The 54,504-nt window shown below is 66.4% G+C and carries 56 protein-coding genes (1 of these 56 only partly in view); 14 read left to right on the top strand and 42 right to left on the bottom strand.

Annotated features, from left to right (window positions below):
- Positions 1-140: 140 nt before the first annotated feature.
- Positions 141-533 carry a helix-turn-helix domain-containing protein gene (locus tag ACWIGM_RS21665; protein WP_454028039.1) on the bottom strand — a complete coding sequence of 131 codons (393 nt, stop codon included), beginning with the start codon at positions 531-533 and terminating at the stop codon, positions 141-143.
- A gap of 152 nt (positions 534-685) precedes the next feature.
- Between ACWIGM_RS21665 and ACWIGM_RS21670 the strand changes: the two genes are divergently transcribed.
- On the top strand, positions 686-1,492 hold the full coding sequence (locus tag ACWIGM_RS21670; protein ID WP_454028040.1) for a DUF72 domain-containing protein: 807 nt from the start codon (positions 686-688) through the stop codon (positions 1,490-1,492).
- Between the two features lie 3 nt (positions 1,493-1,495).
- On the opposite strand, the gene ACWIGM_RS21675 is transcribed toward ACWIGM_RS21670, so the two are convergent.
- The 6 genes from ACWIGM_RS21675 to htpX form a co-directional block, all read right to left on the bottom strand.
- Entirely contained in the window at positions 1,496-1,978 is a 483-nt protein-coding gene (locus ACWIGM_RS21675) for a YbaK/EbsC family protein (RefSeq protein WP_454028041.1), read from the bottom strand.
- The gene (locus ACWIGM_RS21680; RefSeq protein WP_454028042.1) at positions 1,975-2,253 is read right to left on the bottom strand and encodes a hypothetical protein; all 279 of its coding nucleotides are present in this window, start codon (positions 2,251-2,253) and stop codon (positions 1,975-1,977) included. The genes ACWIGM_RS21675 and ACWIGM_RS21680 overlap by 4 nt, the downstream gene beginning before the upstream one ends.
- Before the next feature lie 18 nt (positions 2,254-2,271).
- Positions 2,272-3,864 (bottom strand): bifunctional phosphoribosylaminoimidazolecarboxamide formyltransferase/IMP cyclohydrolase, encoded by a 1,593-nt coding sequence (purH, locus tag ACWIGM_RS21685; protein WP_454028043.1) that lies wholly within the window; start codon positions 3,862-3,864, stop codon positions 2,272-2,274.
- A 115-nt stretch (positions 3,865-3,979) separates the two neighbouring features.
- The gene (locus ACWIGM_RS21690; RefSeq protein ID WP_454028044.1) at positions 3,980-5,722 is read right to left on the bottom strand and encodes a heparinase II/III family protein; all 1,743 of its coding nucleotides are present in this window, start codon (positions 5,720-5,722) and stop codon (positions 3,980-3,982) included.
- Positions 5,723-5,779: 57 nt separating this feature from the next.
- The gene (locus ACWIGM_RS21695) at positions 5,780-7,111 is read right to left on the bottom strand and encodes an RsmB/NOP family class I SAM-dependent RNA methyltransferase (protein ID WP_454028045.1); all 1,332 of its coding nucleotides are present in this window, start codon (positions 7,109-7,111) and stop codon (positions 5,780-5,782) included.
- A gap of 1 nt (position 7,112) precedes the next feature.
- A complete protein-coding gene (gene htpX, locus ACWIGM_RS21700) occupies positions 7,113-8,033 on the bottom strand; it encodes a zinc metalloprotease HtpX (protein ID WP_454028046.1) in 921 nt (306 codons plus the stop codon).
- Between the two features lie 109 nt (positions 8,034-8,142).
- Between htpX and ACWIGM_RS21705 the strand changes: the two genes are divergently transcribed.
- Positions 8,143-8,364, top strand: coding sequence for a DUF1674 domain-containing protein (locus ACWIGM_RS21705; protein WP_454028047.1), 222 nt, complete (start codon positions 8,143-8,145; stop codon positions 8,362-8,364).
- Positions 8,365-8,414: 50 nt separating this feature from the next.
- Here ACWIGM_RS21705 and ACWIGM_RS21710 read toward each other — a convergent pair whose 3' ends face one another.
- Positions 8,415-9,929, bottom strand: a complete 1,515-nt coding sequence (locus ACWIGM_RS21710) for a methyl-accepting chemotaxis protein (RefSeq protein WP_454028048.1) — start codon at positions 9,927-9,929, stop codon at positions 8,415-8,417.
- Positions 9,930-10,178: 249 nt separating this feature from the next.
- On the opposite strand from ACWIGM_RS21710, the gene ACWIGM_RS21715 reads away from it, so the two are divergent.
- Positions 10,179-11,480 carry a class I SAM-dependent methyltransferase gene (locus ACWIGM_RS21715; RefSeq protein WP_454028049.1) on the top strand — a complete coding sequence of 434 codons (1,302 nt, stop codon included), beginning with the start codon at positions 10,179-10,181 and terminating at the stop codon, positions 11,478-11,480.
- 6 nt (positions 11,481-11,486) lie between these two features.
- Here the strand turns inward: ACWIGM_RS21715 and ACWIGM_RS21720 are convergent, their stop codons facing one another.
- The 3 genes from ACWIGM_RS21720 to ACWIGM_RS21730 all read right to left on the bottom strand — a co-directional run bounded on the left by ACWIGM_RS21720 (position 11,487) and on the right by ACWIGM_RS21730 (position 12,270).
- Positions 11,487-11,690 (bottom strand): hypothetical protein, encoded by a 204-nt coding sequence (locus tag ACWIGM_RS21720; RefSeq protein WP_454028050.1) that lies wholly within the window; start codon positions 11,688-11,690, stop codon positions 11,487-11,489.
- 7 nt (positions 11,691-11,697) lie between these two features.
- Positions 11,698-11,829, bottom strand: a complete 132-nt coding sequence (locus tag ACWIGM_RS21725) for a hypothetical protein (RefSeq protein ID WP_454028051.1) — start codon at positions 11,827-11,829, stop codon at positions 11,698-11,700.
- 123 nt (positions 11,830-11,952) lie between these two features.
- Entirely contained in the window at positions 11,953-12,270 is a 318-nt protein-coding gene (locus ACWIGM_RS21730; protein ID WP_454028052.1) for a DUF2853 family protein, read from the bottom strand.
- 225 nt (positions 12,271-12,495) lie between these two features.
- On the opposite strand from ACWIGM_RS21730, the gene ACWIGM_RS21735 reads away from it, so the two are divergent.
- A complete protein-coding gene (locus ACWIGM_RS21735; protein ID WP_454028053.1) occupies positions 12,496-13,443 on the top strand; it encodes a 2-hydroxyacid dehydrogenase in 948 nt (315 codons plus the stop codon).
- 35 nt (positions 13,444-13,478) lie between these two features.
- On the opposite strand, the gene ACWIGM_RS21740 is transcribed toward ACWIGM_RS21735, so the two are convergent.
- The 4 genes from ACWIGM_RS21740 to ACWIGM_RS21755 all read right to left on the bottom strand — a co-directional run bounded on the left by ACWIGM_RS21740 (position 13,479) and on the right by ACWIGM_RS21755 (position 16,383).
- Positions 13,479-14,006 carry a L,D-transpeptidase gene (locus ACWIGM_RS21740; protein ID WP_454028054.1) on the bottom strand — a complete coding sequence of 176 codons (528 nt, stop codon included), beginning with the start codon at positions 14,004-14,006 and terminating at the stop codon, positions 13,479-13,481.
- A gap of 368 nt (positions 14,007-14,374) precedes the next feature.
- Positions 14,375-14,815: an NfeD family protein gene (locus ACWIGM_RS21745; RefSeq protein WP_454028055.1), complete on the bottom strand. Its 441-nt coding sequence runs from the start codon at positions 14,813-14,815 to the stop codon at positions 14,375-14,377.
- A gap of 2 nt (positions 14,816-14,817) precedes the next feature.
- Positions 14,818-15,807 (bottom strand): SPFH domain-containing protein, encoded by a 990-nt coding sequence (locus ACWIGM_RS21750; RefSeq protein ID WP_454028056.1) that lies wholly within the window; start codon positions 15,805-15,807, stop codon positions 14,818-14,820.
- Positions 15,808-15,885: 78 nt separating this feature from the next.
- Positions 15,886-16,383, bottom strand: coding sequence for a MarR family winged helix-turn-helix transcriptional regulator (locus ACWIGM_RS21755; RefSeq protein WP_454028057.1), 498 nt, complete (start codon positions 16,381-16,383; stop codon positions 15,886-15,888).
- Positions 16,384-16,428: 45 nt separating this feature from the next.
- Between ACWIGM_RS21755 and ACWIGM_RS21760 the strand changes: the two genes are divergently transcribed.
- Complete coding sequence (locus ACWIGM_RS21760) at positions 16,429-17,328, top strand: alpha/beta fold hydrolase (RefSeq protein ID WP_454028058.1); 900 nt, start codon at positions 16,429-16,431, stop codon at positions 17,326-17,328.
- A 9-nt stretch (positions 17,329-17,337) separates the two neighbouring features.
- On the opposite strand, the gene hemH is transcribed toward ACWIGM_RS21760, so the two are convergent.
- Entirely contained in the window at positions 17,338-18,375 is a 1,038-nt protein-coding gene (gene hemH, locus ACWIGM_RS21765; protein WP_454028059.1) for a ferrochelatase, read from the bottom strand.
- A 152-nt stretch (positions 18,376-18,527) separates the two neighbouring features.
- Here hemH and ACWIGM_RS21770 point away from each other — a divergent pair, with 152 nt between their 5' ends.
- Positions 18,528-20,048, top strand: coding sequence for a bifunctional metallophosphatase/5'-nucleotidase (locus ACWIGM_RS21770; protein ID WP_454028060.1), 1,521 nt, complete (start codon positions 18,528-18,530; stop codon positions 20,046-20,048).
- Positions 20,045-20,743, top strand: coding sequence for a uracil-DNA glycosylase (gene ung / locus ACWIGM_RS21775; protein WP_454028061.1), 699 nt, complete (start codon positions 20,045-20,047; stop codon positions 20,741-20,743). Before ACWIGM_RS21770 ends, ung begins: the two co-directional genes overlap by 4 nt.
- 3 nt (positions 20,744-20,746) lie before the next feature.
- Here ung and ACWIGM_RS21780 read toward each other — a convergent pair whose 3' ends face one another.
- The 8 genes from ACWIGM_RS21780 to ACWIGM_RS21815 form a co-directional block, all read right to left on the bottom strand.
- Positions 20,747-21,979, bottom strand: a complete 1,233-nt coding sequence (locus ACWIGM_RS21780; RefSeq protein ID WP_454028062.1) for a phenylacetate--CoA ligase family protein — start codon at positions 21,977-21,979, stop codon at positions 20,747-20,749.
- A gap of 21 nt (positions 21,980-22,000) precedes the next feature.
- A complete protein-coding gene (locus ACWIGM_RS21785; RefSeq protein ID WP_454028063.1) occupies positions 22,001-22,684 on the bottom strand; it encodes a zinc metallopeptidase in 684 nt (227 codons plus the stop codon).
- A 31-nt stretch (positions 22,685-22,715) separates the two neighbouring features.
- Positions 22,716-23,561: an ABC transporter ATP-binding protein gene (locus tag ACWIGM_RS21790; RefSeq protein WP_454028064.1), complete on the bottom strand. Its 846-nt coding sequence runs from the start codon at positions 23,559-23,561 to the stop codon at positions 22,716-22,718.
- 65 nt (positions 23,562-23,626) lie between these two features.
- Positions 23,627-24,955, bottom strand: a complete 1,329-nt coding sequence (locus tag ACWIGM_RS21795) for an ABC transporter substrate-binding protein (protein ID WP_454028065.1) — start codon at positions 24,953-24,955, stop codon at positions 23,627-23,629.
- 161 nt (positions 24,956-25,116) lie between these two features.
- Positions 25,117-26,196: a branched-chain amino acid ABC transporter permease gene (locus ACWIGM_RS21800; protein ID WP_454028066.1), complete on the bottom strand. Its 1,080-nt coding sequence runs from the start codon at positions 26,194-26,196 to the stop codon at positions 25,117-25,119.
- An 11-nt stretch (positions 26,197-26,207) separates the two neighbouring features.
- The gene (locus ACWIGM_RS21805; RefSeq protein ID WP_091834258.1) at positions 26,208-27,122 is read right to left on the bottom strand and encodes a branched-chain amino acid ABC transporter permease; all 915 of its coding nucleotides are present in this window, start codon (positions 27,120-27,122) and stop codon (positions 26,208-26,210) included.
- A gap of 202 nt (positions 27,123-27,324) precedes the next feature.
- A complete protein-coding gene (locus tag ACWIGM_RS21810; protein WP_454028067.1) occupies positions 27,325-28,140 on the bottom strand; it encodes an ABC transporter ATP-binding protein in 816 nt (271 codons plus the stop codon).
- Positions 28,137-30,125, bottom strand: a complete 1,989-nt coding sequence (locus tag ACWIGM_RS21815) for an AMP-dependent synthetase/ligase (RefSeq protein WP_454028743.1) — start codon at positions 30,123-30,125, stop codon at positions 28,137-28,139. The genes ACWIGM_RS21810 and ACWIGM_RS21815 overlap by 4 nt, the downstream gene beginning before the upstream one ends.
- Positions 30,126-30,415: 290 nt before the next feature.
- Here ACWIGM_RS21815 and ACWIGM_RS21820 point away from each other — a divergent pair, with 290 nt between their 5' ends.
- Positions 30,416-30,757, top strand: coding sequence for a hypothetical protein (locus ACWIGM_RS21820; RefSeq protein WP_454028068.1), 342 nt, complete (start codon positions 30,416-30,418; stop codon positions 30,755-30,757).
- A gap of 87 nt (positions 30,758-30,844) precedes the next feature.
- Here the strand turns inward: ACWIGM_RS21820 and ACWIGM_RS21825 are convergent, their stop codons facing one another.
- From ACWIGM_RS21825 to ACWIGM_RS21850, 6 genes are all read right to left on the bottom strand, one after another.
- Complete coding sequence (locus ACWIGM_RS21825) at positions 30,845-31,285, bottom strand: nuclear transport factor 2 family protein (protein ID WP_454028069.1); 441 nt, start codon at positions 31,283-31,285, stop codon at positions 30,845-30,847.
- A gap of 31 nt (positions 31,286-31,316) precedes the next feature.
- Complete coding sequence (locus ACWIGM_RS21830) at positions 31,317-32,054, bottom strand: alpha/beta fold hydrolase (RefSeq protein WP_454028070.1); 738 nt, start codon at positions 32,052-32,054, stop codon at positions 31,317-31,319.
- 85 nt (positions 32,055-32,139) lie between these two features.
- Positions 32,140-33,096, bottom strand: coding sequence for a SphA family protein (locus ACWIGM_RS21835; RefSeq protein WP_454028071.1), 957 nt, complete (start codon positions 33,094-33,096; stop codon positions 32,140-32,142).
- 148 nt (positions 33,097-33,244) lie between these two features.
- Complete coding sequence (locus tag ACWIGM_RS21840; protein ID WP_454028072.1) at positions 33,245-34,243, bottom strand: AraC family transcriptional regulator; 999 nt, start codon at positions 34,241-34,243, stop codon at positions 33,245-33,247.
- Positions 34,244-34,360: 117 nt separating this feature from the next.
- Positions 34,361-34,900, bottom strand: a complete 540-nt coding sequence (locus ACWIGM_RS21845) for a GNAT family N-acetyltransferase (RefSeq protein ID WP_454028073.1) — start codon at positions 34,898-34,900, stop codon at positions 34,361-34,363.
- Between the two features lie 15 nt (positions 34,901-34,915).
- Complete coding sequence (locus tag ACWIGM_RS21850) at positions 34,916-37,285, bottom strand: Orn/Lys/Arg family decarboxylase (RefSeq protein ID WP_454028074.1); 2,370 nt, start codon at positions 37,283-37,285, stop codon at positions 34,916-34,918.
- A gap of 214 nt (positions 37,286-37,499) precedes the next feature.
- Between ACWIGM_RS21850 and ACWIGM_RS21855 the strand changes: the two genes are divergently transcribed.
- Entirely contained in the window at positions 37,500-38,141 is a 642-nt protein-coding gene (locus tag ACWIGM_RS21855) for a glutathione S-transferase family protein (protein WP_454028075.1), read from the top strand.
- A gap of 217 nt (positions 38,142-38,358) precedes the next feature.
- Here the strand turns inward: ACWIGM_RS21855 and ACWIGM_RS21860 are convergent, their stop codons facing one another.
- Positions 38,359-38,592, bottom strand: coding sequence for a hypothetical protein (locus tag ACWIGM_RS21860; RefSeq protein ID WP_454028076.1), 234 nt, complete (start codon positions 38,590-38,592; stop codon positions 38,359-38,361).
- 3 nt (positions 38,593-38,595) lie between these two features.
- The gene (locus ACWIGM_RS21865) at positions 38,596-39,270 is read right to left on the bottom strand and encodes a Crp/Fnr family transcriptional regulator (RefSeq protein WP_454028077.1); all 675 of its coding nucleotides are present in this window, start codon (positions 39,268-39,270) and stop codon (positions 38,596-38,598) included.
- A 139-nt stretch (positions 39,271-39,409) separates the two neighbouring features.
- Between ACWIGM_RS21865 and ACWIGM_RS21870 the strand changes: the two genes are divergently transcribed.
- Positions 39,410-40,327: an alpha/beta fold hydrolase gene (locus ACWIGM_RS21870; protein WP_454028078.1), complete on the top strand. Its 918-nt coding sequence runs from the start codon at positions 39,410-39,412 to the stop codon at positions 40,325-40,327.
- Here ACWIGM_RS21870 and ACWIGM_RS21875 read toward each other — a convergent pair.
- Positions 40,317-40,910 carry a LysE family translocator gene (locus tag ACWIGM_RS21875; protein ID WP_454028079.1) on the bottom strand — a complete coding sequence of 198 codons (594 nt, stop codon included), beginning with the start codon at positions 40,908-40,910 and terminating at the stop codon, positions 40,317-40,319. The genes ACWIGM_RS21870 and ACWIGM_RS21875 overlap by 11 nt on opposite strands.
- An 85-nt stretch (positions 40,911-40,995) precedes the next feature.
- A complete protein-coding gene (locus tag ACWIGM_RS21880) occupies positions 40,996-41,655 on the bottom strand; it encodes an HD domain-containing protein (RefSeq protein ID WP_454028080.1) in 660 nt (219 codons plus the stop codon).
- 125 nt (positions 41,656-41,780) lie between these two features.
- On the opposite strand from ACWIGM_RS21880, the gene ACWIGM_RS21885 reads away from it, so the two are divergent.
- A complete protein-coding gene (locus ACWIGM_RS21885; RefSeq protein ID WP_454028744.1) occupies positions 41,781-42,743 on the top strand; it encodes a GlxA family transcriptional regulator in 963 nt (320 codons plus the stop codon).
- A gap of 1 nt (position 42,744) precedes the next feature.
- Here the strand turns inward: ACWIGM_RS21885 and ACWIGM_RS21890 are convergent, their stop codons facing one another.
- Positions 42,745-46,296: an indolepyruvate ferredoxin oxidoreductase family protein gene (locus ACWIGM_RS21890; RefSeq protein ID WP_454028081.1), complete on the bottom strand. Its 3,552-nt coding sequence runs from the start codon at positions 46,294-46,296 to the stop codon at positions 42,745-42,747.
- Positions 46,297-46,597: 301 nt separating this feature from the next.
- Between ACWIGM_RS21890 and ACWIGM_RS21895 the strand changes: the two genes are divergently transcribed.
- Complete coding sequence (locus ACWIGM_RS21895) at positions 46,598-47,227, top strand: DUF1007 family protein (protein WP_454028082.1); 630 nt, start codon at positions 46,598-46,600, stop codon at positions 47,225-47,227.
- Entirely contained in the window at positions 47,218-48,231 is a 1,014-nt protein-coding gene (locus ACWIGM_RS21900; RefSeq protein ID WP_454028083.1) for a nickel/cobalt transporter, read from the top strand. The genes ACWIGM_RS21895 and ACWIGM_RS21900 overlap by 10 nt, the downstream gene beginning before the upstream one ends.
- A gap of 130 nt (positions 48,232-48,361) precedes the next feature.
- Here ACWIGM_RS21900 and ACWIGM_RS21905 read toward each other — a convergent pair whose 3' ends face one another.
- The 6 genes from ACWIGM_RS21905 to ACWIGM_RS21930 all read right to left on the bottom strand — a co-directional run bounded on the left by ACWIGM_RS21905 (position 48,362) and on the right by ACWIGM_RS21930 (position 53,852).
- Positions 48,362-49,288, bottom strand: a complete 927-nt coding sequence (locus tag ACWIGM_RS21905; RefSeq protein WP_454028084.1) for a DUF6454 family protein — start codon at positions 49,286-49,288, stop codon at positions 48,362-48,364.
- Positions 49,289-49,366: 78 nt separating this feature from the next.
- A complete protein-coding gene (locus ACWIGM_RS21910; RefSeq protein WP_454028085.1) occupies positions 49,367-49,750 on the bottom strand; it encodes a nitrile hydratase accessory protein in 384 nt (127 codons plus the stop codon).
- Positions 49,737-50,396, bottom strand: a complete 660-nt coding sequence (nthB, locus tag ACWIGM_RS21915) for a nitrile hydratase subunit beta (RefSeq protein ID WP_454028086.1) — start codon at positions 50,394-50,396, stop codon at positions 49,737-49,739. Before nthB ends, ACWIGM_RS21910 begins: the two co-directional genes overlap by 14 nt.
- Positions 50,393-51,025: a nitrile hydratase subunit alpha gene (gene nthA, locus ACWIGM_RS21920; RefSeq protein WP_454028087.1), complete on the bottom strand. Its 633-nt coding sequence runs from the start codon at positions 51,023-51,025 to the stop codon at positions 50,393-50,395. Before nthA ends, nthB begins: the two co-directional genes overlap by 4 nt.
- Positions 51,026-51,038: 13 nt before the next feature.
- Complete coding sequence (locus ACWIGM_RS21925) at positions 51,039-52,235, bottom strand: amidase (protein WP_454028088.1); 1,197 nt, start codon at positions 52,233-52,235, stop codon at positions 51,039-51,041.
- A gap of 27 nt (positions 52,236-52,262) precedes the next feature.
- A complete protein-coding gene (locus ACWIGM_RS21930; protein ID WP_454028089.1) occupies positions 52,263-53,852 on the bottom strand; it encodes a gamma-glutamyltransferase family protein in 1,590 nt (529 codons plus the stop codon).
- Positions 53,853-53,965: 113 nt separating this feature from the next.
- Between ACWIGM_RS21930 and ACWIGM_RS21935 the strand changes: the two genes are divergently transcribed.
- Positions 53,966-54,205, top strand: coding sequence for a hypothetical protein (locus tag ACWIGM_RS21935; RefSeq protein WP_454028090.1), 240 nt, complete (start codon positions 53,966-53,968; stop codon positions 54,203-54,205).
- A gap of 3 nt (positions 54,206-54,208) precedes the next feature.
- Here the strand turns inward: ACWIGM_RS21935 and ACWIGM_RS21940 are convergent, their stop codons facing one another.
- Positions 54,209-54,504, bottom strand: partial view of a DUF1850 domain-containing protein gene (locus ACWIGM_RS21940; protein ID WP_454028091.1) — the 3' portion only. It continues 67 nt past the right edge of the window; 296 of the gene's 363 nt are visible here — the last part of the coding sequence; its start codon lies beyond the right edge, outside the window; it ends in the stop codon at positions 54,209-54,211.

Raw genomic sequence — 54,504 nt, forward strand, 5'->3', positions numbered from 1 at the left:
AGCAGCCCGGTAGCTCGTCAGGCTCATAACCTGAAGGTCGTCAGTTCAAATCTGGCCCCCGCAACCAAATTACCGCAAAATACAACAAAGCCCCGGAACGCTGAACGCGGCCGGGGCTTTCGTTCGTTCGGAGCTCACTGTCAGCGTTTGCCAAAAAGCTCTGCCAATTGCGCGACGAAGGTCAGTTTTTCCGGATCGTCAATGTCATCGGCGGCTTGCACGATGCGGGCACGTAATGCCGCTGCCGGCGCGATCTTGTACCGCTCTTGCTCCGCATCCTTGAAGCCTGCTGCTTCTATCGGTCGTGCCATGCGGGTCGTGAGTGTCCCTTGCCGCAAGCCTAGGATGCTGGCGAACCTCCTCAGCGTTTCCGAACTCTGCCGTTTCGAGCCATTCTCATAGAGAATATATTGCTTCTCGCTCAGCCCGAGAGCGAGCGCCACTTCGCCTCGGCCCAGCCCTAGCACAAGTCGGCAACGTCGCATCCGCCGGCCGACAATGCGGTTGACCTGCTCAATCCAGCTGCGATCCATTAGGGGCTCCCAGCGCCACAGCTGCAGCGTGCATGATGGAATCAATTGCAGTCAATAGCTGTGCTTCGAGCTTGCGCCCGTCATCCTGCCACATGTCGACAGCTGCGCGACTTACTGGTTGAAATGTCGTCGCGCGCCTTTAGGAGTTGAACATGGCCACCAAAACTGCCGGACAGATCCATATCGGCATTGGCGGCTGGGTGTTCGAGCCTTGGCGCGGCACCTTCTACCCGGACAAGCTCTCGCAGAAGCGCGAGCTTGAATATGCGTCGAGCAAGCTGACCTCGATCGAGATCAACGGCACCTATTACGGCACGCAGAAGCCGGAGAGCTTCGCCAAATGGCGGGCCGAGACGCCTGATGGCTTCGTCTTCGCCTTGAAGGGCTCGCGCTTCTGCACCAATCGCCGCGTCCTGGCCGAGGCCGGCCCTTCGGTCGAGAAGTTCGTGACCTCCGGCCTCAGTGAGCTCAGGGAGAAGCTCGGCCCGATCAACTGGCAGTTCATGGCGACCAAGGCCTTTGACCCTGCTGATTTCGAGGCCTTCCTGAAGCTGCTGCCGAAGGAGGTCGACGGCGTCACGCTGCGCCATGCCGTCGAGGTCCGCCATCCGAGCTTCCGCTCGCCTGATTTCGTCGCACTTCTGCGCGAGTACGGCGCCGCAGCGATCACATCCGGCGATTCAGACTTCCCGCAGATCGCCGACCTGACGGCGCCTTTCGTCTATGCGCGGATCATGGGTACGAAGGAGACGGAGCCGCAGGGCTACCCTTCCAAGCAGCTCGATGCCTGGGCCGGTCGCGCCAAGGAGTGGGCCAAGGGCGGCGCGCCAGAGGATCTGGAGTTGGTCGCGCCGGCGGCGGAGAAGACACCACGCGACGTCTTCCTCTATGTCATCAGCGGCGACAAAGTCCGAAATCCCGCCGCGGCGATGGCGCTGATCGAGCGGGTCGGCGGCTGAGACTTACTGAGCAGCCAGCGCCGCTGGTTCCTGGCAGACATCGACCCATTGCGCGCCCGTCAGCGCGGCCATCCGCTCCGGGCTGATGCGCACGGCCGTTTGCGTCGAGCCTGCCGCCGGCACGACCTCGTCGAACACTTTGAGCGAGACGTCGCAATAGACCGGCAGCGGCGTCGGCAATCCGAACGGGCAAACGCCGCCGACCGGATGGCCGGTGAGGGCGACGACCTCGTCGAGATCGAGCATGCGCGGCTTCGCGCCGAAGGCGGCCTTGGTTTTCTTGTTATCGAGGCGGGCATCGCCGCGCGTCACCAGCAGAACGACGCGATCGCCGAGGCGTAAGGACAAGGTCTTGGCGATCCGCGCCGGCTCGACGCCGAAAGCCTCCGCCGCCAGCGTCACCGTGGCGCTGCTGCCGTCGGTCTCGAGGATCGCGATATCGGGAGCGTGCTGCGCGAAGAAGGCGCGGACGGATTCAAGGCTCACGACACATTCCTTCCGAAGCGCCACCAGATCAGGGACGCCACCAGCGCCGGTACGCCGAAGACGACGAGCAGGATCGGGGCTTCCTGCAGGAAGCTGTAGCCAGCCCGCGTGATGCCGACGATCAGATTGACCACCGAGGCGGCGAACCAGAGCGGAATGAACAGCTTCATCGCGAAGACGATCGGATGGCGTCCGCCTGTGTTCAGCCGCGGCGCGATCAGGAGCAGGACGCCGAGCAAAGCGAAGCCGGCGGCGATGACCTTGACGGTGTGCATGCCGGCTTCTCCTTCGCCTCAATGCCGGAAATGGCGATGGCCGGTGAAGACCATGGCGAGACCGGCCTCGTCGGCCGCCTTGATCACCTCGTCGTCGCGCATCGAGCCGCCGGGCTGGATCACCGCGGTGGCGCCGGCCTCGGCCGCGGCGAGCAGGCCGTCGGCAAAGGGGAAGAAGGCGTCAGAGGCGACGACCGCGCCCTTGGCCAGGCTTTCGGATGCGCCAGCCGCCTTGGCGGCTTCACCTGCTTTCCAGGCGGCGATGCGCGAGGAATCGACACGGCTCATCTGGCCGGCGCCGACGCCGACCGTGGCGAGGCCCTTGGCGTAGACGATCGCATTCGACTTGACGTGCTTGGCGACGCGGAAGGCGAAGCGCAGGTCGGCGAGCTCGGCCTCACTCGGCTGGCGCTTGGTCACGACCTTGAGCTCCATGTCGTCGACGACGGCATTGTCGCGCGCCTGCGCCAGGAAACCACCGGCGACGGTGCGCAGCGACAGGCCCGGCTTGCGGACATCCGGCAGGCCGCCGGTCAACAGCAGGCGCAAATTCTTCTTGGCGGCGACGAGGGCGATCGCCTCCTCGTCGGCGTCGGGGGCGATGATCACCTCGGTGAAGATCTCGACGATCTTCTTCGCGGCTTCCGCGTCGAGCTTGCGGTTCAGCGCGACGATGCCGCCGAAGGCCGAGACAGGATCGCAGGCGAGGGCCCGCTCATAGGCTTCGAGCAGCGAAGCGCCCTCGGCAACGCCGCAGGGATTGGCGTGCTTGACGATGACGCAGGCGGCAGTGCGGCTGGGGTCGAACTCGGCGACGCATTCGAAGGCGGCGTCGGTGTCGTTGATGTTGTTGTAGGAGAGCTGCTTGCCCTGGACCTGGCGGGCCGTGGCGACGCCCGGGCGCTGCTCTGGCGTGCGGTAGAAGGCGGCCCATTGATGCGGGTTCTCGCCGTAGCGCATGGTCTCGGCGAGGCTGCCGCCGAGCGCGCGGAAGGCCGGCGAGGTGTCACCGAGCTCGTTCGCGAACCAGTTCGAGATCGCCGCGTCATAAGCCGCAGTGCGCGAATAGGCCTTCTGCGCCAGCTTGCGGCGGAGCGTCAGCGTGGTCGCGCCCTTGTGCGTCTCGAGGTCGGCCAGCACGGCGGCGTAGTCGGCGGCCTCGACCACGACCGAGACGTCGTTGTGGTTCTTGGCGGCGGCGCGGATCATCGCCGGGCCGCCGATATCGATGTTCTCGATGCAGTCGTCATAGGGCTTGCCGGCGGCGACCGTCGCCTCGAACGGGTAGAGGTTCACGACGAGCAGGTCGATCGGCGCGATGCCGTGGCCGAGCATCGAGGCCTGGTGCTCGGGATGCGAGCGGACGGCGAGCAGGCCGCCATGGACCTTGGGATGCAGCGTCTTGACGCGGCCATCCATCATCTCGGGAAAGCCGGTCAGATCGGAGACGTCGGTGACGGCAAGGCCGGCCTCGGCGATCGCCTTGGCGGTGCCGCCGGTCGAGACCAAAGCGATGCCCATGCGAGCGAGGGCGCGGGCGAAGTCGATCAGCCCGGTCTTGTCGGAAACGGAAAGCAGCGCGCGTTCGACGCGGCGGAGTTCGTTCGGCATGGGAAGGATCAGGTCCGGGTTGATAGCGGCGAGCCGCGGAATACTCGCGCGCGCCCTATCACGCCCGGGCTTTGCTGCAAAGCACAAGACGCTGCAGTCTTGCCCTGCGGATAGCTCAGAGCGGCAGGTCTGGCTCTGTCTCGGCGCGATCCGGTTGGGCAGCGTCCTTCCTGGTGCTGCGTTGCGCGGGCGTGCCGAGGCGAGCGAAACGCCAGACGACCTGCGGCGTCGCCACGGCGTCGAACTCGACGACGAGCTGCGCCGTCTTGTGGCGGCCGTCGGCGGCGGCGAAGAAGATGCTCTCTTCGAGCGTGACGCGCAGGCCGGACGCCTCGAAGGCCCAGATCTCCCCTGAAGGCAGCGCCAGCAACGCACCCTCGCCGTCGCGGATCAGGCTCGGCTTGACGTTGGGGTGCAGATGGAAGCGCGCGGCTGCCGGCAGGCTCGCCAACGCGGCCGGCGGGCTCAGCGCATCCTCGCCGACGAGCTCGCTGCCATTGCGGGACAGCAGCAGGCGGCGGGTATGCACGGTGCCGAAGGCACGCCGGTAGCCGTCATGGCTGCCGACCCATTCGTGGCCGTCCTCGCCATCCTGACGCGCGACCCGGACATCGACCGGCCCCGCAGTGATCCGCCGCTCGCCGAGCACCAGTCCGAAGACGGCGCTCGAGCGGTCGTCGAGCGTCACGGTCGAATGGGCAGCGGTGGCGCGGGCGGCGAGCCTGAGCTCGGGCGTGCCGAAACGGCTGGCGCCGCAGTTCACCACGATACGCTGCGAGCCGGTCGACAATTCGAAGGAGAGGCAGCCGGCATGGGCCTCGGTCGAGTTGGCGCCGCGCGGTGGCGGGCCGGCCTCGACAACGACGATACTGGTGCCGGCACTGAGCCGGTCATAACCGGAATAGGCGGCGTGCTCGATCGGCCGGGCGCGGACATCGTCATAGGCGGCGAGCGTCGCCATCAGATCGGGCGGTGTCGCATTCATGCCGTTGAACAAAGCGAGTGCGCCGTCGCCATGCCGGAACAGCTTGAGATGCGGCATCATCCGGTCGATTGCCATGATGATGCTGCGCGGGGTTTCGAGGCCGCGTGCAGTGAAGGTTTCGCGCAGCGGCAGGAGGTCAAGCAGGAGGTCGATGAGGATGCGGGGATTGCGGCTGAGATGGCCGCCATCGGGCAGGATCTGCTGCTCCAGCTCGTCGGAGAGAGCCACCTCGTAGCGGCGCAGCCGCCGCTCCTGGCCGTCGAGACAGATGGCGGCGAAGCAGATCGCGATCAGGCATTGCAGCCGCGCCGCGCCTTCGACGGCACCGGCGAGCGCAAGCTGCAGCCGCTCGGCCGTCTGGGCGACATGGCGGATGAAGCGCTCGTAGAAGGCGTGGTCGGCGCCTTCGAGCAGGAGCGGCGAATGCGACAGGAACGACATCAGCCGCCGCGCGATGACCGCCGGGCGGCGGGCGATCTCGTCGCGGTCATGGCGGCGGGCGATGAATTCGTCGACGAGGGCGCGGGCATTGGCACGGGCGATCGCCGTGTCGGCAGCCCGCAAATGACGCAGCCAGACGAAGCCGTGCAGCGCCTCGGCCCAGGCTTCGCTCGGCGGCGCGACCAGGAAGGGCGATTCGCCATGGCAGTTCACGGTGCGGCCGGAGAGGGCGAAATAGCCGGCGTAGATGTCGCTCGCCGTGGTCGGATCGGCGGTGCGCAGATCATGCGGGGCGAAGAGCAGGCGGCTGGCGCGCAGACGGCCGAAGGGCCAGAGCGCGCGCTTGGCACCAGCGACCTGACCGCGCGTGCGCCGCGCCGCCCTGCCGATGGCTGCCCGCGCCAGGCCTCCTCGCTCCGACCAGCCGTTCAATGAATCCCGCTGCCTCGCCGTCCCGCCGCCTCCTCACAGAGGCGAATCCCGATCAAGTCATAATCTTATCAGGCGACAAGCATAAAATCCTGCCCATCCTGAGAGGCGTGGCGTCTCACCGGCGAGCTGGTGCGGCAGCGTGCGCAATTCGCCTTGTGGTGTCAGGGCTTCAGCCTGGCCGCCGATCTCCGCAGATTTGATCGGATCGCGTGCAAAGCCCGGCGTGCGTGCCAGGAAAGCCTCGACCTGTGCCTCGCCCTCCTCCCGTTCCAGCGAGCAGGTGCAATAGATGAGGCGGCCGCCTGGCCGGGTGAGTCGCGCCGCTTGGTCGAGCAGGCGCGCCTGCAAGGCGATGAGCTTGGCGATATCCTCGGGCCGCTTGGTCCAGGCGACATCGGGGTGGCGCCGGATCGTGCCGGTGGCGCTGCAGGGCGCATCGAGCAGGACGGCGTCGAAAGGCTCGGTCTCGAAGGTTGCGGCATCGGCTGTGACGACCTCGGCTTGCAGGCCGAGCCGCTCGAGATTGGCCTTGAGCCGGCGCAGGCGCGGGCCGGAACGGTCGACCGCGACGACCTCAGCGCCCATTTGCGCGAGCTGCACGGTCTTGCCGCCCGGTGCGGCGCAGAGATCGGCGACACGCTCGCCGGGCCTGACGTTCAGGAGTTGGGCGGGAAGCGCGGCGGCGGCATCCTGCACCCACCATTCCCCCTCGCTGAAGCCTGGCAGGCCGGTGACCGCCTCGCGCCCGCGCAGGCGTACCGAGCCGGTCGGCAGGACGATGCCGTCGAGCTTGCCGGCCCAGCCGGCCGGATCGGATTTGACGGTCAGGTCGAGCGGCGGTTCCTCGGCATGGGCCGCGGCGATCGCGGTGGTGACATCGGGGCCATAGGTCTGCGTCCAGCTCTCGCGCAGCCAGTCAGGCGTATCGACCAGCGGATCGAGCTCGGCGAGGATCGCCTCGCGCTCACGCGCCAGCCGCCGCAGCACGGCGTTGGCGAGCGAGGTGTAGCGGGAGGAGCGGGCGTCCTCGTGCAATTGACGAATGGCGAGATCGACCGCGGCGTGATCGGGCACGTCGAGAAAGAGCAGCTGCGCCGCAGCGGCGACCATGATCGGCTCGAACGGGCCGGACTTGCGCGGGCTGCCGCGCTCCAGCCGGGCGTCGATCACCTGGCGGATCGTGCCGAGCCGACGGAAGGCGACCGTTGCGATCGCGCGCGCCAGCCCGGCATCGGCCGGCTCCAGACCCGCCGCCTGCGCCATCCGTTCGAAGGTTTCGTCGAGTGCGGTGCCGGCGCGCAATACCTCGTCGATCAGCGTCGCGGCAAGACGGCGCGCAGCGAGACCGGGAACATCGTCGCTAAAGGACTGGCTCTGAACCTTTGTCATTTCAGCCCCAAGGCCCGGGCTCACGCCCGCCGGCGAAGGGATTTTGGGCTGCGCCACTCACGAACCCGCCACGGCTCGCGCCGACGCCCATGGCGCGCGCCTGCTCCATCAGCGCGGCGATGCGGTTGCCGGTGTCGGGGTGGGTCGAGAACAGTGAATCCATGCCACGGCCTGAGAGCGGATTGATGATGAACATGTGCGCCGTAGCAGGCTTCGCCTCCGCCGTCTCGTTCGGGATGTGGGACACGCCGCCGGCGATCTTGGCGAGCGCGTCGGCAAGGGCCACCGGATTGCCGCAGATTTCACCGCCAATCCGGTCGGCCTCATATTCGCGTGAGCGCGAGATCGCCATCTGGATGATGGTCGCCGCCAGCGGGGCGAGGATCATGAGCGCGATCTGGACGATGACGTTGGGGCGATTGTCGCGCGAGCCGAAGAACATGCCGAAGGAGGCGAGGGTCGAGATCGCGCCGGCCATGGTGGCGCTGATCGTCATGGTCAGCGTGTCGTGATTCTTGATGTGGGCGAGTTCGTGCGCCATCACGCCGGCGAGTTCGTCATAGCTCAGGGTGCGGATGATGCCGGTTGTGGCTGCGACTGCGGCGTTCTGCGGGTTGCGGCCGGTGGCGAAGGCGTTCGGTTGGTCTTCCTGGATGAGGTAGACGCGCGGCATCGGCATGCTGGCGCGCTGGGCGAGGTCGCGGACCATCCGGTAGAGTTCGGGGGCGCTGCGTTCATCGACCTCCTGCGCATTGTAGGCAGAGAGCGCCAGCCGGTCGGAATTCCAGTAGCTGAACAGGTTGGTCGCGACCGCGATGCCGAGCGCGATCAGCATGCCGCCGGTGCCGGCGAGCAGGAAGCCGACCGCGCCGAACAGCGCGGTCAGCGCTGCCATCAGCATGCCGGTACGGGCATAGTTCATGCGTGGACCCCTTGCTGCATCGGTGCTCCGGCGCGGAAACTCTCGCCGGAACGCGGTTTCGTCCCTATGTGGTGAGGATGATGCCGATCCTGCAAGAGAATGGCCGATCATGAGCGCGCAGACGAAGACGGACGAAGCCGAAACGCCGGCCCCCGCGAAGGCGCTGTCGCCGGCGGCCCAGCGCGCGCTGGCGGAGGCGCAGGCGCGCCGCGCGGCGATCGACGCCAAGGCGGCCGAGCTCAAGCAGCAGAAGGAAGTCGACGGGCGCGGCGGTCTCGAGCCGGTGCGCTATGACGATTGGGAAGTGAAGGGCATCGCCAGCGATTTCTGAGCTGGCAGGACGCGGCGCCAGAGACGCCGCGTCGCGTGATGATCCGTTGGTCAGGCCGCCCGTGCTCGCCGCGCCGGCACCACCGCTTCCTGACTCTCCGTGGTGCGGAAGGTGCTGACGAAGCGGTTGAGGCGTTCGATCTGATCGAGCAAAGCGCGGGCGGACGCGGCGCTCTCCTCGGCCAAAGCGGCGTTGCTCTGGGTCATCTCGTCCATATGGCTGACGGTGCGCGCCATCTCGTCGATGCCGTTGGCCTGCTCGCCGGCAGCGGCGGCGATCTCGTTGACGGTCGCGGAGACTTGCATCGAGGCCTCGACGATCTTCTCCAGGGTCTCGCCGGCCTGCCGGACCAGGCGCACGCCCTCGACGACCTCGGTGTCGGACGAGCCGATCAGCGAGGTGATGTCCTTGGCGGCCTCGGCCGAGCGCTGGGCCAATGCCCTGACCTCGGCCGCGACGACAGCGAAGCCGCGCCCGGCATCGCCGGCGCGCGCCGCCTCAACGGCCGCGTTCAAGGCCAGAAGATTGGTCTGGAAGGCAATGCCGTCGATCACGCTGGTGATCTCGGAGATCTTCTTGGAAGCGCCTTCGATGCGCGCCATCGCCTCGATCGCATCCTTGACGATCTCGCCGCCGGTTCGGGCCACGGCCGAGGCGTTGTCCGCCAGCGTCACAGACTGGCGCGAGGATTGCGCCGAGCTCTTGACCGAGGCGGTGAGCTCCTCGGTGGTCGCAGCGGTCTGCTGCAGGGCCGAGGCCTGCTGCTCGGTGCGTGACGACAGGTCGTTGGCGCCGCTGTTGATCTCCTGCGATGAGGCGGCGATGGCGGAGGAGCTGGTCTTGATGGTCGCGACCATCTCGCCGAGCTTGGCCATGGCGTCGTTGAAATGGTCGCGGATGCTGGCGTATTCGGCCGGCATGTCGTCGGCCATGCGATAGGTCAGGTCGCCGCGCGCCAGCGCCGCCATGCCGTTGCTGACATAGCCGATCGCCTTGTCGCGCTCCTTCGCCTTGGCCTCCTCGACGCCGCGGGCCTCGGCCTCGGTCTTCAGGCGCGCTGCTTCCGACGCTTCGAGATAGACCGAGATGGCGTAGTCCATGTCGAGCAGGGCAGCCTTGACGATGGCGCCGATCTCGGCGCTGCGCTCGGCCGCGCCGTCGAGCTTGCCGCCGAAGCGACTCTTAGGCCAACGCTCTTCCAGCACCTTGGCGAGCAGGTTCTCGAGCAGAAGGGCGTAGCCGCCGATGTACCAGCGCGGCTCCAGCCCGATGCGGGCATGGATCTGGCCGACGGTGGTGACGGCGCGGACATAATCCTGGTCGAACTGGCCCTTGGCGATCCGGTTCCAGTGCGAGATCTGGCGGTTCTTGGCGCCCTCCATATGGGCGGCGCTGCCGAAGAACGCCTTGGTCTCGGGGAAGGCGGAGACCTGTGTGTAGAAGGCATCGAGGGCGCCAGGCAGCGCCTGCAGGATCGTCTTCTCCAGTGCGGCGATGCGCCCGCGCGCTTCGCCGTCGAGCTGCATGAAGTCCAGCCGCCTGTCGAGCTGATCTCCTGACGACATGATGTGATCCCCCAACCACGCTGCGTGGCACCCGTCGGCCACTTTGGAATGAGACCAGAGTATGGTTAAGAAACAGACAAAAGTTGCTTATCCGGCTCTATACACTTTTTGCGTGTCATTCCGTTTGGGCGGGCCGCCACAGATTGCGGATGCGATGTGCATGCCCCAGTTGCGCCCGGACGCCGCGAATTCCGATCGAACGGAAACCGCGCTAAGAGGGCGGCGCATGATGGTCGGAACAGGCAAGGCATGAGCGGCAACGGCAAGAGGATCGAGGCGCTGCGGCGGCTCCTGGCGGAAGCCCATCAAAAACTCGGACTCAAGCTCGGCTTTTCGCTCTGGGACGGCTCGCGTGTGCCGGCCGACTGGCCTGCGGACGGGCTGATGATCGCGATCCGCGATGCCGGCGTCGTCGCGGCGCTGCTGCGCAAGCCGAAGCTCGATACGCTGCTGCACCTGCATGTCTCGGACCGAATTTCGATCGAAAACGGCACGATCTTCGATCTCGCTGCGGCGCGCCCCGACGGCAAGGTCGGCCGGCTGGCGCGCGGCATTTCGAAGGCGGCGGTGTTCGATGTGGTCAGGCGCTTCATCTTCGCGCCGGGGCAGGCGCCGCAGGCGGTGCAGCACATCAAGGGCGACGAGATCGCACGCGACGGCAAGCCTGCGACCAACAAGGCCAATATCGCCCATCACTACGATGTCTCGAATGCGTTCTATCGGCTCTTCCTCGACGAGCGCATGGTCTACACCTGCGCCTACTTCACCGAAGATCATCACGACCTGGAACGGGCGCAGTCCGACAAGCTCGAGATGATCTGCCGCAAGCTACGCCTGAAGCCGGGCGACAAGCTGCTCGACATCGGCTGCGGCTGGGGCGCGCTGGTCTGCTATGCCGCCCAGCATTACGGCGTCGAGGCGCATGGCGTGACGCTGGCGGAGGAGCAGCTCAAGCTGGCGCGGGAGAAGGTCGAGGCGCTCGGGCTTCAGGACAAGGTCACGCTCCATCTCAAGGACTTCACCCAGATGGAGGGGCAGTTCGACAAGATCTCCTCGATCGGCATGTTCGAGCACGTCGGCATCCGCAACCACCCGACCTATTTTCAGGCGGTGAACCGGCTGCTCAAGCCGCGGGGGCTTTACCTGCACCATTCGATCTCGCGGCGCGCCAAGAAGACCGAGAAGGCCTTCAACAAGATGCCGGCCGAGTACCGGGCCCTGGTGCGCTACATCTTCCCGGGCGGGGAGCTCGATCATTTGGGCATGTCGATCGCCAATCTCGAGCGCTACGGCTTCGAGGTTCACGACGTCGAGGGCTGGCGCGAGCACTACCAGCGCACGACGCGGCTGTGGTTCGAGCGGCTGAGCGCGAACAAGGCTGCGGCGGAAGCGGAAGTCGGACCGGAGCGGACGCGGATGTGGCTCATCTATCTCGCCGGCTGCTCGCTCGCCTTCGAACGCGGCGGGGCGCTGATCAACCAGACGCTGGTCTCGAAGCGGCGCAAGGGGCCATCCGGCCTGCCGCTGACGCGGGTCGATCTCTATCGCTGAGCGCTGTCAGGAGAGGCGCAAAGCGAGCGGGCGAGTGCTGACCGTCACGGCGCCGGCGCCAGCCTCGGCGCGGGCGTAATGCAAGGCATCGTCGCGGCTGCGGAAATAGCCGCCGCCGCGGCCATGCGTTTCGACCGCGATCCAGTGGCCCTCGCGATCACGCCCGATCTTGAAATGCGGACGGGCGGTTGAGGTGGCCACGGTCGGCATGGCCGCCTCAAAAGAAGCCGATCGTGGCGCCGAAGGCGAGGCCCGTACCGAAGACGATCATCGAGGCGAAGGTGGCTTCGGCGACGGTGAAGAGCGTCTGGGCGTGGCCGGAGAGGACGGAGTGGGACAGCGTGAACATCGAAACCCCCAAGCGGATCGTTCGTGTTCGGTCTTGCGGCGCTCTGTGCAGTTTTCGCGATAGGCCCTGAAAATGCGAATGGCGCCCGAAGGGGCGCCATCAGGTCAAGCCAGGCTTTCAAACCTATTTCTTCACGAAGGCGTCGAGCTTGCCGTAATGTTCGGCCAGCAGATAGTAGAAGGTCAGGCGCGACTTGGTCTTGTCGGCCTTCATGTGATCGCAGGTCGCCTTGACGGCGGCGTCGAGGTCGGCGCTCTTCAAGCCGAGCTTCTTCTTCAGGAAGTTCTCGCGGACGCGTTCGAGTTCGGCGGGGTCCGAGCAGGCGACATAGCGGGTGTCGGGTTTGCTCATGACCAACGCATAGGCCTTGCTCATGCCAGCGAAGGCGGCCTCGTTCACGGGCTTCTTGGCGAACTTCTTGACGTCGGCGAGATGATCCATCGGGTACCCCTCTGAAGACATATCGGTTCGACGGCGCGCTGAAGTCAGCGTTAACCGCCACGGAAAACGATATCCGGCTTTTTTGTCGCAGGCGAGAGGCGCGGAGGCGAAAAATCCCGGCGTTTCCGGGTTGCATCTGCGATATGGCAGGCCGGCGCCTGGAGTTGTTGAAGCCGGCGCGGGCAAGTGCTGCGATGCAGCATTCATCCCGGAGATCTTTCAGCCATGAAGCCGACGATCCTGATGGCGCCACGCATGCCGGCGCGCCTGCTGGCGCGTCTGGAAGAGCGGTACGAGGTGTTGGGGCCGATGTCCCATTCCGCGCCTGATGCGCTGCCGGCGGGAGCGGCAGCGGCGCGCGTGCTCCTGACGATCGGCACCTGGAAAACGGACGCTGCCCTGATCGAGGCCCTGCCAAATCTTGGTCTCATCGCCTGCTACGGCACCGGCAATGAAGGGATCGAGCGGGCCGCTGCCCGGGCGCGTGGTATCCTGGTCAGCAATGCCGCCGACGCCAATGCGACGAGCGTCGCCGAATTTGCGATGGGATTGATGCTGGCGAGCGCCCGGCAGATCGGCGCCGCCGAACGTTTCCTGCGGGCCGGCCGCTGGCAAGGCAATGCGATCGAGCGCATGGCGCATGTGCCGGGCCTGGCCGGACGCAAGCTCGGCATTTTCGGGCTGGGTGCGATCGGCCAGCGGATCGCGACGCGCGCATCCGCCTTCGACATGACGATCGGCTATCACAACCGCTCGCCACGACCGGAGCTGCCGTATCAGTATCACGACAGCCTGCTCGGCCTCGCCAACTGGGCGGACATCCTGATGGTCTCCGTCCGCGCGAGCAGCGAGACGCGGCATGCGATCGATGCGCAGATCCTGCGCGCACTCGGCCCGCAGGGCCATCTCGTCAACATATCGCGTGGGATTGCGGTCGATGAGGCAGCGCTGATCGAGGCCCTGGAGAACGGCACGATCGCGGGCGCGGCGCTCGACGTCTACGAGCACGAGCCGGTCGTTCCGGATCGGCTCAAGGCGCTGGAGAACGTGGTTCTGACGCCCCATATCGCAGCGAACGCCGAGTCGGCGCAAATCGCTCAGCAGGAGCTGTTGCTCGCCAATCTCGAAGCGTTCTTCGCCGGCCAGCCGCTATTGTCCCCGGTTGCGATCTAGGCGACGCGCGAGGGCGGTCGCCGTCGCGCCAGCCGTCAGGGCATCACGACGACCGGCGTGCCCATGCGGACGCGGGCGTAGAGATCGATCACGTCGCTGTTGTGCATGCGGAAGCAGCCATAGGAGGCGGCGGTGCCGACCGAGCGCGGATTATTGGTGCCGTGGATGGCGTATTGGCCGCCGGGGCCAAGGCCGATGACGCGTGCGCCCATCGGGTTGTTGGGAGCGCCGCCCGGGATCACGTCCGGCAGCCGCGGATTGTCGCGCTTGACCTCGGCCGGTGGGCTCCAGGCCGGCTCGACCACGAGCTCCTCGACATATTTGACGCCGCGCCACTGCTTGCCGGCCTTGCCGACGGCGATGGTGTAGCGCAGCGCCTGGCCCGGTGCCGCGATGTAGTAGAGCTTGCGCTCGGTGGTCCGGATCAGGATGGTGCCAGGCTGGTAGCGGTAGTCGGGGAAGTCGACGACCTCGCGCGCCTGGGCCGGGCGCATTGCCAGTAGCATCAGCAGCGAAAGTGCTGCCGCGATGATGAAATCGATCGGTCCGTGCCGGCCTGCCATGGCCTTCTCCTTGCGCATCTGAACGCTTCGGAGGCCGATTTGGTCTGGCAGCCGGTGAATCGCGGGTTCAGCAGCATGGTGAACCCGCGATTCAGAATGAATCCCCGCTTAATCGAGGAGTGCCTCAGGCGATAGCGCCACCGAGCGCGAGCATTGCCAGCAGCAAGGACAGCAGGGCGGCGAGAGCGAGGTCGATCGGACCGTGCGGGGTGCTCATGACGGATACCTCCGGCGCTGCGAGCGAGGTCTGGCGGCGCCGGTCCCGTCATGACGGAACCGGCCGCTGCGGTCCACGAGCGACAATGACCGGCGTGAACGGCCCGTTAAGCTCTCCCGTGGCGTTCGCTGAAAATGCGTGGGAGGCGGAATCAGGCCTTCTCGACCACCAGCGTCGCGCCCTCGACCCGCACGACGCGGATTTCGGTGCCGGCGAGCAGTTCGGGACCGGTGACGCGCCAGGAGGAATCGCCAACGCGAATGCGGCCTTCACCGCCGGCCATGGTTGCCTCCAGCTTGAAGACCTTGCCGATCAGCTGGCGGCCGCGATCGTTCAGACCCGCGGCGATGTCGGGCTCGTCGCTGCGCCGTCGCGTGATGGCGCGGCCGGCGAGCACGCAGACGATGGCGAGGGCGGCGAAGACGAGCAGGGCGCCCTGCCAGGCGAGGCCGATGAGGCCAACGACGATGCCGGTCAGCAAAGCGGCGAGGCCGAACCAGAGCAGGAAGACGCCGGGCGCCAGCATCTCGCCACCGACCAGGATGAGCCCGAGCACGATCCAGGCCCAGCCGCCGGAGAACCAGTCGAGCATGCTCAACCCTCCGTGCGGCCCGCCGACGGGACGGAGCTGCCGCGTCGGCTTGCGGGCGCTGCATCCTCGCCGAACACGGCCTTGGTCAATTGAGCGATACCGCCGACGGTGCCGGCAAGGGCGGCGGCCTCGACCGGCACGATCACCACCTTGCTGTTGGGAGCGCTCGCCATCGCCTTCAGCGCATCGGTGTAACGTTCGGCGATCAGGAAGTTGGCGGCCTGGATGTCGCCGCGGCTGATCGCCTCGCTGACCATGGCGGTTGCATTCGCCTCGGCCTGGGCCAGGCGCTCGCGCGCCTCGGCATCGCGCAGCGCCGCTTCCTTGCGGCCCTCGGCGGCGAGGATCTGCGACTGCTTCTGGCCTTCCGCCTTGAGGATCTCGGCCTGGCGCTGGCCTTCGGCTTCGAGCACGGCGGCGCGCTTCTCGCGCTCGGCCTTCATCTGCCGATTCATCGCGCCGGCGATATCGGCCGGCGGCAGGATGTCCCTGATCTCGATGCGCGTGACCTTGACGCCCCAGGGCGAGGCGGCAGCGTCCATCACCCGTAGCAGGCGCTCATTGATCTCGTCGCGATGCGAGAGCAACTGGTCGAGGTCCATCGAGCCGACCACCGTGCGGATATTGGTCATGGTCAGGACCATCAGAGCCTGGTCGAGATGGGAGACCTCGTAGCAGGCCTTGGCGGCATCGAGCACCTGATAGAAGGCGGCGGCGTCGATGCGCACCCCGGCATTGTCCTTGGTGATCGCCTCCTGCGAGGGAATATCGAGCACCTGTTCCATCACATTGACCTTGTGGCCGATGCGATCGAAGAGCGGGATGATCAGGCCGAGGCCGGCGCCGAGCGTGCGCGAATAGCGGCCGAAGCGCTCGACGGTGAAATTGTAGCCTTGCGGCACGGTGCGCACGCCGAGTGCGATCGCGATGACGACCGCGATGACCAGCATGATCAGCGCGACCGTGGCGATGTCCAATCCTTGCGAGCCCATCTCGTCCCTTCTCCAGCCTCGGCGCAGTCGCCGCTCACCATATCGATGTTTGCGACGCTCTGATGCAGGCTCGCGCCATCAGCGTTCCAGATATTTGACCACGCGCCACATCATCTCGCCGACGGTGTTGCATTCCTCGTCGCTGAGGACGCCCATCATCGCCTCGATCTTGGCGGTGTGGATCGCGAGCGCCTTGCGGGTCAGTACCTCGCCCTCCTGCGTCAGCCAGAGCCGGCGCACGCGCCGGTCGGCCTCGTCACTGCGGCGCTCGATCAGACCGCGGCGCTCGAGCTCGGGCAGCAGCATGCTCATGGCGCTGCGGCCGACGAGCAGTTTCTCGGCCAGCGCCTGTTGGGTCAGCCCGGGTGTGCGGAAGACGTTGGCTAGCACGTCGTAGTGCGCGAGCTGAATCCCGAGCGGCGCCAGCGCCTCGGAGAAGACCTTCTTCCAGAGCTGGTGCATGCGCGCGACCGCGAGCCAGTTCTTGAAGCGCGGCAGCTCCCAGGGCAGCCGTGATCCACCGGTGCCTTCCGGCTCAGCTTGCGGTGCGGAAATCGGCTCTTGCATTTTGTTCATGGCTGAACATAATAGTTCAAGACTGAACGAACAGGGTTCTTGATCATGCCCAGCGCAGCCCTCAGCGTCATTCGCCCTCTCGTCCGTATCGGCAGCTTCATCGCCCCGCGTACCGCCGGACGCGCCGCCTTCAAACTCTTCTGCACGCCGCCGCGCCAGCCGGGTCCACAGACCCGGACCGGCAAGGCGATCATCGCCGCCCGCTCCCGGCTCGCACCCGCCATCAAACAGGCGGTATCCTACCCGTGCGGGACGGTCAGCACCTATCTGTTCGAACCGGTGCCTCGCTTGCAAGATGGCGATGCTCCGGCGCCGACGGTGATCCTCTTGCATGGCTGGAACAGCGAGGCGGCGTTCATGACCGCTTTCGTCCAGCCATTGCTGGCGCAGGGCTTTCGCGTCGTCGCCTTCGACATGCCCGCACACGGCACCTCGACGGGCGCCGAGCTCAACATTCCGCTCGGCGTCGCCGCGCTCGCCGCCGTGGCGCGCGTCTTTGCACCCGTGCATGCGATCGTGGCGCATTCCTTCGGCGGCGCGATCGCGCTCGCGGGCCTCGCCCGCAGCGTGCCAGGCCAGCCGCGGGTCCGGGCGGGCCGCCTCGCTCTGGTCGCCGCACCATCCTCGGTCACGACGATCACCCGCAATTTCGGCGCGACGATCGGCCTCGGCCGCCGTGGCCAGGCGGCGCTGGAGCGCCGCATCCACAGCGTCGCCGGCAATCCGGTCGAGGCCTTCGAGGGCCGCGAGCAGCTGGAGGCGATCGGCCTGCCGACCCTGGTGATCCATGATCGCCAGGATCGGGAGCTCGATTTCCACCACGCCGAAGCGCTGGCGTCGGCAGGGCCGTTCGTCACGTTGCAGGAGACGAGCGGGCTCGGGCACCGGCGTGTCCTGCAGGCAAAGCAGGTGGTGGAGAGCGTGACGCGGTTCGTGGTGGGGTAGCTTGCTACCTCACACCCAGCCCATCAGCTCCCGGCGGACCACCGCCTCGATCACCTGCATGCCCTCCTCGGAATCGTTCAGGCAGGGCAGATAGGCGAATTTCTCGCCGCCATTGTGCATGAAGATTTCTCGGTTCTCGACGTCGAGCTCTTCCAGCGTCTCCAGGCAGTCGGCCGAGAAGCCGGGCGCGACGATGGCGAGCGACTTGGTACCGGCCAGCGCCAGCGCCTTCACGGTCTCGTCGGTATAGGGCTGCAGCCATTCGTCCGGCCCGAAGCGCGACTGGAAGGTCAGGCGGAAGCGCTCCTCGGGAAGGCCGAGCTTCTCGCGCAGCAGCCGGGCGGTGACGGCGCACTGGCAGTAATAGGGATCGCCCTTGAGCAGATATTCCTTCGGCATCCCGTGCAGCGAGCAGAGGATCACCTCAGGCTCGAAGCTGAGCTTGCTGAGCGAAGCGCGGATCGAGGCGGCGAGCGCGTCGATATAGGTCGGGTCGGCATAATAGGGATGGGCGACCCGCACGGTGGGCTGCCAGCGCATCTCCATCAGCGCGCGGAAGGCCTGATCGCAGGCGGTCGCCGAGGTCGGCGCGGCATATTGCGGGTAGAGCGGCACCAGCAGGATGCGGTCGCAGCCTTCCGCGAGCAGCGCCTTCAGGCGGCTCTTCACATCGGGCAGGCCGTAGCGCATGGCCCAGTCGACGGTGATGCGGTCTCCGCCGACGCCCTTCAGCCGCTCGGCGAGCTTCTCGGTTTGCGCGCGCGTGATCGTCTTGAGCGGGCCTTCGTCACGCTCCTTGTTCCAGATCGTGGCGTAGTCCTTGCCCTTCCGGCTCGGCCGCGTCGACAGGATGATCAGGTTGAGGATCGGCCACCATTTCCAGCGTGGTTCCTCGATGACCCGGCGGTCGGAGAGGAACTCCTTGAGGTAGGCCCGCATCGGCTTGTAGCTCGTGCCCTCGGGCGTGCCGAGGTTCATCAAGAGCACGCCGATGCGGCCGCTTTTGATGGTGGCGTGGTCGGGTGGCAAACTCGGCTTGAGGCTCATCACATCCGCTTTCGTTCGGCTGTGATTTAGACGAGTTACGGTTTTCGTCCAGTCGGGCCGTATGGGGTGCGACACTGCGTAAGCAGGGTCTCGCAAGCCGGCTAGGCTCTTGCTAGTCTTCGACCAAATCAAAACCGCAGGGGTTCGCGCCGATGACCAAGATGACCCGCCGCCACGCGCTTCGCGTTCTCGGCGCTCCCGCAGCCCTTGCCGCCACCGCGCCGATCGCGCAGGCGCAGACGCCGCCGGCGAGCTTCACGCTGCTGCTGGTCAACGACATCTACAAGATGAGTGACGACAAGGGCAAAGGCGGCTTCGCCCGGGCGGCCGGCATCGCCAAGGCCGAGCGGGCGCGCGGCGTGCCTGTCCTGTTCTGCCATGCCGGCGATTGCTATTCGCCCTCGCTGATGTCGGGCTTCGACCAAGGCGCCCATATCGTCGCGATGCAGAACAAGATGGGCATCGACGTCTTCGTGCCCGGAAACCACGAGTTCGACTTCGGCAAGGAGAACTATCTCAAACTTGCCGCCGCCCAGACCTATCCGACCTTCGCGGCCAATCTGCGTGACGCCGCCGGCAATCCGTTACCGGGCCACAAGGACTCCCAGATCTTCGAGCTCGGCGGCATCAAGGTCGGGGTGATCGGCACGACCTTCGATCCGACGCCGCAGCTTTCCAATCCCGGTGATCTGAAATTCTCCTCGACCATGGAGGCGCTGCGGCGCGAGGCGCGCAAGCTGAAAAGCGAGGGCGCCGACATCCTCGTCGCGGTGGTGCATGCCGACCGGGCGATGGACTACGAGATCGTGCGCTCGCGCGTGGTCGACATCCTGCTCACCGGTCACGACCACGACCTCGCCATCGCCTATGACGGCAAGGTCGTGATGGTCGAGTCGAACGAGGAGGGCAATTACGTCACCGCGATCGACATCGCCGCCAAGGCGTCGGGCGAGGGGGCCAATCGCAAGGTCGAGTGGACGCCGACCTTCCGCGTCAACGACAGCCGCGCGGCGACGCCCGATCCGGATGTCGCCGCCATCGTCAAAGGCTATGAGAGCGAGCTGTCGAAGGAGCTCGACATCGAGATCGCGACGCTGGGAACGCCGCTCGATTCGCGAACCTCCGTGATCCGCACCCAGGAGGCCGCGATCGGCAACCTGATCGCCGATGCGATCAGGGCGGCGACCGGCGCGCAGCTCGCCATTACCAATGCCGGCGGCATCCGCGCCAACAAGCAGTATCCCGCCGGGTACAAGCTGACGCGGCGCGACGTCTTGAGCGAACTGCCTTTCGGCAATGCGACCTCCATGGTCGAGATCACCGGCAAGGATGTGAAGGATGCGATCGAGAACGGCCTGCGCGATGCCCCGCAGGGCTCCGGCCGCTTCCCGGTGGTGTCCGGTTTGACCTTCGAGGCCGACCTCAAGCAGCCGCAGGGCTCGCGCGTCACGTCCGTGAAGGTCGACGGCAAGGAGATCGATCCGGCCGGCAAGTACACGGTCGCCACCAACAACTTCATGCTGACGGGCGGCGACGGCTATACCGCGCTCGGCCGCGGCAAGACGCTGATCGGCCTGACCGACGGCAAGCTGATGGCGAACGAGGTGATGGTCTATATCCGCAGGCTCGGCACGGTCGAGGCCAAGGTCGAGGGGCGGGCCGTCCTGAAGTGAACGGCTTTCGCGCGGCGCTCGACGCCTTCCTGGCTGCGCCGGCTTCCGCGTCCTGGCGCGATCTCTCCGTCTTCCGCGACGGCACGGTGGCGCGCGCCTGCGCCGCCGTCGATGCCGAGCGCGCCGCCGGCCATATCGTGGCGCCGGGGCCGGAGCGGTTCCTGGCGGCGCTCGCGCTGACGCCGCTCGACGATGTCAGGGTCGTGATCCTCGGCCAGGACCCCTATCCGACGCCCGGCCATGCCAACGGGCTCGCTTTCTCCTATGTCGGGCCACCGCCGCTGCCGCGCTCGCTGGTCAACATCTACAAGGAGCGGGCCGAGGATATCCGCTTCGCTGCGCCTGTCGGTGGCGATCTCTCCGGGTGGGCGAAGCAAGGCGTGCTGCTGCTGAACACCGCGCTGACGGTGCGCGAGGGCGCGACGCAGGCCGGCTCGCATCTCAAGCTCGGCTGGCGGGCGGTGACGGACGCGATTCTGTCGGCTGTCTCGCAGCGGCGCCCAAATGTCGTGTTCATGCTCTGGGGACTGCCGGCACAGGCCAAGCGGGGCCTGATCGATGAGAGCAAGCACCTCGTCATCGCCAGCGCCCATCCCTCGCCGCTCTCGGCGCGGCGCGGCTTCTTCGGCTCGAAGCCGTTCAGCCAGGCGAATGACTGGCTGAAGGCGAAAGGGGAAGCGCCGGTCGCGTGGTGAGGGCTACCCCACCGGCCGCTCGTCGGCGATGACCTTGCCGTCGTTTGGCAGAGCGCCGAGCGGCAGCACCTCGACGGAGCCCTTGAGCTTGGTGACCTGTTGCAGGGTCGATGACACCGCGTCGACGAAGCCCTTCGGCTCGGCATAGATCTCGGCCTTCAGCGTCATCGTGTCGAGCTCGTTGGCACGGCCGATGACGAGGCGGAGCTTGGCGATCTCGGCATGGCGGCGGGCGATCTCCGCGACCTGCTCGGGCCGCACGAACATGCCCTTGACCTTCGCCGTCTGGTCGGCGCGGCCGAGCCAGCCCTTGATCCGCTGGTTGCTGCGCCCGCTCGCGCTCGCCCCCGGCAGGACCGCGGTGAGGTCGCCGACGGCGAGGCGGATCTGCGGGTGATGCGGGTCGAGATTGGTGACGACGATCTCGCCGACCTCGCCCTCCGCGACTGGATCGCCGGTGCCGGGGCGGACGATCTCGACGATCAGGTTTTCGTTCAGGACCATGCCGTCGCGGGCGCTGGTCTCATAGGCGATCAGACCGATATCGGCGGTGGCGTAGAGCTGATAGGCGTCAATGCCGCGCTCACGTACCCAGGCCTGCAGCGAGGGCGGGAAGGCCGCGCCCGAGACGATCGCCCGCTTCAGGCAGGAGGTGTCGATGCCACGGCTGTCGGCCGCCTCGATCAGCAGCTTGAGGAAGTCCGGCGTGCCGAGATAGGCGCTCGGTTGGTAGGCACCGATCACCTCCATCTGCTGCTCGATATTGCCCGGGCCGGCCGGGATGACGGCGCAGCCGATGGCGCGTGCGGCCGAATCCATGACGAAGCCGCCCGGCGTCAGGTGATAGCCGAAGGTGTTGAGCACGACGTTGCCCTTGCGGAAGCCGGCGGCGTAAAGGCCACGCGCCGTGCCCCAGGGATCACTGCCGGCGCCTTCCGGCTCGAAGATCGGACCGGGCGAGGTGAAGAGCCGGCCGAAGGAACCGAGGGGCGCGCCGACGAAGCCGCCGAAGGGCGGGCTGTCCTTGTGCAGCGCCGGCAGGTCGGCCTTGCGCAGCACCGGCAGCCTGGCGAGCCCGTTGCGGTCGGTGATCCCGGCGGGATCGACGCCCTTCAGATGCGCGCCATAGCCCGGCGTCGTCAGCGCGGCCGTGAGCACGGCCGGCAGCCTGGCGAAGAGATCGGCCTCGCGCTGCTCAGGCAGCCGGGTTTCGAGATCGTCGAAGTGCTCGCTCATCGCTCTTGCCCTTGAGGTCGCCTAACGGAAGACGCGCAGGATGCGCAGGAAATCGAGCAGCCCCATCAGGGAGGCCGCGACATAGGTCATCGCCGCCGCTCGCAGCACGCCGCGCGCCGCCGGCATGTCGTCGGGGTGGAGGTACTGGTCGTAGTCGAGGATCGGCAGCGCCTTACCGAAGCTGGCATCGAACTCGACCGGCAGCGTCAGCAGGTGCACGACGACACCGAGGCCGAGAAGAGCGACAACGGCGCCGAACTGGAACAGGCCGATCGCCGGCACCCGCGTGAAGATCATCACGATCGGCACCGCGACCAGCACCACCATGGCGATCTTGTCGACGGTGCCGAGCAGGCGGGCGAGGCGGGTGCGCAGCGCGAAGAGCTGGCTGCCCTGCGCATGCTGGATGGCGTGGGCGACTTCATGGGCGGCGACGGCAACCGCCGTGATCGAGCGGCCGTCATGATTGCCGGGCGAGAGCCGCACGATGCGAGCATCGGGATCGTAATGGTCGCTACCCGGCGCGGTCGTTTCGACAGCCACCTTGTCCAGCCCGTAGCGGTCGAGCAGATGGCGCGCGAGCTCGCCCCCGGTGCCGGGCAGATCGGGCCTGTCGGCGGCGTGTCTGTCCATGACGTGGCGGACCCAGAATTGCGGACCGAGGATCAGCGTGAGGATCACGAGGGCGACGACGAGGTAGAGCATGGCGTGCTCCTGCCCGCCGATTCCGGCCTGGCTATGACAGCCAGCGCTTGCGGCGCTTGTAGCTCTTGACCTCGCGGAAGGACTTCTTGTTGCCCTCGGCGACGCCCAGGTAGAATTCCTTCACGTCCTCGTTCTCGCGCAGCATCTTGGCCTCGCCGTCCATGACGACGCGGCCGGTCTCCATGATGTAGCCATAGGTGGCGTAGCGCAGCGCCATGTTGGTGTTCTGCTCGGCGACGAGGAAGGAGACGTCCTCGCTGGCGTTGAGCTGGCGGACGATCTCGAAGATCTCCTCGACGATCTGCGGGGCGAGGCCCATGGAGGGCTCGTCGAGCAGGATCATCTTCGGCTTGCTCATCATGGCGCGGCCGATGGCGCACATCTGCTGCTCGCCGCCGGAGGTGTAGCCGGCCTGCGAATTGCGGCGCTGCTTCAGCCGCGGGAAAAGCTCATAGATCCGTTCGAGATCACGCTTGATCGCGGCGTTGCCGTCGCGCCGGGTGAAGGCGCCGGTCAGCAGGTTCTCCTCGATCGAGAGATGGCCGAAGCAGTGCCGGCCTTCCATCACCTGGATGCAGCCGCGGCGCACCAGTTCGTTCGGCGACATCCTGTCGACGCGCTCGCCGTCGAAGACGATCGAGCCCTTGGTGACCTCGCCGCGCTCGGCCTTGAGCAGGTTCGAGATCGCCTTCAGCGTCGTGGTCTTGCCAGCGCCGTTGGCGCCGAGGATCGCGACGATGCCCTTGCGCGGCACCTGTAGGGAGACGCCTTTCAGCACCAGGATGACGTGATCGTAGATCACCTCGATATTGTTCAGCGACAGGATCGTGTCCGTCGCCGCAGCGGTGGCGGGCTTCTCGAGGGTGGCGGTCGACATCTTGCGCTCCGCTGTCGGACGGGAGTGACCGGGCGGCGACGCAGGCCGCCGCCCGGAGTTTCAGATCAGGACGACTTCTCGCAGGGCTCTGTCCGCTTCGGCCAATTGCCGGCCTTCTCGACATAGTCCTTGGCGTTGGCCTCGATCAGCGGCCGGACCTCGTCCTTCATCGGCTCGATCCAGTCGCCCTTCTGGGTCCACTTGGTGCCGTCCCATTCGGCGACATAGGCCTTGTGGTGGCCGGAATGGTCGGTGCAGCTCACCTTCACCGGCGAGGCGAAGCCGGCCATGCCGATCTCCTTGAGCCGGGCCTCGTCGATGTTCAGGTTCTCGAGCCCGCGGCGCATGTCCTCGGGGGTGATCACCTTCTTGCCGGTCAGCTTCTGGGCGGTGCGGATCGCCTCGACAACGAGCATCGAATTGTAGACGCCGCGATTGTAGAGGTTCTCGCCGACCTTCTCCTTCGGCGTCGTGCTCTTCCCCTTCTCCACGACATGCTTGAGGATGTCCTGGATCACCGGGAAGTTCTGGCCGGCCGCGTTGAAGTTCAGCGAGCGATAGCCCTTGGCCTCGGCGCCGCCGGCACGGGCGTCGTCGTCACCGCCGGCCCACCAGACGCCGACCAGCTTGTTGATCGGGAAGTTGTTCTTGATCGCCTCCTTCACCGCGGTCGGGTTCATCGCCCCCCAGCCCTGGTTGTAGAGGAAGTCAGGCCGGTCGCGGCGGATCGAGAGCCAGAGCGAGCCCTGGTTCTGCATGTCGGCCGCAGCAACCGGATAGAGCTTGAGCTCGAAGCCGTATTTCTTGGCGAGGTTCTCGAGCACCGGGATCGGTTCCTTGCCGAAGGGCGCGTCGAGATGGATCAGGCCGAGCTTCTTGCCCTTGAGCTTGTCCATGCCGCCGAGCTCGGCCGCCATGTGCTTCACCATCACCGAGGCGCCGTCCCAATAGGTCAGCGGCGGGATGAAGACCCAGGGGAAGTTGGTGCCGTCGGCCGAGGCCGAGAGGCCGTAGGCCATCGACAGGATCGGCAGCTTGTCGACATGGGCGCGCGGGATGGCGGCCAGCGTCGCGCCGGTCGACCACGGGCTGTAGACGATGGTCTTCGACTTGACCTGCTCGTAGCACTCGATCGACTTCTTGGTGTCGTAGCCGGTCTCGCATTCCTCGTAGATCACCTTGACGCCGTTCACGCCGCCGTCGCGCTCGTTGATCATGTTGATGTAGTCGCGCATGCCGTCGCCGATCGGGATGCCCGAGCCCGAGAACGGGCCGGTGCGATAGGCGTTGTTGGAGAAGTAGATCGTCTCCTGCGCATTGGCCGGGGCGGCGATCGCACCGGCGGCGAGAAGCGCGCCGACGGCGACGCTCCTGATGATGCTGCTCGTTTTCATAGGCCTTCCTCCGTGGTTGCCGGGTCCGGCCGAGCCGTCCCGTCTTCGCTTGCCCGCCGCTTGAAGACCGCGGCGGGTCGTTGTCCTTGGGTCTCTCTCCCCTTTGATCCTGCGCGAATTCTTGTCGTTTGGCTGTTCCAGCCAAACGGAAAGCGCGCTGGTCAATAGGGGAAGGGCCACGTCCGCAATTTCTGCTTCCCGATCTGCCAGAGGCGCGCCAGGCCGTGCGGTTCGACGATCAGGAAGAGGATGATCAGAGCGCCGACCAGCATGAAGGTGACATGCTCGGCCGCCGCGCCGCCGATCGGCACGCCCAGCGCCGGCAGCCCGAACTTCAGCGCTGTCGGCAGGGCCGAGAGGAAGGCGGCGCCGAAGAAGGAGCCGATCAGCGAGCCGAGGCCGCCGATGATCACCATGAACAGGATGGTGAAGGAGAGGCGGATGGTGAAGACGTCGTTGGCTTCGCCGCCGCCATACCAAAGGAAGATCATCATCGCCCCGGCGACCCCGGCGAAATAGGAGGAGACGGCGAAGGCGGTGAGCTTGGCGTTGAGCAGCTTGATGCCCATCAGCTCGGCGGCGATGTCCATGTCGCGCACCGCCATCCAGGAGCGGCCGAGCTTGCCGTGGACGATGTTCGAGGCGAACCAGGTCAGTACCACGACGAGGCCGAGGCAGACGAAATAGCGCGTTTCGGGCGTTGCCGCGGCGCCGGTGATGGGCAGGCCGAACAGCGTGCGCTGCGGCACCTCGATCGCGCCCGAGGCATTGTAGTTGAACAGCCAGGGCACGCGCACGAAGGCCCATTGCAGGAAGAACTGCGCGGCGAGCGTCGCTACCGCGAGATAGAAGCCCTTGATCCGCAGCGAAGGCAGCCCGAACAGCACGCCGATCGCGGCCGAGAACAGCCCGGACAAGAGGATCAGGACGATGATGTTCACGCCGGGGAAGAAGGTGGTCAGCTTGTAGCAGGAATAGGCGCCGACACCCATGAAGGCGGCGGTGCCGAGCGAGATCAGCCCGGTATAACCAGTCAGGATATTGAGCCCGATCGCCGCCAGCGAGAGTACCAGGAACGGGATCATCACCGAGGCGATGAAGAAGTCGTTGCCGGTCAGCGGAATGCCGATGAAGGCGATCGCGAGGATGACGGCGATGCCGATCCGGTCCTGCCGGAGCGGGAACACGGCCATGTCGGCGGCGTAGGTGGATTTGTATTGGCCGGCTTCGCGGTAGAACACGGGTCAGCCTCTCAGATGCGTTCGATGATCTTGTCGCCGAACAGGCCCTGCGGCCGGAACAGCAGGAAGCCCAGGGCGATGAAATAGGCGAGCCAGCTCTCGATGCCGCCACCGATCAGCGGCCCCCAGTAGAACTCGCCGAGCTTCTCGCCGATGCCGATGATCAGCCCGCCGACGATGGCGCCGGGGATCGAGGTGAAGCCGCCGAGGATCAGCACCGGCAGCGCCTTCAGCGCCACGATCTCGAGCGCGAAGGAGACGTCGGAGCGTGCACCCCACATGATGCCGGTGATCAGCGCGACGATGCCGGCTGTGAACCAGACGATCACCCAGATCTGGTTGAGCGAGATGCCGACCGAGAGCGCCGCCTTGTGGCTGTCGGCGACGGCGCGAAGCGCACGGCCGATGCGGGTGTACTGGAAGAACAGCGCCAGCACGGCGATCATCAGCGAGGCGATGATGGCGGCGGCGATGTCGATCTTCTGCAGCGAGACGATGCCGCCGAGGATCTTCAGGTCGATAGCGCCCTTGGGCAGATAGAGCTGCTCGGCGATCATCTGCTTGGGATTGCCGCCGAAGATGGCCTCGCCGAAGCCAATCAGGAAATAGGTGATCCCGAAGGTCGCCATGAACAGGATGATGTCGGGCTGGTTGACCAGCGGGCGCAGCACGACGCGCTCGATCGTCACGGCGAGGGCGAACATCACGCCGAGCGTCAGGATGACCGCGAGGAAGGCCGGCACACCCTTCTCATAGAGGCCAACCAGGGTCAGCGCCGCGAACACCACCATGATGCCCTGGGCGAAGTTGAACACGCCGGAGGCCTTGAAGATCAGCACGAAGCCGAGCGCGATCAGCGCATAGAGCACGCCGGAGACCAGGCCTTCCCAGATCGTCTGGGCAAGCAGGTCCGGCGCCTGGACCATCTGGTTGAACGGGTCGACGAAGATGGCGTGGATCGTGCCGGTCGGGTCGATCCGGGCGCCGATCAGCGCGGCGGCGACGAGGCCGATCACAATGACGCCGGCCTTGATCCAGCCATTGGCGAGGAGATTGGGCGCGGGCTGCGCGGCGATGTCGCTCATGCGCTCATGTCCTTTGCGCTCTTGTTCTTGCTTGCGGCGGCCATCAGTGCGCCACTCCGAGATAGGCGTCGATCACGCGCTGGTCGGCCTTGACCTCGGCCGGCGTGCCGTCGGCGATCTTGCGGCCGTATTCGAGCACGACGACGCGGTCGGAGAGGTCCATGACCACGCCCATATCGTGCTCGATCAAAGCGATGGTGGTGCCGAACTGGTTGTTCACGTCGAGGATGAAGCGGCACATGTCCTCCTTCTCCTCGAGGTTCATGCCGGCCATCGGCTCGTCGAGCAGCAGGAGCTCCGGCTCCATGGCAAGCGCCCGGCCGAGCTCGACCCGCTTCTGCAGGCCATAGGGGAGCTTGCCGACCGGCAACTTCCTGATGTGCTGGATCTGCAGGAAGTCGATGATGTCCTCGACGACCTTGCGGTGCTCGATCTCCTCGCTCATCGCCGGGCCGTGCCGTAGCGCCTGCCAGAAGAAGCCCTTGCGCATCTTCAGGGTGCGCCCGGTCATGATGTTGTCGAGCGTCGACATACCCTTGAACAGGGCGACGTTCTGGAAGGTGCGGGCGATGCCGGCCGCCGCCGCCTGATGCGGCCTGACCTTGGCGCGGCGCACGCCCTTATAGGTGATGCGGCCTTCCTGCGGGTGGTAGAAGCCGTTGATGCAGTTGAGCATCGAGGTCTTGCCGGCGCCGTTGGGGCCGATGATGGCGCGGATCTCGCCCTTGCGGATGTCGAAGGAGACATCGGTGATCGCCTTCACGCCGCCGAAGCGCAGCGAGACGTTCTCGACCGAGAGCAGCACCTCGCCCTTGTGCGTGACCGGTGCGCCGGCGGCAGCCATGGAATGCGCGTTCATGCCGCCTCCTTCGTCGCAGAAGTCGTTGCCGGAGCGGTGACCGGGTAGATCTTCGCGTCGGCGACCTTGACCCTCGCCGAGATCACGCCCTTGCGGCCGTCCTCGAAGGTAACTTCGGTCGAGATGTCGGCCTCGGTCGCGCCGTTGTAGAGCGCCTCGACCAGCGGGGCATAACGCTCGGCGATGAAGCCGCGGCGGACCTTCTGGGTGCGGGTGAGCTCGCCATCGTCGGCGTCGAGCTCCTTGTGCAGGATCAGGAAGCGCTTGATCTGGGCGCCGCCCATCATCGGCTCGGCCGCGAGCGAGCGGTTCACCTCGTCGACATGCTTCGCCATCATCTCGTAGACCTGCGGATGGCCGGCGAGCTCCTGATAGGAGGCGTAGACGACATTGTTGCGCTCGGCCCAGTTGCCGACGGCCGTGAGGTCGATGTTGAGCGCGACGGTGGCGTAGTCGCGGCCCTGGCCGAAGGCGACGACCTCCTTGATGTTCGGGTAGAACTTGAGCTTGTTCTCGATGTATTTCGGCGGGAACAGCTCGCCCGAGTTGAGCTTGCCGACATCCTTGGCGCGGTCGATGATCTTGAGGTGGCCGCTCTCATCGAAGAAGCCGGCATCGCCCGAGCGGACATAGCCATCCTCGGTCATCGTCTCGGCGGTCTTCTCCTCATCCTTGTAGTAGCCGCGGAAGATCGAAGGCGAGCGGTAGAGCACCTCGCCATTGTCGGCGATCCGGATCTCGACCTGCGGCGCCGGCTTGCCGACCGTGTCGGCCTTGATCTCGCCGTCCGGCTGCATGGTGATGTAGACGCCGGCCTCGGTCTGTCCGTAGAGCTGCTTCAGATTGACGCCGATCGAGCGATAGAAGCGGAAGAGCTCGGGGCCGATCGCCTCGCCGGCGGTGTAGCCGACCTTGATGTTGGTCAGGCCGAAGCGGTTGCGCAGCGGCGCGTAGATGACGATGTCGCCGAGCTTGTAGAGCAGGCGGGCGGAGAGCGGCACGCTCTCGCCGTTCAGGATCTTCTCGCCATGCTGCTTGGCGACGCCGAGGAAGTAGTGGAAGACCTTGCGCATCAGCGGGCCGGCATCCTCCATGCGCACCATTGTCAGCGTCAGCATGGTCTCGAAGACACGCGGCGGCGCGAAGGCATAGGTGGTGCCGATCTCGCGGCGATCGTCGACGACGGTCTCCGGGCCTTCCGGGCAATTGACGCAGAAGCCGGCGATGATCGCCTGCGCATAGGAGAAGACGTGGTCGCCGACCCAGGCGATCGGCAGATAGGCGATGATCTCGTCGTTCTCGTTCAGCCCGTCGAAGCTGCAGCCGATCTCGGCGGCAGTGATGACATTGAAATGGGTGAGCATCACCCCCTTGGGCCGTCCGGTCGTGCCGGAGGTGTAGAGGATGATGGCGAGGTCGTCGCTCGCGCCCTGCGCCATCTCGCGGTCATGCGCGGCTGAGACGGTGGTGTCCTTGAGTGCGGCGCGCCCGGCCTCGATCACGTCGCCGATATCGTGCAGCTTGGCGTGGTCGTAGTCGCGTAGTCCGCGCGGCTCGTCATAGAGCATGTGGCGTAGGTTCGGCAGGCGCTCGATGACGGAGAGAACCTTGTCGACCTGCTCCTGGTCTTGCACGCAGGCGAAGACTGCCCCGGCATGATCGAGCACATAGGCCATCTCGTCGGCGACGCTGTCGGCATAGACCGGCACCGGGATCGCGCCGAGCCATTGCGCCGCGGCCATCGACCAATAGAGGCGCGGGCGATTGTAGCCGATGATCGCGACCTTCTCGCCGCGCTTCAGGCCAAGCTGCTCGAATCCCCTGGCATAGGCGCAGACCTGTTCGGCGACCTCGGCCCAGGTCCAGGACTGCCAGATGCCGAGGTCCTTGTGCCGGAACGCGACGCGTGCGCCGCGCTCCCGCGCATTGCGCAGCAGGAGCTTGGGAAAGGTATCCGCCTGGCCGGCGGCTGCGCTTGCCACGATCGTCGTCTCCACCCTGTCGCCCCGTCTGTCGCGGGTTTGCCGGGGCCTTGGGCCCTTGTGCGATCATGCAAGCTTTGCAGGTGGCTCGGCGCTGTGCAAGAAGCCACTTGACAGACAAGATGCGTTTGAGGCGCTATTGTCCCGCCGAGGTTCGACTTAGGCGCCAGCCCCGCGATCTGCCGGGCGGTCATCTCCTATCGCAAGGCTCGCAGGCGCCCGGTTTTACCGGGCTGGCGCAGCGCCTTTCATCCGCCTTGTTCCGGCCGGAAGCTCACGGCGAGGGCTGGCCGATGCGCGCTTCTGCCTCGATCACGATCGCGATGCTGCTCGCTATGGGAGCGAGCGGAGCACATGCGCATCGCGCGCCGGGTGGCTGGGACTATCCCTTCGAATGCTGCTCGGAGGCGGATTGCGCGCAGATCGATGTCAGCGAGGTGCGGGAGACCCCGTCCGGCTTCGTCGTGACGATCATGCCGGGCCGGCATCCGATGTGGGTGACGGAGCGCCGCCAAACAGTCGTGCTCGAAATCCCCTATCAGAAGGCGCGTCTCTCGCCGGATGGGTTCTTCCACCTGTGCATGAACGATGCGGGGGAGCTGTTGTGCTTCTTCTCGCCGGGTGGGGGATCGTAGGTCGCTTTCAAAGCGGAACGGCTTGCCTGCCGGTAGAGGCAGGCAAGCCACATTTTTCGGGGGACGCCGGCGTGGCGCGTCGAAAGCTCAGGCCTTCGGACGCGGACCCACGAGCGGTTTGGCCTCGCCGAACATCGCGGGGTCGATGCTGAGCTCGAACCGCTTGAAGCGCCAGCCGTTCTTGGTGCGCTTGACCAGGCAGTCGCCTCCAGCGGTGGCGATCGCCACCGGACCCACAGCGACGTCGATCTTGTGGATGTAGAAGCGATGGCGCGCGCCCTCCTCATGCACCTCGACGAGGTGATTGCTCAGGAAATGGCGGACGCTGTCTTCCTTGCCGGCGGCGATATGCTTGGCGATGAAGTCCTTGACCGCTTCCGGACCGACAAAGTCGCCATAGGGGGCAACAAAGGCGCCATCATCGGCGAAGAAGGAGGCGAAGCCCGGCGCGTCCTTGCCGTCGAGGCAGATATAGATCCGCGACGACAGTTCCTGAATCTCGATCTTGTCTGCAGTCGTCAGTGTCATCGTGATGGTCTCCCTGCTGGTTGAAGCGATCTCAGGCGGAGGCGAGGTGGCGCCGCAGCAGCGTGTTGAAAGGCGCGCCGATCTTCTGGACGGCATGTCCGGCTCCCGGCAGGCAGTGGCATTCGACCTGCAGCAGATCGGCAAGGCGCTGGCAGATGCCGTCGAAGGCTTCGCTCCAGCCGCCGGTGACGACGAGCTTGGGAAATGGCGCATAGGCGACTGTGCCGATCGGCACGTCGACGCGCCAGGGGTGTGCGGTGACGAGGTTGACCGCGGCGGTAGCGAGCGGCGGCGGCAACGGATTGGGCAGCGGCAGGTCCATCTCCACGGCGGCGAGGAAGCCGGCGACGAAACCATGCCGATCGGCGGGGTCGGCGCTGGCCCAGTGCGCCTGCATCGCCTGCGAGACCCGGCGCACGGCCGGCAGATCGCTCGCGAGCGCGAAGGCGGGCGGCTCGATCACGGTAAGAGACCGCACGAGGTCGGGGCGCATGCCAGCGGCGTTCAGGGCGATGATGCCGCCCATCGATGTCCCGACGAGATGGGCGCCGCCGCCGAGGAGGCTGACGACGTCGCCGGCGTCCTTATAGATGTCGGACTCGGTGATCGGGGCAGTGTCGCCGTAGCCGCGGCGAGTGATGATCGACAGGGCGAAGCTGTCGCTCAGCTCCTTCTGTTCGAGGAAGGCGGCGGCGCCGACCCCGAGGCTGCCATGGACCATGATGATCCGGTCGCCGCGATCTCCCCATTGTTCGATTGCGTAGAGCATGAAGCGTTCCTTTACGGTCGTGTGAATCTGATGGGCTTGAGGGGCGGGTGCAGGCGAGCAGGCGCGACCGCCCGCTCACGGGGTGTCAGGGACCCCAGAGCCGGTAGTTCAGGGTGGCGAATACGGTGGTGCCCTTGGCGACCGTCGCGCTGTCGACGCCGTAGCGTGGCGTTCCGCCGGAGGTTCGGGCCGAGAGTTCCTTGGTCGCCCAGACGCTCAGCGTTGCCGGGCCGAAATTGTAGCCGACCATCGCGCCGGCGGCCCAGATATCGTAGCGGTTGAGGTTGACCGCACCACCATAGAACGGGCTGGAGCGGTCCTTGCTGATCTGGCCGACATAGTAGGCCACGGGTCCCAGCGTCCAGTTGCCGATCGTCTTCGTCGCGGTGAATTCGGCGTGCAGGACGTTGCCGCTGGTATAGTCCGTGATCGAATTGGCCGTGTTCATCTCCTGCGAGACGTTGGCAGTGAAGTTCCAGCCGTCCTTGACGTAGGACAGCACGAGATTGGGCTGGAAGGTCCACCAGGGCGCGCCGATATTGCCGAGGCCGTTCGCGCCGCCCCGCGTGCCGGTCGGCAGCCAGATGCCGAGGCCCGCTTTGACGTGGAAGCCGCTATCGCCCAGCTTCCAACTCAGGCCGACCGGGGCGATGAAGGTGTTGTGCAGGCCGCCCGGATTCGTATGGATCGGGGCGCCGACACCGATTCTCATGGCGGGCTGGAAGATCGTCGCGTCGTAGGTCGCCCCGAACAGCGTCCAGCCGGGAACCCACATCAGGCCCAGCGCGCCGCCGGGAATCTCGACTGAGGTACGCCCGCCGGCTGCCGTGCTCGGCGCCCCCGGGCCGACGAGAGAGCCCGAATTGTTCAGGATGTTGTTGAACATGTAGAGGCCGGGCGGCGGCGTCGCGGCGGATTGGCCGAGCACGATGCCCGGCTTCTGCGCCGCCCCGATATAACCGGCCTCGAAGGCGGCAGCCGGCCATGCCAGCGAGGCCGCTCCCGCAATCAGCGCGGCAGAAAATACTCTCCGGAAAACCATGTCCCCTCCCGTTGCGGCTCTGCTCTGGAGCCGCGAGGGCAACGGCAGAGTTCATCCGCCGCATCATGGAGAGGGGTGGCGCCCGGACTATCGGAGGCGCGCAGAGCGCTATCGCCGACGCGAAAATTTCGCGAGCCGGCGCAGCAGATCAGCAGGTTCGCTTGGCGAGGACGGCAGACGGTTTCTGGCCGAACCGGTCCTTGAACTGGGTCGCGAAGTCGCCGAGGTGGACGAAACCCCATTGCAGGGCGACATCCGTGACGGACACCGTGCCGGGCGGTGCCGAAGCCAGGACGGCATACACGCGATCGAGTCGTTCCGCCCGCAGCCAGCGGCTCGGCGAGATGCCCAGCTCGCGCTGGAAGCCGGCCTGCAGGCTGCGCAAGCTCAAGCCGCAATGCCGGGCGACCTGGCTCGGGCGCATGGGCTCGCCGATATGTGCGCGCATATAGTCCATGGCCCGGCGCAGCTGTGCCGAGCGTGCCGGCTGGGCGGCCGCCAAGATCGCGGCGCTGAAATTGTTCGGCTGCGTGACGAGCAGCGACTCGATGATGAGTTCTTCGAGGCGGATGAACAGTTTGGGGTGCGCCAGCCCGTCGCCGAGCAAGGACAGGCTCGCGGCCGCCTCCAGCAATTTGTGCCAGAAGGCTGGCGTGTCGCGCAGGCCAAGGTCGAAATTGACCGGCGCCGCCTGTTCTGTGCCCGCAAGGTCTGCACAGAGACGTTCGACCTGCCGGCGGTCGAGGCGCAGCAGGATCTGGTCGAAGGCGCCGTCGATATCGAGCTGGCATTCCTGATAGGGCCCTACGATCGAGCCTCGGCCCGGTTTGAGCTCGGCCGTCGAGGCGCCATAGCGAAAGCGCGCACTGCCTCGCAGCGGCAACGTCACCAGGAAATGCCTGCCTTGCGGAACCTCCGGGACGACGGTGACATCGCTGCCATAGCAGAGCCGGCTCATCGAGAACGAGCCGATCGGGACATGGTGGAGACGCGTCGCGAGCGCTGCACCTCGCCCGTTCAGGTGAAGCCGATGCGGACGCAGAGCCTTGCTGCACCCGTCGATGACCTCGTCGGGATCATTGCTGGCGAGGATCAGATGCTCGCCGCCGAACAGGCGCTCGGCGACGTAGGAGGCGGGCATGGTCATCGCTTCACTCCCGGCTCATAATTTTACTGTGCAAATTAGCTTTGCATGAAAGTAACTTCAAGCGGATGGCGCACACCGCTCCGGGCTGGAGGATCGGGTTGACCCGGCAGGCCCAGCCTAAGCAATCGGCTGCGTCGCGCCCGGCCCGAGCGATCTTTGCACCATGACGCTGTCGGACCATTTGCCATGGCGATAGGCGACGCCCGGCAGCAGGCCGACCCGGGCGAAGCCAAAGCGCTCGTGCAAGGCGAGCGAGGCGCCGTTCTCGGCATCGATATAGCCGATCATCTGGCGAAAGCCGGCAGCGGCGCAGGCGTCGATCAGCGCCTGCATCAAGAGCCGCCCGATGCCATGCCCGAGATGCTCGTGATGGACGTAGATCGAGTGCTTGACCGTGAAGCGATAGGCCGGCCGCTTGCGGAACAGCACGACATAGGCATAGCCGACGACCTGGCCGCCGCGGGTCGCGACCAGATGCGGCAGCTTGCGGCTGCGCAGGTTCTTGCGCCGGTCCTTGAGATCGTCCGGCTGCGGTGTCCCGGTATCCTCGACGCCCGCCTCGATGCCATGGCGGATATGCCGGCGATAGATCGCCAGCATCGGCTCGACATCGTCGTCGCGGGAGGGGCGGATGATGATCGGTAGCTCGCTCTCCATGCGTCGTCGCGATCCTTAGCCCTGCGCCTGTTCGCTGACGACATAGGTGTGGAGCCGCACCCGCCCCTCCGTGTCAGTCTCGCGATAGACGCCCTGGATCTCGACGTCGAAGCCGGGGAAGGCATTGAAGCAGGCTTCGAACATCTTGAGGTAGTCAATCATCGGCTTGGCCCGCTCGGTCAATCGCTCGCCGGGAACGATGGTGGCGATGCCCGGCGGGTAGACGACGAAGGGCGTCGTCGCGATCCGCCCGGCGATGGCGTCGATCGGTAGATAGTCGACATCATTGCGCGTCAGGCAGCGCGCCGCGTCATGCGGCGACATCGCCATCTCCGGAAGATGCTCGGGCGAGAACTGCCGGTTCTGCAGGCCGCTGACATCGTGCTCGCGGAAGAAGCGATGCATCTGCCCGCACAGATCGCGCAGGCGAACGCCGGCATAGCGGCCCGGCCGACGCCGGTAGAATTCGGGAATGGCCTCTTCCAGCAGGGCGTTGTCGTCGTGCAGCTTCTTGAAGGCGACGAGCCCGCTGATCAGCGTGCCGGCCTTGCTGGCCTCGACGCCCGGCGTCAGCAGGAAGAGCAGCGAATTGAGGTCGTTCTTCTCGGCGACGATGCGGTTCTCGCGCAGGAATTGCGCGACGATCGGCGCGGGAATGCCGTGCTCGGCATAAGCGCCGCTCTCGCGGTCGAAACCGGGGGTGAGCAGGGTCAGCTTGTTGGGGTCGGTGATGGCGAAGCCCGGCTCCATCTGCGTGAAGCCATGCCAGTTGGCATCGGGCGCGAGCTGCCAGTAGGCGGGGTTGCTGGCGAGCTGGTCGGTCGCGACCATCTCCCAGGTGACGTCATGGACGGCGCCCTCGCGCGAAGCGTCGGCTATGCTGACCCGGTCCGGCACGAAGGGCTCGAAGAACCAGCGCCGCTCGGGCCTCGTCTCCTTCTCCTCGAACTCGCGCCGCACGGCTCGGATCTTCTTGCGCAATTCGATGCCGAGCCGGATCGTGTCGTCCCAGAGTACCTCGCCGGAGCGGCCCTTCATCATCTGCGCGCCGACATCGAGCGAGGCGAACAGGGGATAGAACGGCGAGGTCGAAGCGTACTGCATGAAGCTCTCGTTGAAGCGCCGGTGCTCGACCCGGCGCTTCTGGCCCTTGATGTGCCGGTCCTTGATGTGGATCTGCGAGGCCTGGCTGAAGCTCGCGAGCTGCTTGTGGGTCGATTGCGTCGCGATGATGCCGGGCGAGTCCGGTCCCAGTCCCGTCAGCCCCATGGCGAAGCGGCCGGCATAGAGCGGATGGAACTTCATGAAGCCGGCCCAAGCCTCGTCGAAGAGGATGTACTCGCAGAGATGCCCAATCTTATCGAGGATCATCTGGGCGCTGTGGATCGTGCCGTCATAGGTGCACTGCTCGACCACGGCGACGCGGAACGGGCGCGGCCTTGTCCAGGCCTCGGGATCCTTGACGAGGGGATTGGTGCGGATGCGCTCGCGCAGCGCCTCCTCGTCGAAGCTCTCCCAGCGCATCGGGCCGATCAGGCCCCAGGCATTGCGCGCGGTCGGGATATAGACCGGGATGCCGCCGGCGATCAGCAGCGCGCCGTGATGGGCGGCCTTGTGGTTGTTGCGGTCGAACAGGACGAGGTCGCCATCGGTGACCAGGGCGGCGAGCGCGACCTTGTTCGAGGTCGAGGTGCCGTTCAGCACGAAATAGGTCTTCTCGGCCCCGAAGATCTGCGCCGCTTCCTTCTGCGCCTTCAGGGCCGGGCCCTCATGGGTCAGCAGGTCGCCGAGATCGAGCACGGAATTGTCGAGGTCGTCGCGGAAGACTGCCTCGCCGAGATGCTCCATGAAGACACGGCCGATCGGGCTGCGGCTGTAGAACACGCCGCCATTATGGCCCGGGCAGGTCCAGAGATGGTTGCCCTCCTCGGCATAGTCGACGAGCGCGCCGAAGAACGGCGTCTTCAACGTCTCGGCATATTGCTTGAGGCGGCTGATCAGGCTCTTGGCGATGAAGGGCGGGGTTTCCTCCGAGAGGAAGATGTAGCCGTCAATGAAGTCGAGCACCTCGACCGGCACATCCTCGAAGCGCTTGCGGCGGATCAGCAGGATGATCGGGAAGTCGAGGCCGCGCCGGCGCATCAGGTTGATCAGCGCGGCGGTCTTGCCTTCCAGCCCCTTCTTGCCCCAGTCGACCACCATGCAGCCGATGGCCGCGTCGGTCTGGACGGCGATCTCGGCATCCTCGAGCTTGCGCGCCTTGACCACCTCGAAGCCCGATCGCTCGATCTCCTCGATGATCTGGTTGAAGCGGATGCCTTCGAGATCCTCGGCATCGAAGTTCGGCGTCGCGAACAGGAAGGTGAAGCGCCTGAAATAGTCCATGCCGGCTCCGCTGGGCGTGAACCGGCAGCATTGGGCGATTTATGCGACAATTCGGCGACCATGGAGCCGGCTATGTCCGGACGGCGCGGTCGCTCTGACCGCTATGGGCGGAAGCGGACCTTCGCCAATCCAGCGGGGATCGTGAGCTTGACCGCTGCAGGTCAGGAGCCCGACAAAGAGCGCCCAGGGCACTGAGCGAAATGGTAGCTCCGAGATGCTACGCCTTCACTATTATCCAGGGTTCATCAGCCTCGCCACGCACATCGTCATCGAAGAGACTGGCCTGGACTATGAGCTGTCGTTCGTGAATCTGCACAAGGGGCCGAACAGGAGCCCGCCTTATCTCGCGCTGCATCCCGACGGCCTCGTTCCTGTCCTGGAGGACGGCGATCTCGTTCTCTACGAGAGCGTCGCCATCATCCTTCATCTCCTCGAAATGAACGGCGGAACGTCGCTGCTGCCAGAGCAGGCCAGCGCTCTCAGGCCGCAGTTCTACAAATGGCTGATGTGGCTCTCGACTGCCTTGCACGCCAATCTGTCGCTCTATCTGCATCCCAACAAAGTTGCGGCCTCCGCGGAAGCGCAGGCGGAGGTGAGAGACGCGGCCGAGCAACGCGTGGACGCCCAGTTCGACCGCATTGAGGACGAGTTGACGCGGCACGGCGGCGCCTGGTTCCTGGGCGACACCTATACGGCCGTAGACGCATATCTCTTCACGCTTGCCCGCTGGTCGCGTGGCATGCGTCAGCCTGCAGCCAGTCGACCGCAATTGGGCGCTTACCTGCAACGCATGATCGCGCGGCCAGCCGTGCAGCGCGCCCATGCGCAGGAGCATATCCCGCAGCCATGGATCTGACGTTGAAGATCTGGGCTGAAAGCGGACATCGCTTCCAGCGAACGCCGTCTACCCCTCGTAACGCGCCAATCGCTCCAGATCGAGGATCGTCACCTCGTTGTGGCGGAGCTAGCGCCACAAGCTGACGTGCTCGGCATCCCCATGGTAAAAGGCCCGCCTCTAGCCGGGCTTGCACTCAAAGATCGTTTGAAAACTTGGTCGCCACCCTAAATATACTTTAGGCAGGATCTTTCCGGAATTTCTCCGTAGCTATCTTTCCATTGGCAAGATCTTCCATTGCCTGGCGCAGATCCTCTGTCGTTCCTGCGTCCCATGGAAGATCGTTATCATCAAGCATCATAGCGGAAAGAATATCTACCAAATCTAATGCCGAACATCTCTCATAATTGATTTGTATGTAGCGGTATATTATTAAAAATACATCTTTTTCTGTAAGATTGTGTATCTTCATGTACTACCCCTCATACCTCGCCAGCCGCTCCAGATCGAGGATCGTCACCTCGTTGTGGCCGACTTCGACGAGGCCGAGCTCGGCGAGCTTGGCGAGGCTCTGATTGGCCATCTGCCGGGAGATGCCGGCGAGTAGGCCGAGCTCCTCTTGGCTGATCGTCAGGGTCCGGTCGTTGTTGGGATAGAGGATCGGGTTGAACAGCCAGGCGAGGTTGCGGGCGAGGCGCCCGGTCGCGCCCAGCATGCGGTCATATTCCGCGAGCCCGATGAACTGGGCGAGCCGCTCGTTGAACTGGTGCACCAGGAAACGGTTGAAGGCAGCCGAATGCTCGAACAGCCAGAGGAAGGTCTGGCGCCGCATCAGCGCGACCTTGCTCTCGCGCAGCGCGACGAGGTCGTAGCGCCGGGCCTCGTTCTTGATGATCGTGCCCTCGCCGAACCAGGCGCCGCCGCGCAGGCCGGCGAGCGTCGCCGATTTGCCGCTGCGCGAGGTCGTGCTCATCTTGAGCAGCCCATCTGCGACGCCGGTCCAGGATTCCAGCCGGTCGCCGACATGGCAGACATAGGCACCCTTGCCATAGGCCTTGATCGTCGTTCCGCGCCGCGCTTCCTCGAACTCCTCCGGCGTCAGGTCGTTCGACCAGGCGGCGATGCGGCGCAGCTCGTCCTCGGAAATCAAAGCTCGCCGGCCTTTCGGTCACTCAAGCGGATGGCGCCACTATGCGGCCGGCTTCATCGCAAACTCAAGCCGCGCCGGCCATGCCGTCGAACCGGCATCCGCATCGTGCGTTTCCTCGCTAACGCAGGGAGTGCAGGCCATGCAGGACGCCGTCGTCACGAGCGATCATCACCAGGGAGTCCGCCACGCCACGATCGAGATCGAAGGGATCGAGATCTTCTATCGCGAGGCCGGGCCGCAAGACGCGCCGGTTCTGCTCCTGCCGCACGGCTATCCCTGCTCATCCTACGAGTTCCGCAACCTGCTGCCGGCATTGTCCGATCGCTGGCGGCTCGTCGCGCCGGACTATCCCGGCTTCGGCTACAGCGCGACGCCGGACGGCTTCGCTTACGACTATGAGGGCTACTCGCAACTGCTCGAACGCTTCGCGGACCGGCTCGGCCTGAAGCGCTTTGCGCTCTATCTGCATGATTACGGCACCTGGATCGGGCTCAAGCTCGCCCGGCGCGCACCGGAGCGCATCACCGGGCTGATCATCCAGAACGGCGATATCTACGAGGATGCGCTCGGACCGAAATACGAGGGGATGAAGGAATACTGGCGCGAACCCACGCCGGAGGGCCGCGGGAAGCTAGAGGACGCGGTGAGCGAGGAAGGGTTTCGCGAGGAGTTCCTCAACGAGGTCCGCCTGGAGATCGCCAGCCGCATCCCGCCCGATCTCTGGAAGCTCCACTGGCCGCTGATGAACACGCAAAAGCGGCGCGAGCTCAGCGTTGGGCTGATGGAGGTCTGGAAGGAGAATTTCGAGTGGTTCCCGCGCTATCAGGCCTATCTGCGTGAGCATCGGCCGCCGACGCTGATCGTCTGGGGGCCGCAGGACGGCTACATGCCGGAGAAGTCGGCGCGGGCCTATCTGCGTGACCTGCCACATGCCGAGCTGCATCTGCTCGACGGCGGCCACTGGTTGCTGGAGACCAATCTCGACGAGGTCGTCGCGTTGATCCGGCCCTTCCTCGGCCGGCTGGAGCAGTCCGAAAGCCGGCGCCTCACGGCCTGATCGCGGCGGCAAGCGAGAGCAGCAGCAAGGCAGCGAAGATCAGGTTGACGATGCGGTTGCTTCGCGGATCACGGAACAGGCTGGTCAGGCCCGAGCCGGCGAGCAGCCAGCCGATATTGACCGCGGCGATGACGAGCAGGAGCAGGCCGATCTTGAGGCTGGCATCGACCGCCGGCTGCTGCGGCAGGAGGACAAAGCCGGAGAACAAGGCGGCCATCGCCGCATAGCCCTTGGGATTGACCAGGGAGAGCGCGAAGCCGGCGGCGAAGGAGGGCGCGGCCGTGTCGCCAGCCGCCTCGGCGAGCGGCGGCGCCGTGGCGATGCGGAAGGCGAGATAGAGGAAATAGAGCGCCGCCAATGCGGTGACGACCGGCGCGAGGCCGGGCAGCGCCAGAATGACAGCGACGATGCCGCTCGCGGTCAGCGCCATCACCGCGAGCATGCCGAGCGTGATGCCGGCGCCATAGGCGAGGCCGCAACGCGTGCCGAAGGCGGCGCCGGTCGCGGTCAGGCTCAGGGTCGCCGGGCCGGGGCTGCCGGTGAGTGCGACACTGGCGAGAAGGAATCCGGCCAGTCCGTCCATGATCCGTCTCCGCCCCGCCTTGCCGCGAGTGCGAAGAAAAGCGGTGGAATCGCCGCAGGTCTTGAACGTTCGTGCGAACCGCAAGTCACTCGCACACCGGCCGCGACGGTCCATGCCAGTGCGAGCAGCGGATCACCGAGCAGAAATTGCCACGTTTGAATCCGGGGTCCTTGTCGGCGAGCACATCGGCCTTGACGTTGCCGAAGGTCGTTTCCGGCTTGTGCTTGATGCCGTCGAAGAAGGCCTGGATGATCTCTTCCTTGAAGGCTTCGTCGCGCGGATGGGCGGCGACGACGGCTTCGCGCTCGGCATCGCTGTATTCGCCATAGGTCAGGCCGAGCACGTCCATCTCGACGCCGGCCGTGACCAGGGCGACGACCGGGTGCATGTGCTTGGGGATGCCGGGCGTGGTGTGCAGCGCGATCGCGGTCCAGACCGTGTCGATATCCGCCTGTGCGATGCCGTGCCCGCGCAGGAAGTCGCGGGCGGCATTGGCACCATCGACCTCGAAGCGCTCATCGGTGCTGCTGTGCTGCTTCATCAGCCCCATGTCGTGGAACATCGCGCCGACATAGAGCAGCTCGCGGTCGAAGCTCAGCTTGCGCTTCAGGCCGGCCAGCGCGCCGAAATAATAGACCCGGCTGGAATGGTGGAACAGCAGCGGCGTCTCGGTATCGCGCACCAGCTCGGTCGCAGCGCGCGCCAGCCTGCTGTCGGGAATGCTCACGCCATGGATCGTCGTCATCAAAGCCTCCTGCGAATGAGTTCGGCCGGAGGCTAGCCAAGCCACGCTACGTCCTCAATTGACGTATAACGTCGATTTCTGCCAAAAGCGGATTCAGGGAGACATGGAGCGCCGCCCTGCCGCCGATCAGGACCATTGCCATCCTCGCAGTACCGGGAGTCCAGCTTCTGGACGTTTCCGGGCCGCTCGACGTCTTCGCAGAAGCGAACCGGCAGGTTGGTGGAGCGCGCTATCGCCTGCTCGTCATTGCGGCTGATTCAGGCCCGCTCGCTAGCTCGTCGGGCGTCAGGCTGCTGCCCGATCTGTCCATCGCCGACGCTGATGCCGGGGATATCGACACGCTGCTCGTCGCCGGCGCGCCGCAAGCGGCGGAGATGACGTTCGCGCCGGCTCTGCTCGCCTGGCTCCGCGCTCAGGCACCGCGCGCCCGCCGCTATGGCTCGGTCTGCAGCGGCGCCTTCATTCTCGCCGCTGCCGGATTGCTCGACGGCTATCGCATCACCACACATTGGGCCGTGGCGGAGCAGCTAGCGCGGACCTACCCGGCGGTGACGGTCGATGCGGATGCGATCCATGTCCGCGATGGCCGGGTACGCACGGCGGCGGGCGTTACGGCCGGGCTCGATCTGGCGCTGGCATTGGTCGAGGAGGATTTCGGCCGCGAGATCGCTTTGAAGGTCGCGAGCCAGCTGGTGATGTTCTTCAAGCGGCCGGGCGGGCAGCTGCAATTCAGCCGCAAGGGCGAGGCCGAGCCGGCGGGGCGCTCGGCCCTGCAGGAGGTCCAGCGCTGGGTCGCGGCCAATCCGGCCGAGGGTCACAGCGTCGCCAGCCTGGCGCGGCGCATGGATTTGAGCCCGCGTCATTTCGCCCGGCTGTTCCGCAGCGAGGTCGGGCTGACGCCGGCTGCCTGGGTCGAGGCGGCGCGCGTCTCCGCCGCGCGGCAATTGCTGGAAGGCGGGAAGGAAGCGCCCAAGCAGGTCGCCGCGCTTTGCGGCTTTGCCGATGCCGACACGCTGCGGCGGGCCTTTGCCCGCCATGTCGGCGTGACTCCGGCGGAATACCGCAAGCGTCACGCCCGGATTGGCTGAGCTATTCGGCCGCCCGCGGCATCGCCAACGCCCCGGCCGAGCCGTCACGCAGGCGCTTCAGCAGTTCGGCTTCCTCGGCCTTGGCGGCGGTGAGATGGCGCTCCTTGACGTGGCCGAAGCCGCGGATCTTCTCGGGGATCGCGGCCAGGGCGACGCAGAGCGCGTGGTTCTGCGGCGAGAGCTTGCCCAGGATCTCGGCGATCAGCGCCTCGTAGTCGGCGATCAGCCGGCGCTCGGTCTTGCGCTCCTGCGTATAGCCGAAGACGTCGAAGGCGGTGCCGCGCAGGCCTTTCAGCTTGGCCAGCAAACCGAAGGCGCCCAGCATCCATGGCCCGAAACTCATCTTGCGCGGCAGGCCGGTACTGGGATCGCGCTTCGCCAGCAATGGCGGAGCGAGATGGAATTCGAGGCGGAGCGGTTGGCCGGTGCCGCTGTCCTGCTCGAAGGTTGCGGCGAGCTGCTTGCGGAAGGCGCCGTCGCTGTAGAGGCGGGCGACCTCGTACTCGTCCTTGTAGGCCATCAGCTTGAAGAGATAGCGCGCGACAGCCTCGGCCAGCGCGTTCTGGCCGGGAAGCACGCTCGCCTCCCTGGCGCGGACCGTTTCGACGAGGTCGCGATAGCGCGCCGCATAGGCGGCATTCTGGTAGCCGGTGAGGAAATCGACGCGGCGGGCGACGATCTCGTCCAGGCTCTGCGAGATCTGGCGCGCTTCGGTCGGGGCCTTGGCCTCGGCGAGTGCCGCGAGCAGGTCAGCGGGATCATGCGCGGCGCGGCGGCCGAGCTCGAAGGCTCGGCTGTTCATCGCCACGGCTTCGCCGTTGAGCTCGATGGCGCGCAGCAGCGATGCCCGCGAGAGCGGCACGCCGCCATGCTGCCAAGCATAGCCGAGCATGAACATGTTGGCGGCGATGGCATTGCCGAGGAAGGAGACGGCTGCGGCCGTCGCATCGACGAGATGGGTATTGTCGCGGCCGGAGGCCGAGACGATCGCCCGCTTCAATCGCTCGGTCGGCAGCGAGAAATCGGCGTTGCGGGTGAAGTCACCCGGCAGGCTCTCGGCGGTGTTGACCACCACGGTCGAGCCGGGACGGATTGCGCCCAGCACCTTCTTCGAGCCGGTGACGGTGAGATCGCAGCCGAGCACGAGGTCGGCCTGACCGGCGGCGACGCGGATGGCGTGGATTTCCTCCGGCGTCGGGGCGAGGCGGACATGGCTGAACACGGCGCCGCCCTTCTGGGCGAGGCCGGCCATGTCGATCATGCCGCAGCCCTTGCCTTCGAGATGCGCGGCCATGCCGAGGATCGCGCCGATGGTGACGACGCCGGTACCGCCGACGCCGGTGACGATAACAGCGAAATTGCGGTCGAGCGCCGGCACCTTCGGCTCGGGTAATTCGCTAGCGCCGAGCGCCGAGGCATCCATCGTGCGCGGCTCCGCCTTCTTCGGCCGCGCGCCATGCACAGTGACGAAGGAGGGGCAAAAGCCCTTCACGCAGGAAAAGTCCTTGTTGCAGTTTGACTGGTCGATCTGGCGCTTGCGGCCGAACTCGGTCTCGAGCGGCTGCACCGAGACGCAGTTTGACTTCACCCCGCAATCGCCGCAACCCTCGCAGACCAGCTCGTTGACGATGACGCGCTTGTCCGGATCGGGATAGGCGCCGCGTTTGCGCCTGCGGCGCTTCTCGGTGGCACATGTCTGGTCGTAGAGCAGCAGCGAGACGCCGCTGCCGGTCGCAAGCTCGCGCTGGACGGCGTCAAGATCGTCGCGGTGGTGCAGGGTGGTACCCGGAGGCCAGAGCGTGCCGGCCGGGTACTTGTCGGGATCGTCGGAGACGACCGCGATGCGCGAGACGCCCTCGGCCGCGACCTGCCGGGCCATCTGGTCGGGCGAGAGATGGCCTTCGGCCTGCTGGCCGCCGGTCATGGCGACGGCGTCGTTGTAGAGAAGCTTGTAGGTGATGTTGACGCCGGAGGCGACGGCCCAGCGGATCGCGAGCGAGCCGGAATGGGTGTAGGTGCCGTCGCCGAGATTCTGGAAGACGTGGCCGCGCTTCGAGAACGGCGCTTCGCCGACCCAGTTGGCGCCTTCGCCACCCATCTGGGTGAAGCCGGTGGTGTCGCGGTCCATCCACTGCACCATGTAGTGGCAGCCGATGCCGGCATAGGCGCGCGAGCCCTCAGGCACGACGGTCGAGGAATTGTGCGGGCAGCCCGAGCAGAAATAGGGCGTGCGCTTGGCGACTTCCTGCGCCTCGGCGAGCCGGCCCTGTGCCGCGGCGATCTCCTCCAGCCGAGCCCTGAGCGCCGGATCATCACGGTATTGCAGCAGGCGGGCGCCGAGCGCGATGGCGATGTCGTTGGGATCGAGCGCGCCATGGACGGGGAAGAGCCACTCGCCCTGCTCGTCCTTCTTGCCGATCACCATGGGCTGATGGGCGGTGCCGTAAAGCTCCTCGCGCAGCTGGACCTCGATCAGCGAGCGCTTCTCCTCGACGACCATGACGAGGTCGAGACCATCAGCGAAGTCCTTCAGCTCCTGCGGGTCGAGCGGCCAGGGGCAGGCGATCTTGAACAGGCGGATGCCGAGATCATTGGCGCGGACCTCGTCGAGGCCGAGCTCCTCCAGCGCCTGGCGCACGTCGAGATAGGATTTGCCGACGGTGATGATGCCGATGCGTGGCGTTTGCCCGCCAGAGAGGATGGTCTGGTTAAGCTTGTTGGCGCGCAGATAGGCGAGGATGGCGGCGCGCTTGTGAAGGTGAAGGCGCTTTTCCTGATCGAGAAAGTCGAGCTCGCGGCGGATGCTGAGACCGCCCGGCGGCATGACGAAATCATCGGGGATCGCGATGCTGACCCGGTCGATCGAGCCGTCGACCGAGGCGGTCGATTCGATGTTGTCCTTGACGCATTTCAGGCCGACCCAGACGCTGGCGAAGCGCGAGAGCGCAAAGCCGTGCAGGGAATAGTCCATGATCTCCTGGACGCCGGCCGGGTTCAGGATCGGCATCATCCGGTCGACCAGCACGAACTCGGTCTGGTGGGCGTTGGTCGAGGACTCCGCTGTATGGTCGTCGCCCATCAGGCAGAGCACGCCGCCATGGCGCGAGGTGCCGGCCATGTTGCCATGGCGGAACACGTCGCCGGTGCGGTCGACGCCCGGGCCCTTGCCGTACCAGAGCGCGAAGACGCCGTCATATTTGCCCTCGCCGGAGAGCTCGGCCTGCTGCGTGCCCCAGATCGCGGTGGCAGCGAGATCCTCGTTGAGCCCGGGCTGGAAGACGATGTTGGCGGGCTTGAGCTGCTTGCCGGCGCGGGCGAGCTGCTGGTCGAGCCCGCCGAGCGGCGAGCCGCGATAGCCGGAGACGAAGCCCGCGGTGTTTAACCCGGCGCGCCGGTCGCGCTCGTGCTGGACCAGCAGCATGCGGGCGATGGCCTGCGTGCCGGTCAGGAAGATCTGCTGCTTGGAGAGGTCGTATTTGTCGTCGAGCGCGACTGCTCTCAGCTCCGGCTGGTTCGCCGCGCTGTCCTGCGAAGTCTGCTGCGTACCGGCCATGGCCGACCTCCCGACGATCGCATATCCATCAACTATAGGGACCGGTAGCGCCGGTCTCCAATTCGTTATTACGTCAGCAAAGCTGTCATAACTGACGTGATATCGTCAAATCACCCTGGGGTGATTCCAGACTGGCCGACACCGCTAACGCCGCGATTTGGCCGCCTTTGCGGGCGATGCCGGCAGGGCTCACGGCACGGGATTGCAAGGGTAGGCGCGCAAGGCGCGTTTTTGTATGAAGGCTCGGCCGGATTCGCCGCAGATTCGAGGAAATTGCCGCGTGCCGCGATACTCGACACTTATGACGCTGCTCGCTGCTATTTCGGCCTGGCTCGGCCTTGCCTTGCCGGCGCTGGCGCACCCGCACGTCTTCGTGACCTCGCGCACCGAGATCCTCTATGACGCCAGCGGCGCCGTGAAGGCGCTGCGCCATCGCTGGAGCTTCGACGAGGCCTATTCGGCCTATATGGTCCAGGGCCTCGACAAGAACGGCGATGGCAAGATCACCCCGGACGAACTGACCGAGCTCGCCAAGGTCAATATGGAATCGCTGCCGGATGTCGGCTTCTTCACCATCGCCAAGGCGAACGGCAAGGTGCAGGAATTCGGCACGCCGGGCGAAGCCTCGCTCGCCTATGAAAACAAGATCCTGACGCTGACCTATACGCTGCCGCTGAAGACGCCGGCGACGGCCAACCGTTCCTTCGGCATCGAGGTCGGCGACCCCACCTATTTCGTCGCCTTCGAGATCGGCGAGGAAGCCGATGCGGTGGCGGCGCGCGATGCGCCCAAGGGCTGCATCGTCCGGATCATGCGCCCGCCCAAGCTCGACGCGGCGACGCAGCAGCGCCTGGCGCAGGAGGATATCACCGCGACCCCTGATATGAGCGCCTATCAGGTCACCACCAGGGCGCTGGTGGCATGTCCCTGAGCGCTCCCGCCGCGCCGGGCCTGCTGCTCTGGCCGCGCCGGCTGCTCGTCGCGCTGCTGGCGCTCGTTTTGGTCGCAGGTGCGCTCGGGCTGGTCGCCTGGCTGGCCAGTCTTTATTTCCCGCCGCCACCCCCGCCGCCGCGCAACCCGTTCGGCACGGCCTTGCCGCGCGAGGCGCTGCCGGCGACGACGGGCATCGGCGCGGTCATTCTCGCCTGGCAGTCGAGCTTCTATCGCGAGCTGACGGCAACGCTGAAAGGCATCGCGCAATCGCCGGCGGCATTGCCCGGCCTGCTCGGACTTGCCTTCGCCTATGGCGTCTTCCACGCCGCTGGCCCCGGCCACGGCAAGGCGGTGATCTCCGGTTACATCGTCGCCGACAACCGTAGCCTGAAGCGTGGGCTCGCTTTGAGCTTCGCAGCGGCGATCGTGCAGGCGCTGGTGGCGATCGCGCTGGTCGGTGCGCTGACGCTGGCGCTGAACGCGACCGCCAAGACCATGGCCTCGACAACCTGGGTGATCGAGCAGGGCAGCTTCGCGCTCGTCGCGCTGGTCGGGCTCTTTGTGCTCTGGCGCAAGGCCGGCAACCTTGTCGCGCTCGGCGGCGCGGCGCACGATCCCGCAACCTGCGACCACGTCCATATGCCGGGTGCCGATGAGGTCTCGCGCCTGCGCTCGTTCCGCGAGATGGCCGGCGTCGTGCTGGCGGCGGGCCTGCGTCCCTGCGCGGGGGCGCTGATCATCCTCGTCTTCGCCAATGCGCAGGGCCTGCTCTGGGCCGGCATAGCCGCGACCTTCGCCATGGCGCTCGGCACGGCGCTGACCACCGGCGCGCTGGCGGCACTTGCGGTGTTCTTCAAGTTCGCGGCGCTGCGCTTCGCCGGTGGCGGTTCGCTGAAAGGAGCCCGGATCATTGCCGGGCTCGAAGTGCTGGCGGCCGCCTTCGTCGCGGTGCTCGGCGCGGCGCTGTTCTTCGGCCTATGGGCCGCAGGGCAGGGGAGTTAAGCCTCCTTCTCCCCTCGGGGGAGAAGGTCCGGCAGGGGGATGAGGGCGCTTCGACTGGGCGAGCGGTCCTTCCCTCATCCGTCGGCGCTTCGCGCTGCCACCTTCTCCCCCGAGGGGAGAAGCAAAACCTTCACTTCGCCTCGTAGACGAACAGCGTCGACTTGTCGTCATCAGGCAAGAAATAGGCGCGCACGCCCTCGCTCGCCGGCTCGACCCAGAACGGGTTCTGCGTCATCGGCAGGCCCGAAGGCGACCAGAGCTCGACCGGCATCTGGAAGACCGGGCGGTTATCCCGGAGGTCGACGATCTCGAAGCCGCCGAGACGGAAGACCGGGCCGTCCTTGCTGGCGCGGTAGTTGTTGAGGCCGGAGCAGAGCATCCGGCCCATGCCGATATAGTGGCAGTCCTGATAGTCGATATAGAGCGCCGGGTTCGCGACGCGCAGGCTCTCCGGCGCGGCATCGGCGTTGGTGATCTTGCCGTCGGCGCCGAGCGGCCAGGCGTAGAAGCGGCGCGAGCCCCAGCTGACGCCGTGCAGCGACTTGCCGTCGGTGTTGTGGACGATGCCGCCGACATGGTCCTTGAAGCGGAAGACCTCGGTCGCCTTCAACGTCTCGGGGTCGACCTTGTAGATGATCGACTGGCTGTTCGGCCGATACTCGGCGACCGGAACCCAGAGATCCTTGCCGTCGAAGTCGATGCCGCCGGGATGATAGACCGAGCCTTCGCCGAGCGTGACGCTGCCGATGAGCTTGCCCTGCGCATCGACCTTGAAGAGGTGGCCGGCGCCTTCGCCGGTGTCGCGGTCATAGCCGTCCTTCGGCTCGGTATAGCGCGTCGTCGGCTTTTTGATCTCGACCGAGGAGATGAAGAAGGCGTCGCCGATCTTGACCATCCCCTGCGGATGATGCGTCGGGAACTGCAGCTCGATCGCGGCCTTCTGCGTCCATTGCGTCGACCGCGTCAGCTTCGGGAGCAGCGCGTTGAGTGCGGGATCGGCGGCTTGTGCCGTCGTCGCCAGCGCTGCGGCTGCGAGTGCCATCATTGCGGTCCTCATCGCGATCCTCCTGCGGCAGTCCCGTTGTCGGGCGCTGCCGGCATAGTTGCGCTTCGTGACGAGGATGCAAAGCCGCGTTCAGCGCAGCGGATCGTTCTCCAGCAGGATCGGCTTGCCGTGTGGCGTCGCCTCGGCGGCCCGCTCCCAGGCGGCGGCGCGGGCGTCGACCCCGTCATGCGAGGCGAGGCCCTTCTCGATCAGCAGGTGCTCGAGCGCCTCGCTCCAGCGCTCGTAATAGTCGGAGCCGTCGCGGCAGCCGCCATTGGCCAGGGCCTCGCGGATTTCGCCGCCGAGCGCCTGCGCCCATTCATCCGCGCTGAAGACGCCGCGGTTCTGCAAGGCGACGACGAGGGCGAAGGCCTGCGCCTGCCAGGGCTCGGCGAAGACCGGGCCCTCGGCGTCGCGCGGGATCGGCGTGCCGGCCGCGAGTGCGTCTGTGAGAGCAGCGTCAGGCCGGCTCAAGATAGCTCTCCCAGGCCTCGATGCTGACGGTCGATGTCGGATCGGCGTCGCGGCCCCAGAGCTCAGGTCCGGTGAAGACGACGGTGTAGAGCCATTGCGCCGTCTCGGGCGCGCCATGGGCGCCGGTGTCCGGGAAGACATGGCAGCCGGTGACCAGCTCGACCACGCCCTGCTTGCCGCGGGCATAGCGCGGCAGGCGGGTATGATGCTGCGGGTGCATCACGATGGTGCGAACGGTGTCGCCGACCTTGAAGCGGGCCGGTGCTGGCGCCTCGCGCTCATAGGGGAAGCCGCGGCGCAGGACGGTCGGGACCTCCTCGCCTTTCAGGACACGCTTGGGTTCCCGGCGGGTGCTGCCGGCGACGCCGGAGGCCAATTCGTCCTTGCTCAGGAAGCCCTGCTCGATCAGCACCTTGTCGAGCGCCGCCAGCCAGATCTGGTAGTAGCTCGACGACAGATACTGCGCCGGTGGCAGGCTCTCGCGGGCATGGCGGATACCGTCGATCGTCCAGGCGCCCATGGCGCCGGCAGCGACATTGATCGCCAGGACCTTCTTCTCCCAATCGGCGTGGAAGATCGGCTCGTCCTTCTCCGGCACGACCGGGCCGAAGCCCATCTGGCCGCCGAGGTCGTGGGCGCTGTTCATGGCTTATCCTCCGGAGAGGGCAGGCCGACGCCGATCATCGAGTCGCGGCTGACGATCGACGCCAATTCGTCCTCGCTCCAGCCCTCAGTGCCTGCAGGGCGCATGGGGATGACGATGAAGCGGGTCTCGGCGGTCGAATCCCAGACGCGGATGCGCTGGCCTTCGGGCAGGCTCACGCCGAAATCGGCGAGGGTGCCGCGTGGGTCGATCACCGCCTTGGCGCGATAGGGCGGCGATTTGTACCAGACCGGGGGCAGGCCGAGCACCGGCCACGGATAGCAGGAGCACAGGGTGCAGACGATGAGGTTGTGCTCCTCTGGCGTGTTGAAGCAGGCGACGATGTGCTCGCCGCCGCGACCGCCATAGCCGAGCTCGGCGACGGCGGCGGTGCCGTCCGCCTTCAGCCGCGCGGCATAGGCCGGGTCGCTCCAGGCCTTGGCGACGACGCGGGCGCCATTGCGCGGGCCGATCTTGGTCTCATAGGTGTCGATGATCGCGTCGAGCGCGCTGGGGTCGACATAGCCCTTCTCGACCATCAGCGATTCCAGCGCTTTCACCCGCGCTTCGATCGGGGTGAAGTGGTTGTCGTGCTCGTGGTCATGATGATGGTGATGATCGTGGCCGCTCATCGGGCCCTCCTCGTCATGCCAGCCTGATCCGCGCCGCCCGCTCGAACCTCACGGCGAAGGCGGCGAGCGATTTGTCCGAGCCCTTCGGCCCGATCACCGACAGCCCCAGCGGCGCGTCGTCGCGATGCGCGACGGGGATCGAAATCTGCGGGAAGCCGGACAGGCCCGCAAGGCAGAGCAGGCGCAGGGCACGGTTGCGAAAATCCTCGAGCTCGGGCTCGCCGGCGCTGACCAGCGGCGCGACATCGGGCACCGTCGGCAGCATCAGCACGCCGTCCTTGCCGAGCAGCTTGGCGAGCTTCGCGCGGAAGGCTTTTCGCACGTTCTCGCCGCGCGCGACTTCGGCATCGCTGACCGCCTTGCCGAAGGCGAAGCGCTCGGCGACGCCGGGGCCGAGCGGCATGGCATGGCGCTCGATCATCGCGCCATCCGAAGCCCAGGCCTCGCGGCCCTGGATCCAGCGGAAGGCCCAGTACAGCGCGTCCATGTCGCTGACGGCGCGCACGGTCTCGGGCTGGCCGAGGATCGGCACGATGCGCTGCACGACATTGCGCAGGATGCGCTCGGCTTCCGGCACGGCCTGGGCGAAAAGGTCGTCGGCGAGGAGGAGGCGCGGCGTCTCCGGCAGGCTCACCCGGTCCTTGCCGAGGACGGCATTGGCAGCGCGGGCGAAGACCTCGCCGTCCCGCGCGAAGAAGCCGGCGGTATCCAGGCTCTCGGCCAGCGGCCAGGCCCGCTTCAGCGAGAGCCGGCCATGGGTCGGACGGATGCCGAACAGGCCGCCATAGCTGGCCGGCGCCCGGACCGAGCCGCCGGTGTCGGAGCCGAGGCCGATGTCGGCGAGCCGGCCGGCCACCGCCGCCATCGAGCCGGAGGAGGAGCCGCCGGTGATCCGGTCAGGCGCTGCCGGATTCACGGGCGACCCGAAATGAGCGTTCTTGCCGTTGAGCGAGAAGGCGAGCTCGTCGGTGTGGGTCTTGCCGACGAAGCGGGCTCCGGCCTCCAGGAAGGCCTTCACGATCGGCGCCGTCTTGGTCTTGATCCCCGACAGCGCCAGCACGGTCGGCGAGCCCGCCCCGGTCGGGTAGCCCTTGACGTCGAACAGGTCCTTGACCGCGAGCGTCAGCCCGGAGAGCGGGCCGGAGGAGGCATGCTTTACCGGCGCGTCCGGATAGGGCACGAAGCAGCGGAACGGGTCGTTCTCGATCATGTGTTCTCAGATCCCCCCAGATCTCAATCAGATGCCGCGTGCGTCGCCATCCGAGCGCGGATCATGCGTCGCCTCGACATGGCCCTTCTGATGCTTCACCAGCATGCCGGCATGGCCGAACTGGTCGGAATAGGCCTCGCTGTATTCCTCGACCGGGTGCCCGGCGGCGGTCAGCCTGGCCAGCAGCATCGGGTCGAAGCGGTTCTCGAGCTTGAGCGAGATCGAGCCGGCACCCCAGGTCCGGCCGAAGAGCCAGCGCGGCGCATCGACCGCGTCGGCGACGCCCTGGCCGAAGCGATAGCGCGACAGGATCTGCGCCTGGAACTGCGGCTGGCCGTCGCCGCCCATCGCGCCATAGCTCATGATCCGGCCATCGTCGAAGCGGGCGAGCGGCGGATTGAGCGTGTGGAACGGCTTGCGGCCGGGCATCAGCGGATTCAGCGCCTTCGCATCGAGCGAGAAGGAGACGCCGCGGTTCTGCCAGTTGACGCCGGTCTTCGGCAGGATGCAGCCGGAGCCATATTCCCAGTAGAGCGACTGGATATAGGACACTGCGAGGCCGGAGCCGTCGATCGCGCCCATCCAGATCGTATCGCCCTCGCCGGGGCGGAACGGCCAGCTCGCGGCACGCTTGCGGTCGATCTTCGCGGCCTCGCGTTCCAGGGCGGCGTCTGTGAGGAGGCTCGCCGGGTCGACCGTCATGAAAGCCGGGTCGGTGACGACCTTGTCGCGGATGGCGAGCGCCCGCTTCACCGCCTCGACGAGGCCGTGGTGGTGGTCGAAGCTCTCCGGCCGGGTGACGCCGAGCTTCTCGAAGATGCCGAGGATCATCAGGGCGGTGAGGCCCTGCGTCGGCGGCGGGAAATTATAGACCGTGAGCCCCGGCAGCTTCAGCGATAGCGCCTGGACAGTCCGGGCGCGGAAGGCTTCGAGATCTGCGCGGGTGACGGGTGCGCCAAAGCGCCCGAGGTCTTCGGCGAGCTCGCGGCCGATATCGCCGCGATAGAAATCGTCGAGCCCGGCATGGGCGAGCTGCTCCAGCGTCGCGCCGAGCGCTGTGGGCTTGCGGCGGTCGCCGGCCTTGGGCCGTTCGCCGCTCGGCCAGAAGAACTCGCTGAAGCCAGGCGCCGCCTTCACGGCATCGACCTCCTGCGGCCAGGTGCGCAGCTCCGACTCCGAGATATCGTAGCCCTCGGTGCAGTGGCGGATCGCGTCGGTGAGCAAATCCTTCAGCGGTAGCTTGCCGCCGAGGCTGTTCGACAAGGCGAGCGCCGCCTGCCAGCCGCCGATCGCGCCGGCGACGGTGATCGCCGCATCCGGGCCGCGCGCCGGCAGCGTGTCATGGCCTTTCTCGCGATAGCGCCCGATCGTGGCGAGGCTCCCCGCCGGGCCACAGGCCTCGATCGCATGGACCTTGCCGCCGGGCTCGTGCACCAGCCAGAAGCCGTCGCCGCCGATGGCGTTCATGTGCGGGTAGACCACGGCGATGGTTGCGGCCATGGCGACCATCGCCTCGATCGCATTGCCGCCCTCGGCGAGGATGGCGCGCCCGGCTTCGGATGCGAGACGGTGGGGTGCGGCGACGGCGGCCGAGTTGAAAACCGGAGAATCGGGCATCAGGTTCTTTTCGTTCGGGGCAGGCGTGACCATTTTGCCGGAAGGCGCGATTTTGTTGCATGCCGTCGCCGCCTAGGCTAGGCGGTCCGTGCATGGGTTCCGAGGGTAAAAGCATGGCGGCTGGCCGCACCAACTGGCGCAATGTGATCATGGTGATCTCGCTCGCCATCCTGATCGCGGTCGAGATCTTCGGCGTCGCGCTGGCGTCCGGCTGGGCACTCGCCGGCCTGTTCGAGCTCGGGCCCATCGTCGCCTATGTGCTGATGGGGCTGTTCTCGGTGCTCGCCGCCTATGGGCTGGTGAATTTCATGCGCCGCGTCGTGAAGATCGAGCGCCTGACTCACCGCAGCTGAGGCTCAGCCGCACGGCTTCATCACCACCGGATCAGCCTCTGCCGACAGCAATTCGTCGAGCGATCGGCAGCGGCCCTCCACGCAGACCCGCCAGTCGGCGGTCGCGCCCGAGCGGCGCATCACCACTTCAGGCAGCGCAGGCAGGTTCGGTTTCCAGCGCCAGAACCCATCGACGAGTTTTGCGCCATCAGGCGGATCCATGCCGGCGCCCGAGCCTTGCACGCGGGCTTCGGCGAGGACGAGGCCTTCGGGGCCTTGCTGCCAAAGCTCTTCCCAGAGCGATTTCTGCACCGAATGCC

It is taken from the genome of Allobosea sp. NPDC055332 (assembly GCF_053645455.1).

Excerpts from the sequence above, each read along its gene's own strand:
- ACWIGM_RS21905 (WP_454028084.1), bottom strand. The coding sequence starts at position 49,288 with ATGAGGACCGCAATGATGGCACTCGCAGCCGCAGCGCTGGCGACGACG.
- ACWIGM_RS21830 (WP_454028070.1), bottom strand. The coding sequence starts at position 32,054 with ATGCTCTACGCAATCGAACAATGGGGAGATCGCGGCGACCGGATCATC.
- ACWIGM_RS21750 (WP_454028056.1), bottom strand. The coding sequence starts at position 15,807 with ATGGGCTCGCAAGGATTGGACATCGCCACGGTCGCGCTGATCATGCTG.
- ACWIGM_RS21845 (WP_454028073.1), bottom strand. The coding sequence starts at position 34,900 with ATGGAGAGCGAGCTACCGATCATCATCCGCCCCTCCCGCGACGACGAT.
- ACWIGM_RS21835 (WP_454028071.1), bottom strand. The coding sequence starts at position 33,096 with ATGGTTTTCCGGAGAGTATTTTCTGCCGCGCTGATTGCGGGAGCGGCC.
- ACWIGM_RS21795 (WP_454028065.1), bottom strand. The coding sequence starts at position 24,955 with ATGAAAACGAGCAGCATCATCAGGAGCGTCGCCGTCGGCGCGCTTCTC.
- ACWIGM_RS21900 (WP_454028083.1), top strand. The coding sequence starts at position 47,218 with ATGTCCCTGAGCGCTCCCGCCGCGCCGGGCCTGCTGCTCTGGCCGCGC.
- ACWIGM_RS21860 (WP_454028076.1), bottom strand. The coding sequence starts at position 38,592 with ATGAAGATACACAATCTTACAGAAAAAGATGTATTTTTAATAATATAC.
- ACWIGM_RS21880 (WP_454028080.1), bottom strand. The coding sequence starts at position 41,655 with ATGACGACGATCCATGGCGTGAGCATTCCCGACAGCAGGCTGGCGCGC.
- ACWIGM_RS21760 (WP_454028058.1), top strand. The coding sequence starts at position 16,429 with ATGCCCAGCGCAGCCCTCAGCGTCATTCGCCCTCTCGTCCGTATCGGC.
- ACWIGM_RS21665 (WP_454028039.1), bottom strand. The coding sequence starts at position 533 with ATGGATCGCAGCTGGATTGAGCAGGTCAACCGCATTGTCGGCCGGCGG.
- ACWIGM_RS21805 (WP_091834258.1), bottom strand. The coding sequence starts at position 27,122 with ATGGTCCAGGCGCCGGACCTGCTTGCCCAGACGATCTGGGAAGGCCTG.
- ACWIGM_RS21755 (WP_454028057.1), bottom strand. The coding sequence starts at position 16,383 with ATGAACAAAATGCAAGAGCCGATTTCCGCACCGCAAGCTGAGCCGGAA.
- ACWIGM_RS21935 (WP_454028090.1), top strand. The coding sequence starts at position 53,966 with ATGGCGGCTGGCCGCACCAACTGGCGCAATGTGATCATGGTGATCTCG.
- ACWIGM_RS21790 (WP_454028064.1), bottom strand. The coding sequence starts at position 23,561 with ATGTCGACCGCCACCCTCGAGAAGCCCGCCACCGCTGCGGCGACGGAC.
- ACWIGM_RS21705 (WP_454028047.1), top strand. The coding sequence starts at position 8,143 with ATGAGCGCGCAGACGAAGACGGACGAAGCCGAAACGCCGGCCCCCGCG.
- ACWIGM_RS21850 (WP_454028074.1), bottom strand. The coding sequence starts at position 37,285 with ATGGACTATTTCAGGCGCTTCACCTTCCTGTTCGCGACGCCGAACTTC.
- ACWIGM_RS21725 (WP_454028051.1), bottom strand. The coding sequence starts at position 11,829 with ATGTTCACGCTGTCCCACTCCGTCCTCTCCGGCCACGCCCAGACGCTC.
- ACWIGM_RS21745 (WP_454028055.1), bottom strand. The coding sequence starts at position 14,815 with ATGCTCGACTGGTTCTCCGGCGGCTGGGCCTGGATCGTGCTCGGGCTC.
- ACWIGM_RS21735 (WP_454028053.1), top strand. The coding sequence starts at position 12,496 with ATGAAGCCGACGATCCTGATGGCGCCACGCATGCCGGCGCGCCTGCTG.
- nthA (WP_454028087.1), bottom strand. The coding sequence starts at position 51,025 with ATGAGCGGCCACGATCATCACCATCATCATGACCACGAGCACGACAAC.
- ACWIGM_RS21740 (WP_454028054.1), bottom strand. The coding sequence starts at position 14,006 with ATGGCAGGCCGGCACGGACCGATCGATTTCATCATCGCGGCAGCACTT.
- ACWIGM_RS21680 (WP_454028042.1), bottom strand. The coding sequence starts at position 2,253 with ATGCACACCGTCAAGGTCATCGCCGCCGGCTTCGCTTTGCTCGGCGTC.
- ACWIGM_RS21720 (WP_454028050.1), bottom strand. The coding sequence starts at position 11,690 with ATGCCGACCGTGGCCACCTCAACCGCCCGTCCGCATTTCAAGATCGGG.
- hemH (WP_454028059.1), bottom strand. The coding sequence starts at position 18,375 with ATGAGCCTCAAGCCGAGTTTGCCACCCGACCACGCCACCATCAAAAGC.
- ACWIGM_RS21840 (WP_454028072.1), bottom strand. The coding sequence starts at position 34,243 with ATGACCATGCCCGCCTCCTACGTCGCCGAGCGCCTGTTCGGCGGCGAG.
- ACWIGM_RS21870 (WP_454028078.1), top strand. The coding sequence starts at position 39,410 with ATGCAGGACGCCGTCGTCACGAGCGATCATCACCAGGGAGTCCGCCAC.
- ACWIGM_RS21695 (WP_454028045.1), bottom strand. The coding sequence starts at position 7,111 with ATGACAAAGGTTCAGAGCCAGTCCTTTAGCGACGATGTTCCCGGTCTC.
- ACWIGM_RS21710 (WP_454028048.1), bottom strand. The coding sequence starts at position 9,929 with ATGTCGTCAGGAGATCAGCTCGACAGGCGGCTGGACTTCATGCAGCTC.
- ACWIGM_RS21785 (WP_454028063.1), bottom strand. The coding sequence starts at position 22,684 with ATGCTCTACCTCGTCGTCGCCCTCGTGATCCTCACGCTGATCCTCGGT.
- ACWIGM_RS21820 (WP_454028068.1), top strand. The coding sequence starts at position 30,416 with ATGCGCGCTTCTGCCTCGATCACGATCGCGATGCTGCTCGCTATGGGA.
- ACWIGM_RS21780 (WP_454028062.1), bottom strand. The coding sequence starts at position 21,979 with ATGAGCGAGCACTTCGACGATCTCGAAACCCGGCTGCCTGAGCAGCGC.
- ACWIGM_RS21810 (WP_454028067.1), bottom strand. The coding sequence starts at position 28,140 with ATGAACGCGCATTCCATGGCTGCCGCCGGCGCACCGGTCACGCACAAG.
- ACWIGM_RS21670 (WP_454028040.1), top strand. The coding sequence starts at position 686 with ATGGCCACCAAAACTGCCGGACAGATCCATATCGGCATTGGCGGCTGG.
- ACWIGM_RS21875 (WP_454028079.1), bottom strand. The coding sequence starts at position 40,910 with ATGGACGGACTGGCCGGATTCCTTCTCGCCAGTGTCGCACTCACCGGC.
- ACWIGM_RS21770 (WP_454028060.1), top strand. The coding sequence starts at position 18,528 with ATGACCAAGATGACCCGCCGCCACGCGCTTCGCGTTCTCGGCGCTCCC.
- ACWIGM_RS21825 (WP_454028069.1), bottom strand. The coding sequence starts at position 31,285 with ATGACACTGACGACTGCAGACAAGATCGAGATTCAGGAACTGTCGTCG.
- ACWIGM_RS21930 (WP_454028089.1), bottom strand. The coding sequence starts at position 53,852 with ATGCCCGATTCTCCGGTTTTCAACTCGGCCGCCGTCGCCGCACCCCAC.
- ACWIGM_RS21730 (WP_454028052.1), bottom strand. The coding sequence starts at position 12,270 with ATGGATCATCTCGCCGACGTCAAGAAGTTCGCCAAGAAGCCCGTGAAC.
- ACWIGM_RS21890 (WP_454028081.1), bottom strand. The coding sequence starts at position 46,296 with ATGGCCGGTACGCAGCAGACTTCGCAGGACAGCGCGGCGAACCAGCCG.
- nthB (WP_454028086.1), bottom strand. The coding sequence starts at position 50,396 with ATGAACAGCGCCCACGACCTCGGCGGCCAGATGGGCTTCGGCCCGGTC.
- ACWIGM_RS21715 (WP_454028049.1), top strand. The coding sequence starts at position 10,179 with ATGAGCGGCAACGGCAAGAGGATCGAGGCGCTGCGGCGGCTCCTGGCG.
- ACWIGM_RS21925 (WP_454028088.1), bottom strand. The coding sequence starts at position 52,235 with ATGATCGAGAACGACCCGTTCCGCTGCTTCGTGCCCTATCCGGACGCG.
- htpX (WP_454028046.1), bottom strand. The coding sequence starts at position 8,033 with ATGAACTATGCCCGTACCGGCATGCTGATGGCAGCGCTGACCGCGCTG.
- ACWIGM_RS21855 (WP_454028075.1), top strand. The coding sequence starts at position 37,500 with ATGCTACGCCTTCACTATTATCCAGGGTTCATCAGCCTCGCCACGCAC.
- ACWIGM_RS21895 (WP_454028082.1), top strand. The coding sequence starts at position 46,598 with ATGACGCTGCTCGCTGCTATTTCGGCCTGGCTCGGCCTTGCCTTGCCG.
- purH (WP_454028043.1), bottom strand. The coding sequence starts at position 3,864 with ATGCCGAACGAACTCCGCCGCGTCGAACGCGCGCTGCTTTCCGTTTCC.